The following is a 57,183-nucleotide window of genomic DNA, read 5'->3' as shown; positions in this document are numbered from 1 at the left end:
GAGAAATTAAAGAAGAGCGCCATGGCAAAGTGAGGGCCGCGTTCCGCGGGCCCGGATTTACGATTTTGGTCATTGTTGGGATCGTGGATTCGAATACTGCGGGTCAGGGGAAAATACGAGATGGATATTTATGATCGCGTCCCGAAAATCGAGCTTCACGTCCACCTTGAGGGGGCAATCCCCGCCGGGACGATGTGGTCGCTGATCAATAAATACGGGGGCGATCCCTCGGTCGGCTCGCTCGATGATCTCAGGCGCAGGTTCGTCTACAGGGACTTTGCGGGCTTCATAGACACCTGGACATGGAAAAACGGGTTCTTAAGGGAATACGAGGACTTCACGCTCATCGCCGCAGACGTGGCTCGCGCGTTCGCATCGCAGAATATCCGCTACGCGGAGATGTTCGTCTCGCCTTCTCTATTCCGAAAATCAGGCCTGCGCCCTCAGGAGATCATCCACGCAATCCATCGCGGTCTCCGCCAGGCTAACGACGTACGAATTCAACTCGTGGTCGATCTCGTCCGTGATTACGGGCCCGAGCGTGAGATCACGACCCTGTACGAGATTAACGAGGTGAAGCACCTGGGGATTTTGGGGATAGGGATAGGCGGCTCGGAACACGAATATCCGCCGGAGCCCTTCAGCGGGTTGTACGAGAGGGCAAGGAAATTAGGATTTCGTACGGACGTCCATGCAGGGGAGGCTGCCGGTCCGGGAAGCGTCTGGGGCGCGATCAGGTCGCTTCACCCGGACCGGATAGGTCATGCGACCAGCGCGGCTCGCGACCCCGCCCTGCTGCGCCATTGCGCGGAACACGCCATCGCCCTGGAGCTGTGTCCCCTGTCGAACGTGAGGACCGGAGCCGTCGGGTCGCATCGGGAATACCCGCTCTTGGTCTTCATGGAATACGGCACACACTTTTCGATAAACACCGATGATCCCGCGATGTTCGGAAACCTGCTCGCGGATGAATACCGGATGATCGAGCAAAGCTTCGGGATTTCACGCAGGGGAATATGCGATATCATTCTGAACTCAGTCAGGACGGCCTGGATGGATGAAGCCGAACAAAAAGAACTTGTGGAAGTATTTTCCGCGGAGATAGACGCCCTTATGAATGTGGATGCGTCAGGAGGCTGACGCTGAACGCCCCGGCCGCGCTACTTGAGCGCGGCGAGCGATTGCTGGAGGTGCTCGATGAAGCCAAGGCGGATGAAGAACGCCCTGAGGCGCGCCCGCTCCGTGGCGAGACGGCTTATGTGCTCGTCCATGACGCCGATGGTCCGGTTGGCCGATTCGCCGGTGGCGACACTCGCGTAGATTCGCGAGTAGTCCTCCTTCGCGGGATTGATGCCAAGGTCGTCGAGGGTGACGTGCGGCATCTCGACCGAAAGGGTCTGGGCGCCCACGGGAACGTCCAGCGACTTTTTCCATCCGGATGCGCGGCTGTTGAACAGAGGCGTCCCCTTCCACGCGGCGGTGTTCCATATCCGGACGAATTCCTTGAAAAGCTCTTTGCATTCAAGCTCCATGAGCTCCCGGTCAGTCGCGGAGTAGGTCCCGTTTGAGGCGCGGACGGCGAGCGCGCGAATCTTCTGGAAGATGTCCGTCATGACCGAGAGATGGATGTCGGCGGCCTTGAGGACGGCGCGCGATTCGGCGACGGGCTGCGCGGCTCCCTGGGGATTCCCGCGTTCGGGAAGCGCGAGGAGTCCCGCGCAAAGCATCATCGTGATCATGGCCGTCGATTTTATGTTCGTCCGCATTGTTTTCCTCCGTTTCCGCTTCGTCCGTGGACCGCGCATCGTGATGCGCCCGTATGCGAATCGGCCCCCCGCGCCGCTACTTGTCCAACTTGAGATACTTGATGGTCTCCATGAGCTCCGCGGCCGCATCGTGATCGAGTTTCGCGTCGCCGGATTTGAGAATCGCGTTCATGGAGCGCATGACCTCCTGCGAGGTCACCTTGAGCCGCTCGGAGTAGCCGAGCATGTCGGCGCGCTGCTTGGCGATGCTCTGGAGCGCGCTATCCATCACGCCTATGCTCTGGTTCGCGCCCGAGGGCGTCGAGACGCTTGCCGTGATCCTGCCCGAATTGTCCTTGAGGTGCAGGGAGCGCGCGGTCATGGTGCCGATATAGATACGCTCGCGCTGGTTCATGTTGGGCCCCACGTGCAGCCACATGGAGGCGTAGGGATTGTTTTTCGAGAAGGAGCCGGTGAGGAGCTTGAAGCGATTGAACTCGGCCTGTGACGCGATGCGGTCCACCTCGTCGATGAGCGCGGAAACCTCGACCTGGAAATGCTGGCGGTCGGTGTTGGTGAATGTGCCGTTCGCGCCCTTCACGGCCAGTGCGCGGATCTTCTGGATCGCGTCCTCGGTCGTTGAGAGGTAGCTGTCGGTCCTCGTGACCAGGCCTATGCCCTTGCGGATGTTTTCCAGCGCCTCCTTGAGGCCATAAAGCTGGGAGGTCATCTTCGCGGAGACCGAGAGGTCGACGGAGTCTGAGGAAGCCTTCGCGGGCTCCGGCGCGTCCTTTTTGTCGGGCTTAATGCTTTTTGCCGGTTCGGTTTTGGTTTCCGCAAAGCGTGCGAGGCTGCTGAAATCGGTGATGATCATTACGGGTGCCCTCTTTTGTCTGTTTGATTAATTAATCGGACGGGAGGGATGGAAATGAGAATTATTTATTTTATGTTTTAGCTGGAATGAGCCCTTTGAGCACGTGTTCATTCCGCACATGCCTTTCCCGGGGATTGGTGATGGAACTTTTGGTTCAAAACTCATGAATTATGCTTGATTTTTCATGAATACCCGGTACATTGATACAATCGAGGTATATGTATGGCAATTCTGCAAGTCAGGGATATCGATGATCGATTATACGCGTCTTTAAAAACCATCGCGAAGAGCGAAAACAGATCGATCAGCCAGGAAGTCATTTCCATTATTGAAAAATACTTATCGAACCCCATGGTGTATAAAAATAATCCCACTAAGGAGTTTATCGCACTTTCCGGATCGTGGGACGATGAACGAAACGCCGATGCAATAATCGATTCCATCAATAAATCCCGCACGGGAACCAAACGGTTTAATGCAAAAGATGTCATATTTGATTGATACCAACATCATCATATACAGCATAAAAGGAAATTCCATTGTTCACGATAATTTCCTGAAAAATGAGAAAATTCCCAAGGCTATTTCCGTCATCACCTATGGAGAACTATTATTTGGAGCAAGGAAATCGAGGAACGTAGAAAAGAACAGTGCCATTGTGTATCGAATAAAAGAGCTATTCCCCATCATAGACATAGATAAAGCCGTGATTGAAACATTCAGCGAATTGAAAGTGAATTCACATAAAACCGGTTCAATCATCGATGATTTCGATCTCTTGATCGCCTCGACAGCCCTTACCACTAACTCGATCCTGGTCACCAATAACGAGAAACACTTTGCCAGGATCAAAGGATTGAAAATCGAAAACTGGACGAAATAAGGAGGGGCGGTTCTGGAGGTAGCAGCGCGTTTAGAAGTTGGTTTCTTATATTTTAGTGAATATATCAGCCACCCCCTAGCACCCCCTCGTCGCGTACCTGATCGCCTCTTCCCCCACGAGACTTCCGAGCTCCGCGATGAGCTGGTCGGAGGGCGTAATGTTGTAGCTCTGGTGGGCCTTCACGATCTTCTCGTCGCCCCGGAGCTCGCGGATGTGAAAGTACACGGGACAGGTCCCCTTGTTCTTTTCCATGACCGCGCGGATGCGCGCGAGCGTCTCATCGTCGAAGCCCACCTGCTCCAGGCGGATATGAATTGAGGCGATGTGCTCGCGGCGCAGGTCCTTGAGCGTCTTTACGTCATTGGCGATGATCTTGCGCGGCGCCCCCTCGTCGTACTCGACCTGTCCGCGCACGAGGAGCGGGGTGTCAGTCGCGAGGAGCTTCTCGAACTTGCCGAAGGTGTCGGGGAAGAAGAGCGCCTCGATGCTTCCCTCCATGTCCTCGAGCATGCCCACGGCGAATCGGCGCCCGTTCTTCGACATGCGCACCTTTAAATTCGCGACAATGCCCACGACGGAGACGTCGCCCTGCGGGCGGCGCTCCGCGAGCTCGGCGATGGGCGTACAGGCGAAGGTCTTGATCTCCTTCTCGAATTTCGCGAGCGGGTGGCCGGAGACGTAGAGCCCCAGCACCTCCTTCTCGCGCGCGAGCTTCTCGTTGTCGTGCCAGAACTTCACGTCGGGAAGGTCGAGCATGTCCGTGCCGGGCGTCGCGGCGTCGGCGGGTCCCCCGAAGAGGTTCCCCTGTCCGGAGGCGCGGTCCTCCTGGAGGCGCCGCGCGCTGTCGAGCAGGAGGTCCACCGAGACCAGGAGCTGCGCGCGGTTCCTGTGCAGCGAATCGAAGGCCCCGGCCTTGATGAGCGATTCGAGCACGCCCTTGTTCACGGTGAGGATGTCGGCGTGCTCCAGGAAATCGCGCAGTTGCGCGAACCCGCCGGTGGCCGTGCGCGCCTCGATGATCGCCTCGATCGCCTTCTCGCCCAGGCCCTTTATGGCCGAGAGCCCGAACCGGATGGAGGTTCCCTCGATCGAGAAGTCCTTCTCGCTGTGATTGATGTCGGGCGGGAGCACCGCGATGCCGTTCGCGCGGCAGTCGTTCGTGTACTTGATCACATCGTCCTGGTTGTCGGCGATGCAGGAGAGGAGGGCGCACATGTACTCGGGCGTATAATGCGCCTTCAGGTACGCCGTCTGGTACGAGACGAGCGCGTACGCCGCGGAGTGGGACTTGTTGAAACCGTAGCCGCCGAACTTGATGATGAGGTCGTAGATGCTCTTCGCGAGCTTCGGGGCGTAATGCTTTCCCTTCGCGCCGTTCAGGAACTTTTCCTCGAGCTGGTACATGATCTCAGGGTTCTTCTTGCCCATGGCCTTGCGCAGCTTGTCCGCCTCGGGGAGCGAGAAGCCTCCCATGACCTGTGAGATGAGCATCACCTGCTCCTGGTAGATGATGACGCCCACGGTGTCACGGAGCACCGGCTCGAGCGAGGGGTGCGGGTATTCCACCTCCACGGGGTTGCGCTTGCGGGTGATGTAGTCGTCCACCATGCCGGATTCGAGCGGCCCCGGCCGGTAGAGCGCGTTCACCGCAATGATGTCCTCGAACGCGGTAGGGCCCAGCTTTCGTAAAATGTTCCGCATGCCGCCGCTTTCAAGCTGGAACACGCCCATGGTGTTCGCCCGTTGCAGCAGGCCGAAGGTTTCCTTGTCGTCCAGGGGGATGGCGTCGATATCGACCGTTTCCGCGCGGTGCCTCTTGATGAGCTTCAGGCAATGATCTATAATCGTGAGGTTCTTGAGCCCCAGGAAGTCCATCTTCACCAGTCCCGCGGCCTCGAGCGCGAACTTGTCGTACTGGGACGATACGCTCCCGTCCTTCGTGTCCTTGTAGAGCGGCACGTATTCGGTGAGCGGCTCGCGCGAGATCACCACGCCCGCGGCGTGCTTGCCGGCGGAGCGCACGAGCCCCTCGAGCGTGAGGGAGATGTCGATGAGCATCTTCCCCTTCTGGCCGGACTCCGCGATCTTCTTGAGCTCCGCGGAGGCGTGCAGCGCCTTGTCGAGCGAGTCCTCCGTGATGAGCTTCGAGATCTCGTTTGCCTCGGCGAAGGGAATGTTGAGCACCCGCGCGACGTCCTTCACGACGGCCTTCGCCTTCATCTTGTTGTAGGTGATGATCTGGCTCACGTGGTCGGCGCCGTACTTCTCCTTCACGTAATCGATCACCTCCTCGCGGCGGTTCGCGCAGAAGTCGATGTCCATGTCGGGCATCTCGTTGCGGTCCGGGTTCAGGAAGCGCTCGAAGAGAAGATTGTACCTGAGCGGGTCAAGGTTCGTGATGCCCAGGCAGTAGGAGACCATGGAGCCCGCGGCGGAGCCGCGGCCCGGTCCCACGGGGATGTCCTTGCTCCGCGCGTACTTGATGAAGTCCCATACGATCAGGAAATAGCCCGAGAACTTCATGTGCGTGATGACCCCGAGCTCGTACTCGATGCGCGTGAGCACCTCCTCCGGGACTTGCGCGCCGAACCGCGCCGCCGCGCCCTCCATCACGAGGCTGCGGAGGTACGAGTCCAGGTTGAAGCCAGGGGGCACCTTGAAGTTCGGGAGTATCGGGTTGTTGAGGTCGAGCTCGCAGTCCACCATGTCGTAGATGCGGTAGGTATTGGCGAGCGCGTCGGGATAGTCCTTGAAGAGCGCGAACATCTCCTCGGGCGTCTTGAAGTAGAACTGGTCGGCGGAGAAGCGCATCCGTCCCTCGTCCTCGAGGGTCTTGCCCGTCTGGATGCATAGCAGCACCTCGTGCGAAAAGGAATGCTCCTTCTTCAAATAGTGGCAGTCGTTCGTCGCGATGAGGGGGATGTCCAGTTGCTCCGAAAGCTGTATCAGACCCCTGTTCGCCGTTTTCTGCTCCTCCATACCGTGGTCCTGGAGTTCCAGGAAAAAATTCCCCCGGCCGAAAAGCTCGTTGAAGCGCCCTGCAGCCTGGGCCGCCTCCTTCATTTTTCCCTGGATCACGAGCGACGGCACCTCCCCGCCGATACAGGCGGTGGAGCAGATGAGCCCCTCGGCGTGCTGCGCGAGATACTCGAGGTCGATGCGGGGCTTGTAGTAGAAGCCCTCCAGGAATCCCTCGGACGAGAGCTTGAGGAGGTTCTTGTAGCCCTTCAGGTTCTTCGCGAGGAGGATCAGGTGGTGCGCGGTTTCCTTGCCGTTCTGTCCCGCGCGTCCCTCGCCGCGTTCCCTGCGCGACCGCGGCGCGACGTAGAACTCCTGGCCCATGATGGGCTTGATGCCCTTCTTGCGCGCCTTCTGGTAGAACTCGATCATGCCGAACATGTTCCCGTGGTCGGTGAGCGCGACACCGGGCATCCCCAGCTCCTCCGCGCGCGCGATGAGACGGTCGACGGTTATGGAGCCGTCCAGTATGGAATAGTCCGAGTGATTGTGCAGGTGTATGAACTTCATGGCGGATACGACGATATCAATGAAATCAGGACGGGACATAATTTCAAGACAAAATTAATAAAAAATTAAGGGGCGGGGGGCCGATACGTTATCGGCCGAATTCGGGTTTTGTGGCCGAAATAACGCCTTTATCTCATCATCTCTTCCATCCCCCTCTCTCCCATGTAAAGCGCCTAGGGGACTGGCTCCCTTCGCAATTAATCCGGTATCCGCACAAACTCCACCCGGTCCGCATCGATATCCTTGAAATAGCGGCCCTTGCCGCGCAGGACAAGCTTCGTTCCATTAAATGATTCGATTATAAAGACCTCGCTCAACGGCGTGTTGCTCGCTGTAGAATCCAGGGTCACCGTGAGCGTATTCCCTTTCACCGCGAAGCTTCCCGTCCCCGTCCACACGACCATGTCGCCTCCCAGGATCATGCGCTTTTCCGCCGCGCCGCTGAACTGGAATTCGTAGATATAGGCGTACGCGCTTCCCGCGACGGCCCATTTCCCCATGAGATCGTCGGCAGTGAAGGCGTATCCGTGCGCCGCGAGGAAGATGAGCGCCGGCAGCACGAATGACCCCTTGAATTTCATGCACACTCCTATGAGCCATTTTTCGAAGATCCGCACGGGGAATCGCATTTTCGTGGTTGCCCGCGCCCGCTTCGTATGGTATATTTCAGGACTTCCTTTGTGCAAATCAAAAATCAAAAAGGCGGCTACCCATGAGTAGGACCGGATATCTGAAACGCCTCTATAATCCCGCGATCTTTCAGGGCGACCTTTCGCGCGAGGGCTATTTCGAGGGATGGTACTTCAAGCACGTGTCGCACGATGCCTCCGAGGTGATGTCCTTCATCCCGGGCGTCTCGCTCGCCGACGAGAAAATGGCCTTCGTGCAGTTCATCGACGGGAAGCGCGGGAAGACCACCTTTTACAAGTACCCGATAGGCGAATTTTCCGCCGACCCGGAGCGCTTCGAGCTTCGCGTGGGTCCCAACCGGTTCTCGGAACGCGGGATCGAGCTCGACCTGGAGGGGGAGGGCGCGCCCATAAAGGGACGCTTCGAATACGGCCACTTCACGCGTTACCCGCGATCGCTCCTGGCCCCGGGCATCATGGGCTGGTACTCCTATATCCCCGTCATGGAGTGCTACCACGGCGTCGTCTCGGTCACGCACGCGGCGCGCGGCGCGGTGAGCGTGAACGGGAAAAACTATGATTTCGGCGAGGGGAGGGGCTACATTGAGAAGGACTGGGGCGTCTCCTTCCCGGAGCGCTGGATCTGGATGCAGGCGAACTCGTTTTCCGGGAGCGACGCCTCGGTCATGCTCTCGGTCGCGAAGATCCCCTGGAGGGGGCGCTTCTTTTCCGGCTTTCTCTGCTTCCTGTACGCGGGCGGGGAATTCTACCGCTTCATGACCTACAACCGGTCCCGCATCGAGGCGCTCCGCGTCGACGGGGGCATTTTACGCGCGTGCCTCGCGAACGCGCGTTATGCGATATCCATCGAGGTGAAGGCGGAGGGCCACGGAAAGCTCCTCGCGCCCAAAACCGGCAGGATGGAGCGCATCATCAAGGAGAGCATCGACGCCACCGCCTCTGTGGAGCTGCGCGACCGCGCGGGGACGCTCGTCTTCCGCGGCGAGTCGCCGCGCGCGGGGTTCGAGGACGTGGGCGACATGGCGGGTCTCTGGGAGGCGGAGGGGGGCCGATAAGCAGCCGGCGGCTTCCGGGCGCTCATCGCGCGACGCGAATCATGGAAGAAGAATGTGCACTATGAGCGCGCCTCTTATGCGGAGAGGTGGGGATTAAAGAGATGGAAGAGATGAACAAAACGAAGGCGCGGAAACGTTTCCGCGCCTTCGTTTTGTCCGCTTGCCTTTCCCCGCGTGAATGAATAAATTTTTAACCAGGAAAGCGCTCGCTTCCCGAACATTCCGTGGAGGTCATCTCATGATTAAAATCGTGTTGCCGCTCATGCTCATCGTATTTGCCGCCGCGTGGTCCGCCTGCGCGAAGGACAGGTTCGAGTCCGATACCTTTCCCGCGCCGGAGGGCGACCTGAAAATCGCCTTCATAGGACACGGGAGCCTTCTCTTCTCGTTCAATGGAAAAAATGTTTATGTCGATCCCTTCGGCAAGCTCGCGGATTTTGGCGCCCTCCCGAGGGCGGACCTCGTGCTTATAACACACGAGCATGGCGATCACATGGACAAGGAGGCGATCGCGAAGCTGCGCACGAAGGACACGGCGATCCTGCTCACGGAGGCGTGCGCGAAGGAGGTGCAGGGCGGCACCGTGATGAAGAACGGCGACACGAAGACGGTCGGGGATTTCAAGGTCGAGGCGGTCCCCGCTTACAACCTGGTCCACATGCGGTCGGCGGGCGTGCCCTTTCACCCGAAGGGCGCCGGTAACGGATACGTGATCACGTTCGGCAAAAAGCGCGTCTACGTCGCGGGGGACACCGAGAATATCCCCGAGATGAAGGCGCTCGCGGGCGTCGATATCGCCTTCATCCCCATGAACCTCCCGTACACGATGACCCCCGAGATGGCCGCCGATGCGGCACTCATGCTGAAACCGGGGATCCTTTATCCCTACCACTACGGAGAGACGGATGTCTCGAGGCTTCTGGCCCTCATGAAGGACCGCAAGGGTACCGAGGTGCGGGTGAGGAAGATGCAGTAGGGATCCCTTCGAGCGTACGGATCATTTTATAAAGAATTTCGTTCACCGGCGTGGGTACGCCGAGTTCCCTGCCCAGGGCCATCACCGCGCCGGAAAAAATCTCCACCTCGGTCTTCCTTCCCGCCTCGACGTCCTGCAGCATCGAAGTTTTTCCCTGCGGTGATAGCGTGCGGAGAATATCAAGCTGTTTCGCGATGTCGGCGGCAGCAAGGTTGACCCCCTTTTTGTGCGCGATCGCCAGGACCTCCATGGACGCCATCCGGAGCAGCTCCTGCGCCTCCGCCGAAGAATGGAATACCCCGTACGGGGCCCTGAGGATCGCCGAAACCTGGTTGATTCCCACGTTCATCATGAACTTCCACCACTGCTCGCGCACGATATCGTCCGGAACGGTGTGCGCGATGCCCGTGCGGTCGAACAAGTCCTTTACGGATTCGATTTTCGAATTGGGACCGATAAGCCTGTCCGCCCCGAAGACGATCTTCCCCGAATTCGTAAAGCTGACACGGGTGCCTTCCCGCAGCGAATCCGTACCGAGTACGAACGCCCTGAGAATCTTATCCATGCCGTACGCACGACCGATAATCTCCTCGCTCGAGATGCCGTTGAGAAGAGAAAGAATGATCGTATCCGTCCCGATGAAATTTTTTATCGCGCGAATTGATTCGTCGAGGTTGTGCTGCTTGACCGCGATCAGGATGAGATCGGCGGGAGGGTTGTCCGAGGCCGGAAGAATGAAGTTGAACCCGTACTCCTTCCCGTTTATCGTGATGCGGTCTCGCGTATAACGGCTGATCCTGTCCTCGTCGGCAATCACGGAAAGTTGCGCGCTCCCCGTGTCATGGATCATCGACGCGTAGACGCATCCCACGGCGCCCAGGCCCGACAGGTACACCCTTTCGATCTTTTTCATCTTCCCCTCCGTGGACCGACGGCACGATTCGCCGGTTGAAATATCTGCGCCCGAGGCCGTTCTCCGCCCTGATGGGCGTCTGTTCGAAGATCTTCACGGTCGAAGGGAAAACCGTTCCGTCGGCAAGACCGTCAGGGGGATTACTGTTTCCAGTCCCCTCTCAGTACGATCGAACCGCCCGCGCCCATCACCAGCGCGACAGCACCGGCGATTACGAATGCGAGTGAAAACGAGCTCATCGCGTCCGCGATCGCGCCGGCGAACCAGGGCCCCATGGCCTGCCCGATCCCGAACACGATCGTCATGAGGCCCAGCGCCGCCGGGGCGAGCCGCGGACCGAACGCGTCACCGGCGATTGCGGCCATGAGCGCGGGAACGCTCCAGGCGGTGAGGGCGAACAGGGCGGAGGAGACGTAGACCGCCGCAAGGTCATGGCCGAGTCCCAACACGGCGAATGAAATCCCCTGCAGGGTGAACACGCACACCAGCGCGAAGCGCCTTCCGAAGCGGTCCGATATTCCTCCCCAGACGAAGCCGCTGGCGAGCGACACGATGCCGATCTTCATCCAGAGCGCGCCCGCGCCGGCCGCGGTGAACGCGCCCTCCCGCACAAGGTGCCTGATAAAGAATGTCGAATAGATGATATAGGAAAATCCGAACGCAAAGTAAATGGCTGAAAGCTGCCAGAGCCTGCGCGACCTGTACACGAGTCCCCAGTTCATGGCCGCGGTGCCGCGCACGTCGCCGCGTTTCGCGGTTTCCGATTCGCGTTCACCGAGCGGGGCGAGCCCCATCTCCGAGGGCCGGTTGCGGAGAAAGACGGTGCATAACCCGCACGCGACAAGCCCCAGGGCCCCGAGCACGTACCAACTGACGCGCCAGCCGTCCGCCCCGTATGCGCTCACGATCGCCGGCACGAGCGGGCCGGTCACGATGAGGGCGAAGCTCGAGCCCGCGACGCCGATCCCGGCCGCAAGTCCGCGCCTGCGCACCCCGAACCACGCGGAGACCAGGCCCATGGCGGGAACGTTCGCGCCCGCGCCGCCCACGCCCGCAAGGAAGCGGCCGGCGCAGGCCGCGCCGAACGAGGGGACGATTCCCGTCAGGATCATCGCAAGGCTCACCACGAGCAGGGAGATCGAGATGACGACGCGGGGGCCGTAACGCGTGGCAAGCATCCCGGCGAAGACGACCGTGAGAAGGTAACCGAGAAGGTTGAGCGTCTGGAGCTCGCCGGTCTGCGTGTTCGTCAGATCGAGCGCTTCCTGCATGGCGGGCAGGATGCTCGTGTAGCCGAATCGCGCGAGTCCCAGCGCGGTGAAGACCGCGCACACGATGAGCGCGAGCACGATGATGCCGTAATGCGGTGCAGAGACGCGTGTAGTATTTACCATGAAATCGAGTCCGGAAACGTGTTAATCGGCTGCGTGCACGGGTACGTTTGTCAGCCTTGCAGAATTGTGCATCCCTGTATATCAAACGACGTGTCGCACGACAAGATATTTTTTCCTCGGACAGATATCGGCGGCCATGCCAGGGAATTCTCTCAAGCCTGTCAGGTATAATAGGGACCGGTAATGAAAATATAAATTATCCTTGAATGGCGGACCGCGCCCATGTATTCTATTAATCGACGCGAAATAAATTTCATCGAGGACCCGGGCCGATGCACCCGATCATAAAAGACTCTCTCCAGGAACGCTATGAGACCTTCTGCGCGGAGCTCGCGAAGTGCCGCCATCACCCTTCGCTTGAGGGCGTGCATGACCTGCGCGTCTCGATCCGGCGCCTTAACGCCGTCCTCGTAAAAATTGAGCAGTTCGACCCCACGATCATGGTCAACGAGTGCGCGCGGGAGCTCAAGCTCCTCATGAAGCCGCTGGGGAAGCTGCGCGACGTTCACGTCCAGGTGGAATGGATCGAAAAAATCTTTTCATTAATCGGCCCCGGCCTCAACGAGTACCTGAAGCGCCTGTGGTCCAGGGAAAAGCGTTTACAGAAAAAAATAATCGCTTTGACCGCCCGGTACAGCCCTGTTGCCTGCGCAGCGCTCCACGGTCGCATCCTTGCCCTTCCGGCGACCTACGATGAAGCGCGATTCACCGAAATATCGGGCACCCTCCTTTCCGGGCTCTACGGCGAGCTGACCGGGATGAAGGAAGGCGCGTCCGCCGCAAACAATGCCGCCCATCTCCACTGCATGCGTATTTCCGTGAAAAAATATCGGTACACCGTCGAAATTCTCCGGCCGATCCTGGGAGACGGCGCCGCCCGGCTGCTGAAAAGAATACATGCGATGCAGACCCTCCTGGGCGATATTCACGATTTCGATGTTCTCATTGAAATACTTGCGCGTTTCTCGCGACGAAAGAAGCGAACGAAATACGAAGTCTCCAACATCAGGAACTCCCTCCGGAAGCTCCGGAAACTTCGGAGGGAAATGAACGCGCGGTTTTTGAGCATCCTGGACGATGAGCTCGCGGCGATCGCTCCGGATAAATTTATCGAAGGTACGGCCAATGAGCGCGATGGACAGGCACAGGGTTGAAAACGCCCGGCGTCTCATGAAGCTCCTGGATCGGGACCCGCTTCATGCCGAACAGGTGCGCTTTATCGCCCTGCGGCTCTTCGACGGACTTAAAAAACTTCATGGATTGGGTGAGGAATACCGGGACTGCCTGGAGGCCGCTTCGCTCCTTCACGATATCGGGTATTCCAGGGGGTCGGCCGGGCATCACAAACACTCCGCGCTGCTCATCGTGGACCGGGGTATCGACGGATTCAACCGCAGGGAGCTCAGGATCGTCGCGTTCACCGCGCGCTATCATCGCAAGGGCGGACCCAAAAAATCCCACGCGGACTTCGCCGCCCTGCCCCGCGCCGATCGGACGGTGATCGGGAAACTGAGCGCGATGCTGCAGATCGCCGACGGACTCGACAGGAGCCACCGGTCCGTCATAAGGGACCTCACGGCATCGATAAATAAATCTTCTGTACACCTCGACCTTATCGCATCAACCCCCGTCGACGTCGAAATCGGCGGCATGGCGAAGAAGTCGGGCCTCTTCGAGGAAGTGTTCGGGAAAACGATTCTGACCGGGGTCAGCGGGCTGCCATGATCATCGCCTGCATATCGGACATACATGGGAATGCCGTGGCCCTCGATGCGGTTCTCCGGGATATTGATGGCCGGGGTATTCGGAAAATTCTCTGCGCCGGGGACCTGCTGGGATTCGGCCCCTTCCCCAACGAGACCGTCGCCCTCGTGCGCGAGAGGGGCATCCCTACGGTGATGGGCAACTACGATGCGAAGGTGCTCAAGTTTCCGCGGAAAAAGGCCGCGTACAAAAGAAAAAAACGTACCGAGAGTTACCAGTCGTTCAAATGGACATACAAACACCTGACTGAAGAAAACCGTGAATTTGTTTCCTCCCTTCCTTTCTCATACGAAGAAACAATCGACGGCGTAGCCGTCCTGATGGCGCACGGCAGCATGAGGAGCTACAAGGATTACATTCCTGAAGCCACGACCGCCCGGGAGCTTGCCGGTTTGCTCATGGATCGCGTACCCGACCTTTTCATCACCGGGCATACGCACGTTCCCTTTTTCGTGGACAGGGGATCGATCCATGTCGCGGGCTGCGGCAGCGCCGGAAAGCCCGTGGAGGGATCCCCCGATGTATCCTATGTGATCGTCAGCGACGGCGGGGGGCTTTCAGGCGAGATCGTAAGGGTCGCCTATGACGTGGAAAGGCTTTACGCGGCAGTAATCGACAGCGGCCTTCCGCCGGTTTTCGCGGAGCAGTTTCTGCATGGGATAGGACACTGATAATCGGTTGTCTTTGATAAAGGCATCATGCATCCGGAGACATAAGAGAGAAGACGGCATGGTAAAAAAACATATCCCCAAGGAAGTGAGCTGGCTCTATTTCAACGGCCGCGTGTTGCAGGAGGCGGGTGACCCGAACGTACCCCTTGTCAGCCGCCTCAAGTTCCTGGGCATCTACTCCTCCAACCTCGACGAATTCTACGAGGTGCGCGTGGCGACGCTGAAGCGTCTCGCCCGCATAAAGAAAAAGGACATGAAGAAGCTCGACCACCCGCCCAGGGATGTGCTCGAACAGATCGAAGGGATCGTGTTCCAGCAGCGCGGGCAATTGATGGAGATATACAGCGGGCTGATAAAGGAGCTTGAAAAAAGAAACGTTTTCCTCATCAACGAGAAGGGGGTGCTGCCGGAGCACCTGCCCTTCGTACGCGATTTTTTTCTGGAGAAGGTGCGCCCTCACATCTTCCCGATCAGGATCGACAAGAGGGTCGAAACGCTGGACCTGCACGACCGGGACCTCTATCTCGCCGTCCAGATGAAGCAGGCGGACCAGCACAAGCCCCACTATTACATCCTCCATGTGCCCACCGAGGTGCTTCCCCGCTTCGTCGAGCTGCCGTCAATAGGCGGCACGCAGTACATCATCATGCTCGACGACATAATACGCCACGAGCTTCGCGAGATGTTCGCGTTCTTCGATTACGAGACCTTCGAGGCCTACGAGTTCAAGATCAACCGCGACGCCGAGCTCGATATCGAGGACGACATCATGGAAAGCTATATCGAGAAAGTGAACAAGGGTCTCAAGAAGAGGAAACTCGGGGAAACGGTGCGCTTCAGCTACGACGCGGAATTCCCCGAGGAGATACTCAAGGGCATCCTGGAAAAATTGTCCATTGACGAGGACGATTCCACCATTCCCGCGGGGCGATATCAGAACACCAGGGACTTCATGAAATTTCCCGATATACTGGGCGAACGGGATTCATCCGCGGAGGCGAAGATACCCCATCCCGCTCTCGAGGACACGAAGAGCATCCTGGCGGCGATGAAAAGAAAGGATTTCATCATTCACCTTCCCTACCATTCGTTCCACCCGGTGATCGACCTGCTGCGCGAGGCCGCGCTGGACCCGCGGGTCACGCACATCAAGATGACGCTCTACCGGCTCGCGAAATTTTCGAGCATCATCAACGCGCTCATCAATGCCCGCAGGAACGGGAAGAAGGTCGTCGTGGTGCTCGAGCTGCAGGCGCGCTTTGACGAAGAGGCGAACATCCACTGGGCCAACCGCCTGGAGGAGGAGGGGATCAAGGTCATATTCGGCGTCCAGGGACTGAAGGTCCACTCCAAACTCTGCCTGATCTCCCGCCAGGAGAGCACTGATAAAAAAAAGAACACGCATACCGTGAATTACTGCGTGGTCGGTACGGGCAACTTCAATGAGGTGACCGCCAACCAGTATACGGACGACTTCCTCTTTACCGCCGACAAGCGCATAACGGACGAGGTGTATCACCTGTTCGAGTTTTTCGAGGCCCCTTACAAACTGGGCAAATTTAAATACCTCGCGGTATCCCCGTTCTCCCTGCGTGAGCGGGTCGAGAAGATGATCGCCGCCGAGATGAAAAACGCCGCCGCCGGAAGGGACGCGTACATTCATATCAAGATCAACAATCTTGCGGATCCGGATATCGCCAACAGGCTCTACCGCGCCGGCGACGCCGGCGTGAAGGTGCGTATTATCTGCCGGGGCATGTTCTCGATGGTGCCGGGGGTCGAGGGGTTGAGCGAAAACATCGAGGCGGTGAGCATAGTCGACCGGTATCTCGAGCACAGCAGGTTTTTCATTTTCTGTAACGGGGGCGACCCGAAATACTTCATATCCTCGGCCGACTGGCTCCCGAGAAATTTCGACCGGCGGATCGAGGTGACCTGTCCCGTGCTTGACGCCGACTTGAAGAAGCAACTGAGGGATATATTCGATCTCGCGTGGAGCGACAATGTCAAGGCCCGCGTGATCAGCGGACAATTTGACAACGGCTACCGCGCCGTGGAGGGATCGGTGAAGAACAGGCTCCAGGTGGAAATGTTCGGGTACTTGAAAAAACTCAACGAAGGTGGTAATCGCCATGCTTGAAACGATCGATCTCGACAAGAAAATCTCCCGGGAAGAGTACAGGAAGATCGCCGCGGAGCTTTCGATCAGGATCAGCGTGCTCCAGAGGGCCGTAAAGGAAGCGGGGGTCCCCGTTATCATCGCCTTCGAGGGGCTGGACGGCGCCGGCAAGGGATCGCGCATCAATGACCTGATCCAGGCTATCGACCCCCGAAACTTCTGGGTCCACCCCATCCGCAAGCCCACCGAGGACGAGAAATTGCGGCCCTTCCTGTGGCGGTTCTGGACGAAAACGCCGGCCCGGGGGCGCATCGCAATATTCGATCAGAGCTGGTACACGCAGCATATAGAGAAGCGTGTGAGTGGGAAGATCAGCGAGGAGGAGGGAGTATTGGCGCTACGGGATATCGGCGCATTCGAGCGCCAGCTCGCCGATTCTGGCGCGGTGATCATCAAGTTTTTTCTGCACATAGACAAGAATGAGCAGAAGAAGCGCTTCAAGAAGCTTGAGGCGAACAAGTCGACGGCATGGCGCATTACCAAAAAGGACTGGAAGCATCACAAACTCTACGGCGAGTATCTCGGGGTAGTCGACGACATGATCGGCAAGACCGATTTCGAGTACGCGCCCTGGACGGTGGTAGAGGCGATGGACGGCAGGTTCGCCAACGTGAAGATCATGCAGACCTTCATCAATGCCGTCGAGCGGGGGATCGGGAAGGGCGGCGCGCAGAAAAAGATGGCACCGGCGGCGCTCACCGCCCCGCCCGTGGAGAACCTGAACTCTTCGATCCTGGCGCGCGTGGATCTTTCCCTGTCGCTCTCGCGGGACGAGTATGCCGCGAAATTGGACGACCGCCAGGAGAGGTTGCGGGAGCTGGAGCACGAGATCTACATGCGGCGCATTCCCCTCATCATTCTCTACGAGGGATGGGATGCGGCAGGCAAGGGAGGGAATATCAGGAGGGTGATCCAGGAGATGGACCCCCGCGGCTACGAGGTGATCCCGGTCGCGGCGCCTAACGACATCGAGAGCGCGCACCATTACCTGTGGCGCTTCTGGAACTATATTCCCAAGGCCGGGCACATCACCATCTTCGACCGTACCTGGTACGGCAGGGTTCTCGTCGAGCGCGTTGAGGGATTTTGCCCCGAGGGGGACTGGAAGCGCGCCTACCGTGAGATCAACGAGATGGAGGAGCACCTGGTGAACTACGGCGCGGTCCTCGTCAAGTTCTGGCTCCAGATCGACCGCGACGAGCAGCTGCGCCGCTTCGAGGAGCGCAAGTCGATCCCCCATAAGAACTGGAAGATAACAGAAGAGGACTGGCGCAACCGCGAAAAATGGGACAATTACCGGGCAGCCGTGGACGAGATGCTTTTCCGCACCAGCACGCCCAGCGCGCCATGGACAATTGTGGAATCAAACTCAAAATACTTTGCCAGGATTAAGACCATGGAGACTATTATCGCCACGCTGGAGAGGAAACTTGAAGGGGGGTGAGCCGCGTGCCGCCGCATCCACCCGCACGGAACTATTCAGGATTTCTTGATATTTTATTGATAAAATGTTAATATTAATCGAGAGACCATAGCGTTGGAACAGGGATAAGGGCGAGACCTCCGCCGTCCCGGCTTCGGAATCGATATGCAATCCGGCAAACCATCGGGGACAGCAATAAACCATGAAAAAGAAATCGGATAAAGCCAAGAAGCGCCGAAAAGAAAAATTCAAGAATACCATAGCCATGCAGGATCTGCCCCAGCACCTGAGGTCGCTTGCCGATATCATCGAAAAAGGGAAGGTGCCCCTTTCGGAAAACCTCAACATCGAGTCGTTATCGTCGTTAAAACTGCTCTTTAAATATAACGACTACCAGAACATAGTGCGGACGAGGATTCACTTTGAGTATGCGGTCGAGCCGGAAAACCCCAGTGGGACCGATGTCCAGACGAAGACCATCTTCATCGAGAAAAAGGGGAAGAAGAAAAAGCCATCCCTGAAGAAGCTGAAAAAAAGAATGGATAAAACCCTCGAGATATTATCGTCTGCAATCGCTGCGGGATCGATTCCCGATACCGATCTCGCCGACGAATTCTACAATGATTGCGAATCCCTTGTCCTGCTTGAAAATGACGGGAACACCTTTCTCGAGGAATACCTGAGATCCGCCAGCATTCTCGTCCAGGCGGTCAAGGCAAACGATATCCAGCAGGCCCGCGGCGCGGCGGAACGGCTTCGCTACATCCAGTCCGAAGCGAACCCGCTAGAAACGGACGATAAAAAATAGTACCGGAAGCCGTGCACACGCCCTTTAGAATCGCAGGCATCGACATCGGTTCGAATGCCATAAGGTACGTATCCGCCGCATTTACCTCTCCAGTATCCTACAGTGTCATCGAATCGGAACGCTACCCCGTGCGGCTGGGGCACGACGTTTTCCTGAGCGGCGCCATGGAAAGGACCGCGATGGACAGGGCCGTGGAGGTTCTGCAAAACGCCGCCGGGCGGATCAAGAGGGACGGGATAAGTCATTTCCGCTGTGTCGCAACGAGCGCCGTCAGGGATAGCAGGAACGGCAGCAGCCTGGTCGAGGAAATCAAGAAAAAATCCGGAATCGAAGTCACCATCATAAGCGGATCGGAAGAGGCGAGACTCGTGCACCTTGCGGTGCGACGCAGGATAAACCTGGGTGAGAAGCAGTGGCTGCTGGTCGATATCGGCGGCGGCAGTGTCGAGGTCTCCCTGTGCGATTCCGGGGGCGTACTCTGGAGCGAGTCCCACACCATGGGGACCATTCGGCTCCTGGAGGAGCTGTCCCTCTCCTCGGAAGAGCCGGGACGCTTCAATCGCCTCCTTACGGAATACGTATCGACGCTCAGGATACCCTCGGCCGCGCGGCACAGGAAACCCTCGGGACTCGTTGCCACGGGCGGCAACATCGAGGAGCTCGCCACGCTTACGGGGGCCGCGACGGGCGAGGGCGGTGTGCGCGTCATCAAGGCGGTATCCCTGCGTGCCGCGATCAAAACGCTCTGGGGGATGTCCTTCCGGGAACGGGTCGAGAAGTTCAAGCTCAGGCCGGACCGCGCCGATGTGATTTTACCCGCCGCCGTGGTGTACGAGCGCATCGCGCGCATGACCGGCGCGAAGGAGATCCTTGCGCCGGGCGTGGGGGTTAAGGAGGGCATTCTCTACGACATCGCCGACGAGCTCATGTCGGGCCGGGGTCACCGGAAACACGTCGAGGACGCGGTGTTGAGCGCCGCGACAAATCTGGGGAGGAGATACCTTTTCGACGAGGCTCACGGCGCGCACGTGCAGCGGCTTGCCCTCTCCCTGTTCGACCAGGCTTCCGCGCTTCACGGGCTGGGCCACGGCGAGAGGAGGATGCTCATGGCAGCGGCCCTTCTCCATGATGTAGGAAGCTTCATCAGCTTCAAGGGCCACCATAAGCATTCCCTCTATATTCTCTCCCAGTCCGAGCTTCCCGGCTTTACGGACGGTGAGATGCTGATCGTGGCCAATATCGCCCGCTATCACAGGAAATCCGCCCCGAAGGAGCGGCACGAGCTGTTCATGAAGCTTTCGTTGCGGGAGCGGGAAATCGTGATAAAGCTTGCGGCCATCCTGAGGATCGCCGACGCCCTTGACAGGGAGCACAACCAGCATGTCAGGGAAGTAGTGCTTGGACGGCAGGGTCCCGTCGTAACCGTCCACTACCGGGGGAAGGGGGACTTCACCCTCGTGAACTGGGCCTTGAAGAAAAATCTCCGCGTGTTCGAGGACGCGTTCCGCGTCACGGTCGCGCTTCCCCCGTACTGATCGATTGAAAAGATTGCGTGCGGTGCTTCAACCGCAGAGGGAATGAACAATGTCAGGCTATTTGTTCCAGGTAAAGCCGGATGGTCTTTTCAAGTCCAAGGTAAAGCGCGTCCGAAATCAGGGCGTGACCGATTGAGACTTCAAGCAGGCCGGGAATATGTTCTTTGAAAAATTTTAGATTTTCGAGGTTCAGGTCGTGTCCCGCGTTCAGTCCCAGCCCGGCTTCCGCCGCCTTCACGGCCGCCCGGACGAAGGGGGCGACAGCCCCATAGGGATCGACGGGAAATTGGACGGCATACGGTTCGGTGTACAGCTCGATACGGTTCGTCCCGGTAAGGGCGGCGCGCTCGATCTGGTCCGGGTCCGCGTCGACGAAGAGGGATGTCCTTATCCCATACCCCCGCAGTTCGGCGACGATGTCGGCAAGGAATTTTTCGTGCCGCGTAACGTTCCATCCCTGGTTTGATGTCAGGACGTCGGGCGAATCGGGCACCAGGGTGACCTGGTGAGGCCTGACCTCCCGCACCAGGTCGAGGAATTGCCGCGAGGGATATCCTTCCATATTAAACTCGGTCGTGATGACGGGCCGGATATCCCTGACGTCCTGGAACCGGATATGCCGTTCGTCCGGGCGCGGATGCACGGTGATGCCCTGGGCTCCGAATCCCTGGCAAAGGACGGCCGCCTTGACGACGTCGGGCACGGTGCCGCCGCGGGCGTTGCGGATGGTGGCGATCTTGTTTATGTTTACGCTTAATCTTGTCATGTTCCCCCGAGGATTCCCGGGCGTGCGCAAAATGTCAACGATTTATCCCTGCACGTCGCACCCGGCCCGGTCCGCGCATTCCGCCCGACTGGGCGCCGACCGGCGCATCGGCCCCCCAAATTCTTGACAGCGCCCGCGGTCCGTGAAAGCTATGGGTACCATTCAAGCCAGGGAGGCCGGGCCATGGAAGTGCGCATTGTCGCCGTATCGGGGAGCCCCGTGAAAAAGGGGAACGTGAACGCGTACCTGGATCATCTCCGGGCCGAGGCTGAAAAAGCTGGTGCGCTGTTCGAGGCCGTGCGCCTGGCGGAGCTGGAAATCCGCGACTGCGTCCATTGCAATTTCTGCCTTCGCAAGCAGGCCCCGGGCCGATACTGCTCGATCAAGGATGACGCCCAGCCGGTTTTCGAAATGCTGGAGGCGGCGGACGTCATACTCCTCTCGAGCCCCGTCTACTTCATGCGCACGAGCGGCATGATGGCCTCGTTCATCGACCGCTTACGCGTGTTCGTGTTCGGAAACCTCGCGGGCGGCAAACTGAAAAATAAAGTGGGCCTGAGCGCGGCGGTCGCCTGGGCGCGGCACGGGGGGCTCGAGACCACGCACCTTTCGCACATCTACGCCTTCCTCACGCTCGAGATGATTCCCGTGAGCGTGCATCACTGCGTAAGCCCGCTGGGTGCGTCGGGCGTCGCGAGCAGGGACGGGTCGGGGCTCTTCGACCGGGAGGTCCGGCTGGGCGTGGAGCAGGACGCCGCGGGCCTGCACGCGGCGTCGGCCATGATCGCGCGGGCGCTGGAGCTTGCGGCGATCATGAAGAAGGGGGCGGGGTGAGGCTTGCCGCGGCATGGAAGATCACCGCGGAGGGGCACTGCAGCAACGATTAAGGCGATTCGGCTGATATGCCGCATTTTTTCAATTGAGAGATAAGTTTCTTATCGAACGAAAGGACGGGAATCCCTCGTGTTCCGGCATAATGCCCCAGGACGGCATCGCCGTAGTCCCTTATCTTCCCCGGCCATAACTCGAGAATGCCATCGAGATCGAACGCGGTATCGGTTGAAATGCCGGGCATGGCCGCGAGCGCTTTGATCATCTCCGCGATCACCGCCTCCTCCACCGAGTAGACGTGCGACAGGACGTACACGAATTCGCTCAACACCGTTTCCGTCACGACAAGCGCGCAGCCCATCCCGGCGGCTTTTGTAAAGTAAGGGAAAATTTTGGCCCGCTGGCGCTCGTCCCGGTCTGTGACGAATGAAACCAGCGCGTTGGTATCGAGCGCGTACTTTTTCATTTCGCGCCCTTCGCGCGCGCCCGTTTCGCGTTCTCGATATCCCTTTCGATGTCGCCGGGACCTGTTTTGACGGTTCCCTCGAATGCCAGGAAGGACTTCTTCGCGGGGCTCACCGTGACGACGCCCTTTTTATATTTCCATTCCAGGGAATCGTTACGCGAGAGCTTCAAGAGCTCGCGTATTTCCCTGGGAATCGTTATCTGGAACTTGTCCGTAATTTTCGAGAACATGATCGTATCTCCTTACGAATTTCAATATAGGTAAGGAGTCACGCGCTGTCAATGAAAATCCGGAGCATATTCCGGCCGGATACGCAGCCTGCATTCCCCTAAAATAGAAACGACCACCCGATCCTGAGTCCCCCGTACAGACCGTTCAGCCTGAACGCGGGCCCGCCGTCCGCTTCGCGGTCGCGCATGTCGCGGCCGCCGCCGCTTCCGGCGAGGAACCAGCCGGGATCGTAGAACTGGTACATGTAGCCCGCCTGCACGCCGATCACGATGCCGCCCCGGTTGATGAGCCGGATGAAGTACTCGGCCTGGAGGGATGCGTTCACGAGCGGCCCGCCCGTGGTCACCGTGACGCCCCTGCCGGGATCGGTCATGATTTCATCGAAGGTGGGGGTGCCGCGCTCCTCGATCGTGAGCACGGTCCCGCCCGCGCCCAGTCCCAGGAGCGGGTAGAGCCGGAAATTCCCGGTCACGAGCGCCGCGTAGCCGATGTTGAGCGTCGCAAAGCCACCGGCCGCGGTAACCGTGTGTGTCGCGCTCTGGCGGGGCCTGCCCGAGAAGCCGTATCCCTCCATGCCCAGGATGAATCGGTCCATGCCTATCCGGATGCCGCCCCCCGACGCCGCGTACGCGGGACGAACGCCGGGGTAGCCGTTCGCCGCGAGCCGGTCGTTCAATGAGTCGCGGCCGTACAAATACGAGAAGCCGGGGGTCAGATACACTTCAAGGCGGTTCGCGTAATCCTGGAACGCGGGCGCCTCCGTTTTGCCGGGGAGCGCCGCGTCCTCGGCGCGGGACCCGGTCGCGACCGCAAGCGCGGCCGCGCAGAGAATCGCGCACACTGCTAAATTTTTTTTCATGGGATGCCTCCATATCCTTTCGCGGCGAACGAGCGAGTTTCCGCCGCCATGAAAATAATATCGCGGAAGTTCGGCCGGTTGTCAATGCGCGCGGCGCGCAATGCTTTCTCCCGCGGGCGTAACGGCCCACCTCACCCATTCCTTGCGCTTTCGCCGGGAGGTTCCTTCCGCGGACGCACTTCATGGGGCCTGCGAAGCAGAAATAGCGCTTGCCCCGGGATGCGGGATGGATTAATCCGGAACCCGATCCACCAGAACACAGTACCGGAGGGGACCATGACCATACCCGCGTGGCAGTACGACGAGATGAAGCAGATCGGAACCGACTACGAGAATGAGGACGAGGTCCGCCGGTACGATGAGCGGATGGGCGCGTTTCGAGACCGGGCGGCGGAGGTCGATGTAATTATAAGGGCGCTCAAGCTCGAATACGATCACCGGATCATGGAGATCGGCTGCGGTACCGCGGAGTTTGCCATGCGGGCCGCCGAGTTCTGCAGGGAGGTGATCGCCGTCGATATTTCTCCCGTGATGATCTCGTACGCGAAGAAGAAAGCGGCAGCCCGCGACCTGGACAATATCACCTTCGTGCACGCCGGTTTTCTTACCTGCGAACACGCCGGGCCGCCGCTCGACGCCGTCGTGACCGAACTCGCGCTCCATCACCTCCCTGACTTCTGGAAGCTCGTCGCGCTCAGGCGCATCGCGGACATGTTGGTTACCGGCGGCATGCTGTACCTGAGGGATATCGTGTTCTCGGTCAAGCTCGACTCGTACGAAAAGGCGCTGTCGTTCGCCGTGGAGGATTTTCGGAAGGTTGCCGGCGACGAAACCGCGCGCAATTTCGAGCGGCACATCCGCCAGGAATTCTCGACCTATGACTGGATTATGGAGGAGATGCTCTACCGGGCGGGTTTCGATATCATCGACGCAGCATATGGCGACCATTGCATGGCGACCTACCGGTGCCGGAAGGTAGAAGGGCGGTAGGCGTGGCTTCCTGCCGTCACTCCGGCTCCGTGCCCGACGCGGAGCTCCATACCGGGCGCCGCTCGTGCGCGAATGAGCGGCCGTCCGCGCGCAGGGTTACAGCCTCCAGCGTATAGATTACCGGCTTGTTCCGAAAGAGCACCTGCCGGGCGTTGCTGGAGAGCGCGTGGCATCGCACCACCCACGCGTTTGCGAGCCGCTCGCACGAGGGCTTCCTGATCTTCACGCGCTCGGCGGCGGGTATGATCGGCTTGAAGTACTCGTCGTCCGGGTCCCGTATGAGCGTGAGCCCGTCGCTCACCATCATGTAGAGTTCCAGGAGCATCATCGCGTCCTGCGCGCTCTTCGCCTCGTAGCCCGCGTGCAGGAGCGCCTTCTCGATTTCGAAGCCGCGGAATATTTTCCCGTCCGCGGTCGCGATCCAGGTCTGCGGGATGAGCGGGTCCTCGGCCTCCCAGGACTTGTCGTAGACGGAGCACACGGAGAACTGCGGGAGCGGGCTCGCGCTCACGCGCACGACCGGGTTCGGAAACTCGTCGCGGAAGAGATCGACGTAGTCATTGTGGGTCTTGGGGGCGGTGGCGCAGGCCATTAATGAAAGGATCGTCAGCAGGAAAATGAGTGCGGCCGTTTTGGTAAGTCGAATCTTCAAGGCCCGGCTCCTTCAGGTGAATAATTTTCGAAGACCAAGTATATCGGCCCCCCATTATAATTGCCAATGAATTATCGGGGGCGCGGTTGCGGGCACGGGATCAATCGGCCGCGGTCTTCGCGGGAAACAGCTTGAACCAGAGGATGACCCCGCCTATGAGCAGGTTGAAGAGGTAGTTAACGATCAGGATCAGGTCGGCGGTGGTGCCGGCGACGTAGATGAGGAGCGCGATCTCGCCCGTGACCCACATCCAGATGAAGCCGTACGAGATCCCATGGCTGTGTCGGTTCCGCAGGCTCTGCACCGCCTGGGGCAGGCCGCACAGCGAAAGAAGCAGCGATCCGGAAATACCTATGAATTCGAGCATGGTCGTAACCCTCCTTTCCGGATACTTACACTGTGCCGCCGCAGGAGCGGCCCCCGCACCCCCGCAGGGGGCAAGACAATAGTTTAGCAAAACTTTCGGTTTTCATAATCATAACGAAGGATGATATACTCAAGTCTCCCTCAGGGGGATTCAGGGGGCTTAATGCGTATCATCTTTCCCACGCTTACACACTCGCGGTGATATCCAAACTCAGCGCCCCACGGATTCCCAACCGCGCCTGTTGATGTTAAAGTATATCAGACCCCCTGCCGCTATTCCGCACGCGAGGAAGACGACTCCCGTGACCGGGCTTCCCAGCAGTATCTTTCCGGCGCCAAAGAGGAACGCGTAGATCATGGCGGCGCCCAGGAGCCAGTTGAAAAGGTTGAACACGCCGTCCTTCTGCGGAACGACGTCCGTCGCCCGCGCGGCGACCGGGCCCCAGAGCGCGGGGTTGGGGCGCACCCTCCGGTAGAACGAGACAAGGGTATCCATGGGCTCGGGCCGCGTGAGATAGGTTACCGCGAGCCAGGTGGCCGAGGTGACGGCGACCGTGATGAGGAGCAGGTACGCGAAGGAGCGCGGGTCGCCCTCGTCCATCTTGAAGACGAACTGTAGAACCAGCGATGTGACGAAGGCCGCGCTCATCGCGGAGATCTCGCTCCACGCGTTGATCCTCCACCAGAACCAGCGGAGGATGTAGACGAGCCCGGTCCCCGCGCCCAGCGCCATGAGCACCTTCCACGCGTCCGCGATCGATTCCATGTAGAAGGTCACGACGACCGAGAGGAGCATGAGCAGCATCGTGACCGCCTGCGAGATCCGCACATAATGCGGCTCGGCCTTTTCCCTGGCGATGAAGCGCCGGTAGACGTCGTTGACGAGGTAACTCGCCCCCCAGTTGAGTTGGGTGCCTATGGTCGACATGTACGCCGCGGCGAAGGCGGCGAGCATGAGGCCGCGCAGGTACGCGGGGAGGTCGCTCACGAGAATGCGGATGTAGCCGGACTCCGGGTCCGCGGCGAACTGCGGGTCGTCCCGGTAGCGCACCACGGCGACGAGCGCGACCAGGATCCACGGCCAGGGACGCAGGGCGTAGTGGGCGATATTGAACCAGAGCGTCGCGAGGAGCGAGTGCTTCTCGTCTTTCGCGGAGAAGATGCGTTGCGCGATATAGCCCCCGCCCCCCGGTTCGGCGCCGGGATACCATGAGGCCCACCAGTTCACCGCGATGAAGACGAAGAAGGTGATCATGGGCATCCACGCGGAATTGACGTCGGGCACGAGCGAGAGGATGGAGCTTCCGGGATCGCGCGCGGCGTCGATCTTCCGGAGGTCGTCCAGGAGCGTCCCCATGCCGCCGCTCGCGCCCACCGCGAAGACCGCGAGCGCGATCACCATGCCCATCTTGAGCACGAACTGGAAGAGGTCCGTCCAGAGCACGCCCCACAGTCCCGATATCGTCGAGATGGACGCCGTGAGGACCATGATGATGATCGTCATGCCCAGCGCCTCCACCTTGGAGACGCCCAGCACCGTCATCATGATCTTCACGATCGCCAGGTTGACCCATCCCATGATGATGAGGTTGATGGGCAGCCCCAGGTAGACCGCGCGGAATGCGCGGAGAAACGCCGCGGGCTTCCCGGCGTAGCGGATCTCGGCGAACTCGACGTCGGTGAGCACGCCCGCGCGGCGCCAGAGCTTCGCGTAGAAGAAGACCGTGAGCATCCCTGAAAAAACCATGCTCCACCATATCCAGTTTCCCGCGATCCCGTTCTTCGCGACGAGCCCCGTCACGACGAGGGGCGTATCGGCGGCGAAGGTGGTCGCGACCATGGAGGTCCCCGCCAGCCACCAGCTCGCCTTTCCGCCGGAGACGAAGAAATCGCTCACGCTCTTCGTGGCCCGCTTCCGCAGCCACAGCGCGATCGCCAGGTTGAACAGGAAGTACAGCGCGATGACGACGAAATCGACGACGGTCAATTGCATGGCGGGACCTCTACAGTAATTTTAAGCTTTTTCCGCGGGCGCCTTTCATGGGAGATATCCCCACCCCTCCCCTTCTTTTACACGCGCCGATGGGTATGAAGTATTACTTCGTCGTCGAAAACGTCAAGCATTTGAAGGACACGCGTTATTTACCCTGGCCGGAGGACAGATATGCCTGGATGGAGTCTTTGAAATCCCTGCGGAATTTTTCCGATGTCAGCTCGTAGATTTCCTTAAAATACCTCTGGCGCATGGTGATGACCTGTATCACGCCGAGCATTTGCGCCCAGAGGAGGAGCATGAGGTGCAGGGGCTTGAGATGCGTTTTGATGGAGCGGTCCTCAATCCCGGATTTTATGGCATCGATCGCCAGGTCGCTCACCTGGTCGATTACGCCCTGGCACTGAACGATAAAATCACCACGCGTTTTCTTCGCGGTGAGCTTGTGGTACGCGCAGAACTTCCGCTCGAAATGCATTTGAAGATCGAAATACCTTTTGTTCCTGAGGCAGAAATCCACGTATTTATCGCCCAGGGTGATGATACGGTCTATGCCCAAAGTCGTGCGCTCGACCGCACTCTCCGCGTCCGCGTACATGACCTTCAGTTTTTTCAGCAATACGGCGGCGAACAGGTCGTCCTTGTTTTTAAAATACTGGTACAGGTTCTGGATGGTATAGCCGGAGGATTTCGCCACGTCTTCGAGCGTAATTTCCTCGATGTCGCATTTGGCCAGGAGCTGCGCGGCCATGCCGATGATCCTTTCCTGGCGCTGGGCGCGGGCCCATTCCTTCCTCTCTTCCTTTACCGACGTGTTTTTTACGGGCGCCATACGGTGATTCTCCTTCCGCTGCCCACTATTTTGGGGAAGCGCGGGGACCTTGTCAACACTATAATGAAGTGTATCAAATATATTTTAATATATTAAAATATATTTGACAATATTAAAATAAATTGGCAATGATATCCGTGCGCCCCGATCGACGCACATCACGAATAAAGGGAGGCATCATCATGCCGGGAACAGAGAGCGACAGGATTGTCAACGAGGTAATGCGCAGGTTCAGGGAACGGACCGTGAAGTCCGCGGCGCTTCATCCGGAAGCAGCCAGGTACATGCCCGGGGGGCACACGAGGGATTCGGTCAGTTATAAGCCCTATGCGGCCTTCATCGAGCGCGGCAGGGGATGCCGGATTACGGACATAGACGGCAACGAGTACATCGATTTCCTCAATAATTACACCTCCCTTATCCACGGGCATTGCGATCCCGACATCACGGCCGCGGTCGCCGCGCAGCTTGAAAAGGGATCGGTCCTCTGCACCCCTTCCGTGCTCCAGACGGAACTGGCAAAACTCCTGTGCGGACGCATACCGTCCATTGACCAGATCAGGTTCACCAACTCGGGCACCGAGGCGACCATGTTCGCGATGCGGGTCGCGCGCGCGGTGACGGGGAAGGACATGCTAATAAAGATCGAGGGTGCGTACCACGGAACACAGGATGACGCGAAGGTGTCCCTGATCCCGGACTTTGCGCCGGGAGACCTGCCGAAACCGCACCTGGAGGGAGCGGGCATTCCGCGGAGCACGCTCCAGAACATCGTGATCGCGCCCTTCAACAACCTCGATGCGGCGGAGATCCTCATGAAGCGCCACGGGGACACGCTTGCCGGGATGATCGTGGAGCCCTACCTGGCGAGCATGGGAACCATTGTCCCCCGCCCGGGGTATCTCAAAGGATTGCGCGCGCTGTGCGACCGCTACGGCATACTGCTCATATTTGACGAGGTCCAGTCGTTCCGGGCGAGCACGGGCGGGATGCAGGTCCGCGAAAATGCGATACCCGACATAAGCGCCGTGGGCAAGATTATCGGCGGAGGATATCCGGTGGGAGCGGTCGGTTCCAGCCGGAAAAACATGGAGCGCTTCACGCTCGACATGCTCAATCCAGACGCGATCACCCAGGCCGGGACCTTCAACGGCAACGAGGTCACGATGGCGGCAGGTCTTGCCGCGATGAGAAAATTCGACGCGAAGGCCGTGGAGTACGCGAACGGACTGGGGAAGAGAATGATGGACGGGTTCACGGGCGTATTCAGGGAGCTGGGGCTCCGGTGCCAGGCGACGGGAGTGGGATCGCAATGCAACATCAACTTCAGCGACAAAGAAATTTCAAACGCCCTCGACTACGCCACGGCACTCATTCCGTGCCTGGAGCTCCAGACGCTGTTGCACGTGGAGCTGCTCAATCGCGGCATCTTCTCGGCCAGCCGCAACGAGTTCGTCATCTCGACGCCCATGACGGAAAAGGACGTCGACGTGTGCGTGCGGAAGGTGAAGGAGAGTTTCGAATTTTTAATGCCGTATATAAAGGAAAAGACGCCGCACCTGCTGTAGCGATGAGATTTAGGATTTGGCCCCCGCGGCGGCCATATAGTGCACGACGATATGATGGAACGGACGGATTACGTTGAAGTACACGGGCCCGGTCCAGTGCTGGTACTTCACGATCGTGACCACGTGATATCTCCACGGTTTGACCGCGTCCGGCAACCGTTCGGCGATAATCGCGAGATAACCGACAAGATGTGTGTCGCGCGCGTACGCGATGTAGTGCCGGTCCGGCTTCGCGTCGTATATGGTGAAGAAGGAGAGGGAGGCGCCCTTTTTGAAGGGAATTTCGTCGGGCTCCCATCGGCGCGGCCCAGGCGAATCCTCATGGCGCAAGCCCAGGAGGCGGGCCAACACCCCGCGCACCCTGAATAGAAAAACCATCCATCGCGGAGCGTAGTTGAGCATGCCCGCGATGAACGCCCGCATGTCGTTCGTCGATTCGACCGTCTTTACATCGACGTGGTCGCAGTCCTTGAGGAGATCTGAAAGCTCGGGGAAGGATTGTGTGTTCATCATAACCTCGGGATGAAATTGCAATCTGCGCCTTTACTTATGCCTCAGTTTCCGTGAAGCTTCAGTCCCCTACAGGCGTGTGGAAATAAATTTCCGCACGCCCATGCTCGCGTGTCCCGCCGCGAGGCACGAGGCGCAGCCGATGAGCGTGTGCCATGTGAAGTCGATCCTCGTGAGAAAGAGCACCGCGCACATGACGGCGAGGGCCGTGACGAAGCCCGCGTACGCGTCGGCGGTGTTTATGCGCGAGGGGATGAGCCCCAGGAAGAACGTGCCCAGGAGCGCCCCGTAGGTGACCGATGCGATCTTGAGGCCCAGCTCGACCACCGGGTTCGTCGTGCTCGTGAAGAGGAGCGCGCCGCCGATAAGCAGGATTCCCCAGAAGAGCGTGAAGGCGCGCGACCATAAGACACCCCGCGTATCGGACACCCCGCCGCCCGCCGCGGACTGCTTGAAAAGGTCCAGGTATGTGGACGAGGCGAGCGAGCTTATCGAAGAAGAGAGCGATCCCATCGCGGATGCGAGCACCCCGGCGATCACGAAGCCCGAGAGCCCCGCCGGAAGGTTTTCGACGATGTACTTCGGGAATATCTCGTCCGAGGACTTTAGCCCGAGCTCGGCGAGCGGCGCACCCTGGTAGAAGGCGTACAGGCACAGGCCCAGTACCAGGAAAAATGCGAACTGGAGGACAATGAAGCACGCGTCCAGCATGAGCGCCTTCTGGCTGTCGCGTTTCGACCTGCAGCCAAGGAGCCTCTGCACCAGGAGCTGGTCGGTGCCGTGGGACGCCATCGTGAGGAAGGTCCCGCCGAGCACCCCGCCTAAAAGGGTATAGGGGGAGGCCAGGAAGGCTATCGGCCCCCCGCCCCAATTAAGGTTGAGGACCTGGAACTTGTCCGCGCCGCCGGCAGAGGCGTATCGCACAACGTCGCTCCACCCGCCCGGGAGCGCCGCGAGGATGAGGTACATGGCCGCCCCCGCCCCGCCCAGGTAGATGAAGAGCTGGACCACGTCCATCGCGACCACGGCCTTGAGCCCGCCCAGGTAGGTGTAGGCGAGCGTGAAGCCGCCTATGACCAGGATGCACGCGGCGTAGTCCCAGCCGGTGATGATGTGCACGGGGATGGCCGTCGCAAAGAGCCGCACCCCCGAGGCGAGCACGCGCGTGACGATGAAGACTGACGACGCGAACTTGCGGAGCGAAAGTCCGAAGCGCTTTCCCAGGAAATCGTAGGCGGTCTCGATGTTGCCGCGGTAGTACGCGGGGATGAAGACGAGGCTTACGAGGAGCCGGCCCGCGAGGTAGCCGAACGCCACCTGTAAAAAATGCATGTTGGATTTGTATGCGAGTCCCGGCACGCTTATGAAGGTGAGCGTGCTCGTTTCGCTCGCGACGATCGAGAATCCCACCGCCCACCAGGGCATGGCCTTCCCGCCAAGGAAGTAATCGGTGACGGTGCGCTGCTTCCCGCCGGAGATGATCCCGAAGACAGTGACCCCGGTGAGGTAGAGCGCGATTATGGTGTAGTCGAGAAAGCGGTCCATGGCGCGTGTCCTAGCCTCACTGCTCGTTCATGAACACCTTCTCCTTCCCGTCGGGGAAGCGAAGGATCAGCGTGTTGAAATCGTTCTCGACCTTCATCCTGATCACGAATTTCCTGTCCGCAGAAAAGATCTCGTTCTTTTCCCAGTCGACGTTCAGGAATATTCCCCCGGGATATTCCGGGGACCAGTAGCGCATCTCCTCCGTGGTGTCGATGCGGTAACCGAACATTTTTTCGCCGGCGTTCCTGTTGCCGTTCAGGTAATACTCCTGGATGGGCTCGAAGTGCCAGAGCCGGAGGGGTTTTTTCCCCGCGACGTGCAGGCGCGCCCCAAGCCACGACATGGGATGACGCTCGATGTCGAATTCGATCTGGCGGGACGTTTTATCGGGAAAGGCCAGGTCCATCCGGAACGAAAGCAGGTCGTTCGCGTATGCCGAATCGACATCGCCGTTGAGCGTCACCCGCCGGTTGTGCGCGCCCAGCGCAACCCTGTCCTGTTTTGCTTTTGTGAATGTAAAGACCTGGAGGTCGTCGCCGACGGGATGAAAATCGTAATATTCTCTTTTATCCCTGTCGGCGTTGACCATGATGATGTCGTCCTTGATCCAGTCCAGCATGGCCTCGAAATACACGAAGCTTCTCGGGGCGAGCGTTTTCAGGGCGTGCTTCTTGTTCCTGATCGTAAGGGCGCGCTCTTTTTCATTGAGCGTCAGGGTAAGCTGCGGCGGCGGGAGGAACTTTTTGGGAGTCTTTATGTTTTTTACGAGCCTGAGCGTAAGCGTGAAGTCGCCGCCGGTTTTTGCAGCCTGAATGCTCGCCTCGTACTCGAAGCCGAAATAGCCGGGGGCGTTGGCGCTTCCCTCCGCGCAGAGTATCGCATCCGGCCTGGAGCCAAGCTCCAGAATCGAGAGATAATAATAGATAAAGGGCTCGTCCGGGTTCTCCAGGAAATACACCCCGGCCGGGACCTGGGCGGCAAGGGGTGCGGACAGGAACAGCAAGGTCAACAGGGTGAATAAGAGCTTTTTCATGCGATATCCTTTCGCCTATTCAAGAATCGTGATTTCAGCCGGTTCGAAAATGGTAGAGAACGAGCTTGTAATAACAATCGATTTTCAGGAGGGACGGGAATAAATTTGAAACTTTATTTTTGCTTGTGCGGATGCCCCGGCCATAGCCTGTCCTCATACTGCGCATCAAAAGCAGGTGCATTCGCCGTCAGGTATTCCAGGACTTCGCTCCCCGTGTTTTTAATCCCGTGCATCGTATCTCCGGGAACATATATCGCGTCCCCCGTATTAACGGTCTCCCGCTCCTCCTCGATGACCATGAGCCCCGTCCCGCGTATGATGTAATAGCACTGCTCGGGCGCGTGACGGTGAAGGGGCTGCTCGGAACCGACCGGGATGGAAGAAACCTGGATCGAGATGCCGGCGTTCCCGACATTCCGGCTGCCAATAAGCATGTGGGAGGTGAGAATTTCCAGGTCGCCCGTATCGCGGGAGTTTGCTTTGTTGAAGATGTGCATGAGAGATGGGCCTCCGTAGTCGGAAGGATAAAATGAATAAACTACAATACACAACTAACCTGAAATAATTTTCAACGCAATTTAAATATCACTATTTAGGGTTGACAAGATAATTGTTCTTGATTTTTCGTGTACTATACCGTTATATAGTATATATAGATAGAGAGGGTGGCGAGTATGGACATCAAAGCCTATAAAGATGAAAGAGAAAACAAAAGGCTTGCGAATGCCCTGATATTTTTTGCAAAAAATACTGAGAACTGCGGCGCAGTCAAAGCCAATAAATTACTATACTATTTAGATTGTCATCATTTAATCAAATATGGCCGCAAAGTATTAAAAGACACGTATAACAAAGACGCTGAAGGGCCTGTCCCGCACAAAGCATACCACGCTGTACATGCATTAGTAGATGCACAGGAATACGATAATTCAGAAAACTTTATGAGCGAGTACATCGCTATCAAGGTAGAAAAATTAAAGTATGAAGAAAATGAAAAAGAATATATACTTCACCGCCTGGTTCCTAAAAAAGAGTTTGAAGGAAAGTGGTTTTCACAATCCGAAAGGGAAATAATGAATGAAGTCGCAAAGAAGTATTTTAGTACTACCGCAACTCAGCTTAGCAGACAGACACATTTGGAAGCGCCATGGAAATCGGCAGTAAATAACGGTGATGAAATTGATATTAAACTATTCGCGATAGATAAAGTTACCCCTGAACAATATAAAGAAATAGAAAGCATGGAGAGAGATTTACAGGCACTTGAAAATAATTGTACATGCCATTAAAAATCCCATGGGCTGTATTTCTTTCCACCCTCCGTGCGGGTGTTATTATTCGGGATAGAAATTTTGTATTTTCAGATGACCCAAATGAACCAACCCCCAAACATTTATTAATTTTATCATCGCCAGTGCTGGAAAATACCGCTTTTGTATTTTGTCTAACTACAAGTCAAGCCACTACATATAAGGGGTCATTTATTCCTGTTGTAAAACTTCCTAATCCAAAAGCACCAGAGAACTATGATGTTATAGAGATTAGAAAAATTGGCCTGTGTAGTGTTCAGGACTTAGAGGAAAAATATGATAGGGATGATTTGCAGATAATTCGCACTCTACACCCCGAGGAATTGACGAAAGTTATTGAAGAAATTGCAGAAGATTTGACCATTAGCGATGATTTCAAAGAAATGATGGGTATTACCATCTAGCTCCCGGCAAGCTTCCTGTTGCCAATAGTCAGTAAAATGCCGGTTGCATCCTCCGGTAATTTCGCCGGCATGTACAATGCTATATAAACTTGGTCGCTTAATGGTCGTCGCTCCTTGCGTGCCTGTCCTCACTTCCCCGGCTTAAACATGGTACTGCTGATAATGGCAGACCACTTCATGGGCGTAATCCGGCTGAAACCGATCATAATCTTGTTCATGAGTCCCGGGACACCCAGGTAAGCGCTCCCCTTGATCTTCCTGAACGCGAAGTCTACCACCTGTTCGGCGGTCTGTGCGCCGACCGGCTGCGAACCCTGGGAAGGCATGCCGGCGACCGCCTGGAACTCCGTGTCGGTCACGCCCGGGCACAGGGCGAATATCCGCACCTTCGTCTTCCGGAATTCCGCGCTCAGCGCGGCCGAGAGATTCAGCACGTACGATTTGGCGGCGGCGTAGACGGCGAAGTACGGAACGGGCTGGAAGCCTCCCATCGAGGAGACATTGAGTATCAGCCCCCCGTTTTGTTTCAGCATCGCGGGCAGGAACAGGCGGCATAATTTCGTGAGCGTGAGCACGTTCACGGCGATCATCGTGTCGATATTATCCGCCGGCTGCGTATCGAAAACCCCGTTCCAGCCGAAGCCGGCGTTGTTGACAAGGCCGAACACCGGGATGCGTTTCTTTTCGACCTTGCCGAACAGCTTTTCCGCGGAATCCTCATTTCCCAGGTCCATAGCGATTACCTCCACCTTGACCCCGTATGCAGCCTCCGCCTCCCCTTTCAGGGATTTGAGCCGGTCTTCCCTCCTGGCGACGACGATGAGATCGCACCCTTCCCGCGCGAAGCGCAGGGCGAACGCCCTCCCGATGCCGCTTGACGCGCCGGTGATAAGAATTGTCTTTCCTTTAAGCATACGGCCTCCTTGAGCAGCGATTTCCGATCATGCCGATTACGCCCGTCCCGGTCGGTCGATTCCATTATGGCTGCGCCGATATTACTTCAATTATAAAGCACATCCCCTGCCGATGCAAAACCGAAATTACCCGGCTGAAAATATTTTTTCATTCCCTGCACCGATGGCCCCCGCCCCCGGGAAGGACTCCCTCACCTTCCCTCTTTCGCATAACGCCGCGCGATATAGCGATAGAAGAGTTCCGGGAACAGCCGCTTCATCCTCCACGCCATGCGCCCGTCGAACTGCGGAAACGCATAGAGCCGGTTCTTTCGAATTGCGCGAAAGGTGAAGTCCGCAAAGCGCTCGGGCGAATAGCGCGAGGCATCGAAGAATCGCTCCGCGCGCGCACGCTGCAGCTCGTCGGGAGAGTGGAAGCTTTCCATGAGGCCGGTTTTAATGAACGTGGGACACACGACCGTGACCCCCACACGGTACGCCGCGAGCTCCGTGCGGAGCGTTTCGGATACGGAGATCACGGCGGCCTTCGTCGCGTTGTAGCTCGCCATCTCGGGGAGCGACACGATCCCGGCGCAGGAGGCGACGTTTACGATATGACCGTTGCGTTGCGCCTTGAACATGGGGATAAACGACTGGCAGCCATGGACGACGCCGCGGAAGTTCACGGCGAAAATCCAATCCCACCGGTCCGGGGGCACGCGCTCGAAGAGCCCCCCGGCGGCGACGCCCGCGTTGTTCACCAGGATGTCGAGCCCGCCCCATTCGCGCGCGACGGCCCGCGCCGCTCGGTCGAGGTCTCCCGCGTCCGTGACGTTGCACGCAATAGAAAGCGCCGATCCCCCCGCTTCGCGCACGAGCCGAGCGCTCTCCTCCATGCGCGCGGCGTCGATATCGGAGACGCCCACGCGCCATCCCTCGCGCGCGAACCGCAGGGCAAGCGCCCTGCCCAGGCCGCTGCCGCTCCCGGTGATGAAAATGCGTTTTCCCGGAAATCGTTTCATGTGTCGTCCTCTATGCGTTAATTAATAAAAGGGGAGGGGGCCGATGCGCGTACGGGTCCCGTCGTTCACCGTTGCGCGGGGAGACCCATGAGCTCGAGTCTCCTGAGCGCGGGCATCCCCAGGAGAAACTGCGCCTGCTTCGCGTCGCGCATCCTCTTCTCCTGACCGTAATCGGTCATGTAGCCGTTGCCGCCCAGGACCTGCACGCCGTCCACCGTGCCGCGCGCCGCCGCCTCCCCGGCCGAAAGCGCCGCCGCGACCGATGCAGCCTCCCATCCCGGTTCGTTCGCCGCGAACATGCGGCATGCCTCCGCGAGCGCGCCGTGCGCGACGTGAACGTCCCCGGCTATCCGCGCGAGGATCATGCGCACCTCCGGCCACTCGATGATGACGCGTCCGCCCTGGACGCGCTCTTCCGCGTAACGCTTCGCCTCGTCGAGCGAGCCCTCGAGGATTCCAAGCGGGATCGCCGCGGAGGCGAGGGAAAGGCGCGGCCACGCGCGCCGGCAGTATTCGATTCCCCCGCCTTTTTTGCCAAGGAGAATTCCCAGGGCGTCGTCAAGCCTCGCGTCCACTACGGGACAGGCGTGAAGTCCCAGGGTGAATATGGGTTCCGATACGCTCACGGCACCCGTGTTGAGCGCGATAAGGTAATAGGAGAACTCACCGGACCTGCCACCGGATCCCGCGACCACGGCGAAATCCGCGACGGCGCCCGCGGCCAGGAAGCGCACGCTTCCCGTGAGCCGATACGCGTCTCCATCGGAAACGGCAACGGGCATCTCGAGCTCGTCCGGGTGTGTGAAGGACTGGAAGGCGAGCGGTTTCCCGGGGCTTTTGCCGATCATGCGGTATGCGGGATCGGCGCCCGTATCGCCCGCGGACTCTGCGATGACCTGGAGCGCGGCGGCGTGGGTGCACACGAGCGCGGAGAGCGATGCGTCGGCGCGCGCGAGCATGCGCACGACGGGGACGAGCGCATCGGCGTCCAGGCCCAGGCCCCCGTATCCGGCCGGGAGGGTTATCCCGAAAAACCCGACCCCGATCGCTTTCTCCAGTACGTCCGACCAGAAGGGGGCGAACGGGAAGCGGTCGTGGGCCTCGCGCGCCGCGGTAAGCTCCTTTTTGGCGAAGGCGGACGCAAGCCCCGAGAAGGACTCCAGTATATCGGCGCCCCCGGCGCGTGTCGTGCTCATGCCCCCTCCCGTTTGAAAAGCTCCGCTTCCGGGATATCGCGCGCGACCAGGTTCTTGAAGAGATTCAGCCGGTTCAACTGGTTCGTTCCCTCGTATATCTGGAGGAGCTTCGCGTCGCGGTAGAACTTTTCCGCGCCCGTGTCATGCCGCGTGCCGTCCGCGCCCATGAGGTCGACGGCCATGGACGCCGTCTGCACGGCGATGTCGCTGCACGCGAACTTGGAAAGCGACGCCCAGCCCGAGGTCACCTGCGCCTCCTCGGCGGTGTATTTTTCGAAGTAGATGTTTCGAAAGAGCCTGGTCGCGGCGCGCATGTTCAGGAAGGGCGCGACGAACGCCGTGAAGTACCAGCGCGGCAGGAGCGCGAGCAGGGTGAAGATGAACCGGTTGTACATGAGCTTGTACATTCCCTTCATCGCGTTTGCGAGGGCGGATTCGAGGTAGAGTGCGCGCGCGGTGTTCACGTTCCGGTACATCTCGGCGAGCGTGACCTGCGCCCATTGGCGGTTGATCAGGAGCTCCCCGCCGATGCGCGTGCGCCGGCAGTGCGCGAGCGCCGTTTCGTACGCCCCGCGCGCCGCTCCCGCGGCGAAGGCGCCCACGCCCGCGCGCGACGAGGACACGACGAAGTCGATGAGGTACTGCGCGATGACGCCCTGCGGCTTCCCGGATTTCCTGTGCTGTTCCGGCGCGGAGCAGATGAGCGCGTCCGGCACGAAGCAGTCCTCGAAGACGAGCTCGCTTGCGACGCACGCCTTCTGGCCCATCTTCTTTTCCTTCCGCCCGAAGCTGAATCCGCTCGTTCCCGTTTTCACCGCGGCCATGACGGTCGTGTCGGCCGGGTGCTTCCGGTCGGCGTAGGCGATCACCATGTGCCAGGTCGAGACGTGGCCGTTGGAGATGAATACCTTGCGCCCGTTCAGGATGTAGCCGCCGTCCGCGCGCGTCGCCGTGGTGCCGATACGCGCGCGCGCGAGGAGGATGGGCTCTTCGACGTCGGTGCCCGCCTCCGGTTCGGTGATCGCGAGGGAGATGAGGCAGGGCGTTCCCATCCGGTCGCCGCGGCACGATTCGCGGAGTACGCGGTTGATGACGGGAATGTTCCAGCTCGCGCAGAGCGTTCCCACCCCAAGGTAGTGCACCCCTATCACATTGGCGAGCCCCGTGCAGGTCGCCGCGATCTCCTCGAGGAAGGGATACAGGCTTATGAAATCCATCCCGCCCCCGCCGAACATTTTGGGGATCCACCGGGAGAAGATCCCACGCCGGCCGGCCTCGCGGATGAAATTTTCCGGAATATAATCGGGGTCGCGAAACCCCGCGAGGTCGATTTCATTATACACGGGACGCACGGCCTCGTCGACGAACCGGCGCGCGAGGGCGACCGTGCGGCGCATGTCGCGGTACGCGCGGCGCGGCAGGCGCGACAGCGCCTGTATGCCGTTCATCACGTCCTCCACCCGGGGGTCGCGCGCGAGGAGGACGTCCATATGCGTGCGGGAAATTTTCATGGACACGCTCAGTCGTCGATCAGGTTGTGCGGGCCGAAGAGGATGCTCTCGTTCAGCGGGCTGTACTGGTACATGAGCGCCTTCTCCGAAAGGCCGACCGACCGGAGCTGGCGGCATATCTCGTGGTCGGTTCCCAGGGTAAGGCTCACGCCCTTTGTGCTTCGGGTTTCTGCGAACTGGTGGTGAAGGGAGTAAACGTTCCCGCAGAGGGTGACCCCCTCGCGCACCGGGTAGGTCCGGTAGCGAATGATGCCGCCCGGCTTTGTGTGGAGGACGGGTCCGCGCAGGGTGAGGATGTGCGTCTTTTTCTCGGACAGGACGCACTCGGCGGCGTCGCGGCCGCGGGTAATGTCGATCTTCGCGAGTATCTTCGGGTAGCCGTAGAGCTCCACCCCGCCGTAACGCGCGATCTCCGTGGTGACCGGCAGGTGCCATACGTACGCGTCATAGCATTTGCGCCGCATCTGCGAGAGAACCGTGAGGCCCGGAATGGGTCTCTTTCCATAGGACACGATGACCGCGATGCTGAACTCGTTGTAGGGATCGATGTCGGTTTTGCGGTATTCAAAGGCGGTGAATGCGACCAGGCAGCGGCCGGGCATTACCTCCGCCGGGTGCATACGCGGGTCGGGAAGGAAGGGCAGTACCTTCTTCGTGGACGCCGTGAAGATCGCGGTGAGCGAGCTGTTGTCGTAGTAGAATACGGGGAGCCTGAACTCCTTTTTTTTCAGCTTCGACTTCGGCATGCCGAATTCCCACTGCATGATGCCCTTGAAAAGATCCCCCTTCATGACCGCCTCCCGGGCCGCCGCGCGACCCATATTTTTACGACCGTGAAAATAATCCGCGCCCGGGCCTTCGCTGTCAAATAATTTTTATACGATCGTAAAAAAAGTATTGATCTCCGGCGGCGGGGCCTGCTAGAAGTATAGCGGGTGAGGAGGCCGGCCCGGGTATGAAGGGGACATCGATTCGCACGGGAAAGGGGACCCGTCCCAAGCGGGAGCTCACCAGGGAGCGCATCATGGCGGCGGCGCGCGCGGTCTTCGCGCACCATCCCTATCACTCCGCGAGCATGCGGATGATCGGGCGCGCGGGAAAATTCGACCATGCCCTCATCCGCTACCATTTCCCGACCAAGGCCGGGCTTTTCGGGACGCTTCTCGGGGAGGTGTGCGAAGAGCTCGTCGCCGTCAACCGGTCGTGCCTGGAGGGACTTACCGGCATTCCACTGGACAAGGCGCTCGCGCGGTACCTCGACCGGTTCCTGGATTTTCACTTCAAGGATCCCGCCGCGCTCAGGATCATCATGCTGAACATCGCGCTGGCCGACCGCCCCGACGCGATCCCCGGCTATCGGCGCATCCCCGAGGTCCTCACGCGCACGCGCGCGACCTTCGAGGAGGCCCTCCCCGTCCCCGCGCCGCCGGGCGAGACCGCGCGCTACCACTACGCCTTCAATAACCTCCTCATTAACTTCCTGGGGGCCGGGTCGTGCCAGATGATCATCCTGGGGATGAAGGGAAGGGACGAAGAGTACCGCGCATGGGTGAAGGAAACGATGACCTACCTGTTCCTGCCGCCGCTAAAGAGGCTTGCCGGGGAGAACGGCTGAGAGTTCCAGGCGGCTCCTTCCTTCACGTGTCCATGCGTATCGGCATGATGACGTTGGTCGCGCCGCTCCACTGGAGCCTTCGCTGGATGGCAAACGCGGTTTCATTATGCAGCAGGCGGTGATAAAATTTCTCCAGCTGGAACGCGAGCTGTCCGCTGAACACGGTCGAATGCGGAAATTCCTTTCTCACGTCAAGGCAAAGGCCGGTGGCGGCGTCCACGACGTCGGTACCCACGCCCATGCGGTATTCCGCCGGGAAGCCGAGTCGCCGCGCGAGGCCGACATATTTATTGAGCGAGTCCTCCACCGATCTTTTCAGGTCATCCAGCTTGTCCTCGCCCTTGAAAAGCCCCTGGTCGATCACCGCCACGGAAATGAAGATGAAATTTTTATAGAGTCCGGGGAACGAGCTGTTGATATTGAGGAACGTGTGGACGCCAAACCCGCTGTAGCCCCCCACGAGCTGGATTGCGGTCATGTGCTTATTATCTACGGGATCGGTATTCATTTTCCTGATCGTGGGCACGTCTTTCAGGAGCTCGTCGAGCTTGCGCATGTCGGACTGGATGCGGCCGTAGTGCCGGCGTATCCAGTAGCAGAGCAGGATCAGGACCGAGGTGATGACCAGCGTCATCCACCCGCCCTCGGTGAATTTTTCGAACACGGTGATGAGAAGGATGGTGCAGCAGAGGGTGAGTCCCGTGAGGTGTACGGCCAGGTGCCGCTTCCATTTGGCTTCTTTACCCCTATGCATTATGAAAAAGCGCGCCATGCCGAATTCGGAGATCGAGAACGTCAGGAACACGTTTATCGAGTACATAACGACCAATGCCGATATGGACCCGTTGGTATAGAGAAGGAGGCAGAGCGCGGCGATGCCGATCATCACGACGCCGTTGCGCATGGTGAGCCGCTCGGAGAAGGCGGCGAACCGGTGCGGGAACCATGAATCGACCGCCATGTTCGCCATGACCCGGGGGGCGTCGATAAAACCGGCCTGCGCGCCCACGAAGAGCAGGGCGCCCTCCGAAAAAATCGTGACGACCGCCAGCGTGTAGCCGAGTCCCGAGCCGCCGAACATCGCATCGGCCAGGACGGAGTTCAGCGTTTTGCCCTCCATCGGTTTTACATTCCAAAGCAGGTAGCACAGAAGCAGTCCCGCTGCGGTGACCGCAAGCGATGTGGCCATGTAGAGCATGGTACGCTTGCCCGTCTGCACCTTCGGGTCGCGCATGATCTGCAGTCCGTTCGAGACTGCCTCTATCCCGGTGTAGGTGCCGCCTCCCAGCGAATATGCGCGCAGCAATAACATCAAAACCCCGATGCCGCCTATGGCCGACATGTCATGGTGCAATCCCTCGCGTACGGTGCTTACCACCGGGGCGATTTCGCCGACATGACTGAAAATGCCGTATCCGAGCATGACCATATGCGTGCCGATGAACACGAGGAAGATCGGGGCGAGGATGCTGACCGATTCCTTGACGCCGCGGATATTCAGGATTATCAGCACTATGATCAGGACCGATGCGGTCAGTATCTTGAACCGCTGGAATTCAAGGGGCATGTAGCTGAAGAGCGCATCGACGCAGGATGCGATCGAAACCGTGATGGTCAGGATGTAGTCGACGATGAGGGCGCACCCCGAAACGACGCCGGCGCGTTTCCCCAGCATATGGGTCGCGACGATATACCCGCCCCCGCCGTGGGGAAAATGCTCGATGATCCGCGAGTATGCATAGGATATGATAAATACGGTCAGGGACGTGGCGACTACGAGGAACATCGCCAGGTAGGCATGCTCCCCAAGCGACCTGAACGCCTCCTCGGGGCCGTATGCCGACGAGGAAAGGCCGTCCGCGCCCAGCCCTATCCATGCGAAGAAGGGTATGAGCGCAAGCTTGTGGAAAATACCGGGATCGTTGAAATCGCGCGGCTTGCCGAATACCGCGAGGGAAAGCTTTTTTAAAAATGGCTGGTTATTGTCGGGACTGTTGTTGCTCAAAACTCTATCCTCCCGAAGGGACTGCGGGCGCAAAAAAAACCGCCGGCGTGGCAGTTTAATCACTGTCGAATGCCCTTCCAAAAGCCTGCGAAGTTAGCTGACGGGCTCGGGCATGGAAGTACCCTATCCAAATGAATTCGCCCCGAAAAGGTGGGTCCTCCGCATCCATGCTTTGCATGGATTTAGGCTGTGAGAAAGTTCATTAAACTATCCGCGTCGAAAAGTCAAGTCAAATGGGAATTTACGGGCCGAGGTATTCCTCCTGCGTGAGCCACAGCTCCTCGATCCGGTACATGTGCCAGTGGTCGTGCATGAGGATGTGGCGGATGAGAATGGGAAGGGTGTACTGGCGGTACTCCGGGTGGCTCCCCTCCTTGGCGAAATCGGCGGGGTGAAGGGTGCGGATGGCGTCGAGCTGGCGCTTCCGCCATTCGTCGAATTTGGCGAGGGAGTCCGATAGTACGATTTCCGCCTTCGCGACCGGTTTCGAATCGTCGGGAATGAAGGGCACGAACGCCGGGGCCTTCTCGTCCCTGAAGCGGATGATGCGGCCATGGAGCATGGGCTGTGTCTGGGCGAGGTGCTCGACGTGCTCGCCGATGCTCCAGAAGCCCGGCCTGCGGCGCGCGGCCGCCTCCCCCGGGGCGATGGAACCCGCAAGCTCGCGCAGGATCCCGGGGGATTTTTCCAGGGAAAGTATTATGCCTTCAAGGTCCAGCTGCATGGTTTCCTCCTCTGCGCCGGCCGCAACACCGGGCGCGGCTCTTGAACGGACGGGATGCGACCTCCAATTTAACAGTAATGAAAGAATATGAAGTTTAGGTGAATAAGTCGAGCGATTTATCGGCCCCCAAAGACGTTCGGTCCAGCGCGGTGACGATAGCCCTGCTTAATTAATCCGGAATTGGGCGCTTGACAACGTCATAGATCCGTATCATGATGCAATCACCTTCATTTACAGTCTCCCGCTCATGCGCACTGGCATCGCCTGGAACTAAAAAAAGTCCGGCGACATGATATACGCTCAAGTTCCGATTCGACGGGTGACCGGCAGGAACCGCCCCTGCGGAAACCGGCCGTGGCGTGTTATTTGGAGAGGAATGCACATGGACGAGTCAGGCGCGAAACACATCCTGTTGGTGGAGGACGAGTTTCATATCGCCCTGGCCATGGCATCCACGCTCGAAAAGCTCGGCTACCGGGTGCTTACGTCCGCGAGTGGAGAGGAAGCGATCGAGACCGCACGCGAAAAGCCGGCGATAGATCTCGTCCTCATGGACGTGGACCTTGGACCGGGAATGGACGGAACGGAGGCGGCGCAGATAGTGATTGGCGTGCGCAACGTGCCCGTGGTATTCCTCTCGAGCCATACGGATCCGGAAATCGTCGGGAAAACCCGGAAAATAGCCTCGTATGGATACGTGGTGAAGAATACCGGTCCCGCCGTGCTCGACGCGTCGATCAGGATGGCCCTCAAGCTGTTCGAGGCGCACGAGAAATTAACAAAAAGCGAGCAGAAATTCCGCTCTTTCTTCGAACAGGCAGCCGTGGGTGTCGCCGAGGTCGACGCCCGTACGGGACGTTTTCTGACCGTCAACAACAGGCTTTGCGATATCATGGGACATGGCGCCGATGAGCTGCAGGGCTTCGTGTTCAACGACCTGGTGCATCCCGAGGAAAAAAAACGCGATCTCAAGAAACGCTCAAAGGTCACACACTACGAATTAGAGGAGCTCGCCAGGGAACGGCGCTACCTCCACAAGAACGGCTCGACGGTCTGGGCCAATACTGCCGTCGCCGCGCTGCCCGCGGTGGGAAAGGGGCCGGCGAGTTACCTCGTCGTATTCGAGGATGTCTCCGCGCGCGTGGGCATGGAACAATCCCTGCGCGATCACGAGGAAAGGCTCAGGGACGACCTCACCGAGCGCATGAAGGCGGAGCGGGCCCTGCACAAGGCCGAGGAGCAGTACCGCACCCTCGCCGAGGACATGCCCGCGTTCATCACTTCTTTTCTCGCGGACGGTACGATTACCTACGTCAACCGCGCCCTTGCCGACCATGCCGGCAGGTCCCAATCGGAGATGATCGGCATGAACGTCTTCGATTTCATGCCGGCAGACGTGCGCACCATGGTGAAAGAACGCCTGGGCTCGCTGACGGCTGATTCGCCCGTGGAACGGCATGAGCAATTCGAGAAATCAGGGCACGGTGGCGCGCTATACCAGCAGTGGACAAACCGCGGCTATTTCGACGAACGCGGCTCCATAACACATTTCCAGGCGATCGGGTACGATATCACCGAGCACAAGCTGGCCGCGGAAAAACTGCGCAGGAGCGAAGCCCTGCTGAACGCGACGCAGCGGCTTTCCGGCGTGGGTGGATGGGAGTGGGACACGGTATGCAAGGCGATGTACTGGACCGAGGAGACGTACCGGATACACGGATTAGATTCTGCGAGCATCGGAGAAGGGTCCACTGCGCACATAGAAAAAAGCGTTGAATGCTATGATGTGGATGACCGTCCGGTGATACTTGACGCATTTCAACGCTGTACCGGGGAGGCCGTGGCCTACGATCTGGAGTTCCCTTTCACGGCAATGGACGGCGCCCGCAAGTGGATTCGTACCTCGGGTATGCCGGTAGTAAAGGAGAACCGTGTCGTAAAGGTGGCCGGCACCATCATGGACATCACCGGGCGCAAACGTATCGAACGGGACCTGGAAGGCGCCCTCGAGGAAAAAGCGGCGCTCCTGCGCGAGCTCCAGCACCGGGTCAAGAATACCTTCGCCATGATCTCCTCGCTCATCCAGATCGAATCGGGCAGGGCGGGTTCGGGTGCGGTACGCACGGTGCTCGAGGATTTGCTGGGCAGGATCGGGTCGTTGAACGAGCTGTATGCGATGCTCCAGCCGTCGGGCGAGACCGCGCGGGTGGCCCTGGACGAATACTATCGCCGGGTGATCGCATCGCTGGGGCGGATGTACCTCTCGGGGTCGCGCGGGGTCGCGATAACGAACCGCATTTCTCCCGTCCAGGTGAACGTGAAATCGGCGACATCCGCGGGGCTCATCCTGAACGAGCTCCTGACGAATGCGCTCAAGTACGCATTTCCCGGCGGAAGGGCCGGCACGGTGGAGGTGACATTGGAAAATCGGGGGGCCGATTTCGAGCTCACCGTGAGCGACGACGGCGTCGGGATGCACGAGGGCTTCGACCCGGGGGCGCATACGGGCCTGGGCTTCACGATAATACGGATGCTCGTTAAGCAGTTGGCGGGCTCGTTCACGTTCGAGCGGGGCGCGAAGACGGAATTCCGGGTCAAGGTTCCGATAGACTAGGCCGGCAGACATGCGCCTCAACCTGAGCATCGCGCTGCTCTTGTGGCTGGTGTCCGGTTTCGCATCGGCGCAGCCGCGTATCGCGCAACAAATCTTATGGTCTGTAACGCTCTGTAGGGCGGGATTCACCGCCACGGGAATCATCTATTTCTTCATGGCGTCCGCGATCGCCGCGGTGATACTCCGAATCGCGAAGGGGCGGCAGAAGCATGCGCGGGAGAACGGCGTGACCTCCCGCACGTGCCTGAATGGGACTCCCGCCCGACTTGAGCTGTGAAAAAGACTTGAACGAAGGACGCGGTTTCCGCCTAACGCGCAGCCGCCGGCTCCAGCACCAGCAGTTCTTTCAGGTCCTTTGCGTCGCGGAAATGCGCCTTCACCTGCTTCCCGGCGGCCCAGGTATCGGCCTGGTCGGCGTACCAGCGGCTCTTGTAATGCCCCGACTGGCCGGGCGGGCTGATAACCGTGATCGAATCAAGGTCGGCCATGTCGACGACGATGCGGATGGCGGCGCCGCTGTTCATCTCGAAGGGACGCGCCCGTTCGTACCATCCCGCGTGGATCGTAAAATCGTCGCCGGGATAGGAAACGGGATCCAGATTGTAGAAGGGGAGGACCTTCCCGAGCGGGTGGCGAATGGTCATGGTATGCACCCTGCCCCAGGCCCATTTTGCGGGATTAGCGCCGCAGCGCGCAGTGAGGGAGGCGACGCCGTCTTTCATCGCCTTGAGCACCTGGTCGTCCCGGGTCTCCCTGGCCGCGGTTACGGGATCGTCCCAGATGAAATTCGCGTTGTCATCCATGTACCTGATAAGCCACTGCGCGGGTATCGTCGAGTGGAGGTCCTTGAAAAGCTCCTCCACCTGCTTTTTCCCGATCCGGTTATCGAGCGGGTTCTTCATGAGAAAGGTAAAGAATTCGTTGAAGAGCGCGGCCTGAACACTCTCGAGCTCCATCGCGCAATTCCATTTTTCCAGGAGCGCCACGTACGTGTCGAGCCCCTCCTTTCCCTTGCATATCCTTACTATATGTGGAACCCAGCGCTGCGCCACGTTCGAGACCGTATCGAGCTGCATCGCGCGGATCTCGTCCGGGCTGAACTTTTCCTTCGCGCCGGCCATCTGCTCGAAGCGGTAAGGGCGCGCGAAGAAGAAATAGGAGGTCGCGTAAAAGTCGGCGGGCTCGGGCATCTGGTTGAACGAGCCAAGGTATCCCTTGCGCGGGTTCAATGAATACGCCTGGCGCTCGAACGGGACATAGCCCGTCCAGTCATACTCTCCCTTTTCGCCCGGGCGAGGCAGGGGATTCGCTCCGGCTTTCCTAACCGGGAAGGTCGTGATGTACTGGTAGCCTATGTTCCCGTATACATCTGCGTAGCCCACGTGCACGCTCCCGCCGCGCGCGACCGCGAGCGCCGCACGGAACTCGTTGAAGTTCTTCGCCCGGTTGAGCTGGAGGAAGCACTGCATCACGCCGCAGTCGCCCTGGAGCCCCGCCCACATCATGGTGCAGTTTTCGGGCATCCCCGGCACCACCTCGGAGATGACGGGGCCGTGACGCGAAATCCGTACCACGATTTTCTCTTCCTTGAAGTCGGAGCCGTCCTTGATGCGTATGGTGTCTTCTATTATAGTGAATTCCTTCCAGCCGTTCTCGGTCAGGTACTGTTTCGGGTTGTCGGGGTTCACCTTCTCGGTAAAGTAATCGAGGTTGTCGCCGTTACCCACGGTGATGCTCCATGCGAAATGCCCGTTGAACCCGACGGCATGGACGCCGGGCAACCCGGGTATCGAACCCCCCAGTACGTCATGCGCTCCCCCCTTTAAGTGCACAAGATAGAAGAGCGAGGGGATCGCCGCCTCCAGGTCCGGGCTCCCGGTGAAGACGGGCTTGCCTGTCGTGGTGCGCGAACCCGCGAAGATCATCCAGTTGCTCGCGCGCACCTTCATGGGATAGGGCAGATATAATTCCTCGTGGGTATCGGTGACGGTCACTATGGGAGCGCCCTCCGGGACGTCGCAGCGCGCGATCGGCAGGGGTTTCGACTCGCCCGAAGAGACCATCGGCGCATCCGCGGGGACCCAGGGCAGAAGCTGCCTGAAGACCTCGCTTCCCGTGTTCTTGAAAATCTGGTAGAGGAGAGGCTTCACTTCCCTCTGCGCGTTCAGCCGGTACGACATGAGCAGGCCGCAGACGATGCTGTCCGCGGGGAGCCAGGGCTGCGGTTTCGCGCGGAGTATCACGTACTCGCTGGGGAGATTTTTCCCCGACGCGATGCAGGCGTTCACCCCGCGGGTGTAGGCGTCCACGATCGATTTCGAGGCGGGGTCCAGGCGCGTGTACTCTCCCTGGGCGGCGCGGTAGAAGCCCATGGTCTTGAAGTATTTATCGGTTTTCACGGTGGCATTCCCCAGGAGCGTGGAGAGCTCGCCCCGGCCCGCGAGGCGCGTGAGGTCCATCTGGAAAAGCCGTTCCCGCGCGATGATGTACCCCTGCGCGAAGAAAAGGTCTTCATCGGATTGGGCAAAGATGTGGGGGATGCCATGTTCATCGGTCCTGACCTCCGCCTTCGCCTTGAGTCCCTCCAGCGTTTCGGTTCCCGAGTAGGAGGGGATGCGTATCCTGAAAAATATCTGTATTGAAATTATTAGTGCGACGACGAGAACGGCGACGATGCCTGAAACGATGACGAGTATCTTTTTTATTTTCGGCTTCATGGATTCCTCCCTTGCGAGTGAAAAAGGCGCGAATGTCGGATTCTAAACTGAATGCGGCTGAATGTCAACATACATAAACCGGCAGGGGCGGCGAAGGCGATGGGGGCTGATGCGCGTAGCGGCGGGCGGGGAAATGCCCTGGGGAAGTAATGCCATACCGCGTACAGAAGCATGGGGTCAGTACATGCCGATACTTCGAAGAATTGTTCCCTGTTTATGAAGGTTCCGGTCTTGTTTTTTATTTTTCCAGCAAATCTCCCAGCAGATCGACCCGCTCACGAGCTTTTGCCCGAGCGACCAGCCAGAGGGCCGAACATAGTTATACCTGCCCACTTCTATTTCCTGTACGATTTCGTCCAAGTACCGATACACTGCAATCGCCACGAATTTCGAGACAGTGAATTTACCAAACTTACGCAAATCCGTAACCAGCTCATTCTCCGCTTTCGAGTAATACATCGGAAAACAGTGCCACCGCTTCTCCGGGTCGTGCCCCTGGTACTTCACGAGCGAAAACCCTCCAGGGTATCGGTGGTGATCGCGGACGACCCGCATGAGCAGGCGAATGATCACCTCCCGGCGAGGAATGTCCAGGCGCACGGCCGCTGCGCTGATTCTGTCAAGCACGTCGAAATGGATATTAAGCGATGTCCTCAGCATGGCGTCCTTCTCCGGGACTGATTTCCAACCGCATATCCTTCATCCGATCGGGGAGTGAAAAATGATGAAGAAAAGCATATCCGGATACAAAAACCGGAATAGCTTTTAATCGTACCCCTGTATGCTCGATTAGCCCCGCTTATCCCGGGCGCACGATCACGGCGAGGGGTTGGGGTCCGATTAAATCGAAAAATTTCAGCTGAATTTCTTGACAATCGGGCGCGAAAGGTAAATCGATTGCTCGATAGGCAGACGGCTCAAATACAGCCTTGGAACGGTGCCCGCAATGGAAATGGAAAGCTCTCCCAGATCGCTCAATTTCATCGAGGAGATCATCGAGGAGGACCTGCGTACCGGCAAGAACGGGGACACGGTGCTTACCCGCTTCCCGCCCGAGCCCAACGGTTACCTTCATATCGGACACGCCAAATCAATATGCCTGAATTTCGGCCTTGCGAAGAGATACACGGGAAAGTGCAACCTACGGTTCGACGACACCAACCCCGATAAAGAAGACGTCGAATACGTCGACTCCATCAAGGAGGACGTCGAGTGGCTGGGATTCAAATGGAACGCGGAGCCGTTCTACGCATCCGATTATTTCGGACAGCTCTACGAGTGGGCGGTGATGCTTATAAAGAAAGGCAAGGCCTTCGTCTGCGACATGAGCGCCGAGGAAATCGCCGCGACGCGCGGAACGCCCACCCAGCCGGGCGCGGAAAGCCCGGGAAGGAAACGCAGCGTCGAGGAAAACCTCGAACTCTTCGAGAGGATGAAGCGCGGCGAATTTCCCGACGGCGCAAAGGTCCTGCGCGCGCGCATCGACATGGCATCTCCCAACATGCATATGCGCGACCCGGTCATGTACCGCCTCAAGCGCGCGGAACACCACCGCACCGGCAGCGAGTGGTGCATCTACCCGATGTACGACTACGCCCACGGCCAATCTGACTATATTGAAGGAATCACGCATTCCATCTGCACCCTCGAGTTCGAGGTGCATCGGCCTCTCTACGACTGGTTCCTCGATCAGATCGCGGAGCCGGGGAAGATTCGCCCGCGGCAGATCGAGTTCGCGCGCCTTAACCTCACCTATACCGTGATGAGCAAGCGCATGCTGCTCCGGCTCGTGAAGGAGGGCTTCGTCAAGGGCTGGGACGATCCGCGCATGCCCACAATTGCCGGGATGCGGCGGCGCGGCTACACGCCCGAGTCGTTGCGCGCGTTCGCCGCGACGATAGGCGTCGCCAAGCGCGATACGGTCGTCGATATGGCGCTCCTTGAGCACTGCGTGCGCGACGACCTGAATAAAAAAGCCCGCCGCGTCATGGGCGTCGTCAACCCGCTTAAAGTGATTATCGAAAATTATCCCGAAGGCAAGACCGAGGAATTCGAGGTCAAAAACAACCCTGAGGATGAATCGATGGGGACGCGCAAGGTCCCGTTCTCGCGCACCCTCTACATAGAGCGCGAGGATTTCATGGAGAATCCGGTGAAGGGCTTCTTCCGCCTCTCACCCGGCAAAGAGGTGCGCCTCAGGGCCGCTTACCTCGTCACCTGCACGGGAGTTATAAAGGATGAAAAAGGGGGGGTCGCCGAAATACGATGCACCTGCGATCCCGCCTCGCGGGGAGGGGATGCGCCCGACGGCAGGAAGGTCAAGGGAACCCTTCATTGGGTATCGGCCCCCACCGCCGTGGAGTCCGAGATACGCCTCTATGACAGGCTGTTCACCAAGGAGGACCCCGCCACGACCCAGGAGGGCGTCGACTTCACGACAAACCTCAATCCGGATTCGATGAAGACCGTCACCGGTCTCGTCGAGCCTTCCGTGAAAGAATACGGTCCCGGGGCGATCTTCCAGTTCGAACGCCTGGGCTATTTCAGCATGGATCCAGATTCCACGAAGGAGCGCCCGGTATTCAACAGGACCGTAAGCCTTAAGGATTCGTGGACGAAATCGGCACAGGGTGCGAAGTAGGGGCGCATCGGCCCCCCCTCGACTCGACAGCCGCAAAAATATTTGCCGCCCACACCGCCTATATTCAGCATCCACTTTCCTTGCCTTTCCGGGTTTTGCCGCTATGGGTGTGAATATCCTCCGCGACGGGAAGCGCCGCCGGGGAGGTCGCCATGCGCATGAATAGAACAATGGAGAATATTTCGGGATTGAAATGGTAAGGCTCCGCCCGTGTCTCCATTCCCTCACGCGTCACCACAATCTCACGTCCGCGGCGTCCAGGGGGTGCGCGCGCAGCTTGAAGAGGTAGATGCTGAGCAGCCCCTTTATCGCGGCCTTTACGCGGCTGGGATCGCCCATGCACACGCGGCAGTGCGGATGGACCACCCTGTTCCTTTTGTATCCTTCCCTGATCTCGTGCGCAAGATTCGATCGCAGTATTTCGTTCAGGGGGGAATCGTTGACGTTCCCGATTGAAGTCTTTCCGTCATAGTCGACACAGCACAGCGTCACCCTGCCGTCCTGCAAAACCCCGATCCGGTTCAACGTGTACCCGCAACAACCGATCCTGACGGGATGGATCTTTTTCGCGGTAAACGCGTTTCCCCAGTCGGCGATGAGCTGGATGTAAATCTTAATCCTGTCGTTGATCCAGAGGTTCCTGGACCTGTTCAAATATAATTTCCGCAGAAGCCGGTCGACGCGGCCCGCATCGTGTTCTTCGTGCAGGGTCCGTCTCACGTCGCCCGCCAGTGAGACCAGCTTCTCCCTGAACCTCGTTTCCCGCACGTTCACCCCTATGGTTCCGTCCAGGTCGAAGAACTTCCTGGAGGAGGTGTTCATGAGGGTGAGGGTGACCGGAAAGCGGGCGTTCCCGTGCATAAGGGCCAGCGCGTCCAGGATTGCCGCGTAATAGTCTTCAAACTTCACAACCGATCCCCGCGAGGAGTGCTCCCCGGCGTCCGTCGTTTCAAGGGAGATGCTCAGGGTATCGGGATGGGCATTTATTATCTGCCGGGTAACGTCCGGGGTAAGCAGCGATCCGTTCGTGCACAGCGCGGCCTCCAGGCCCCTCGATTTCACGTACTCGATGGCCCGGTATATGTTTTCCGCCATGAGCGGTTCGCCCAGCAGGTGAAAGGCGATCCTCCCGGAAATTCGTGTATCGGCGATCTCGTCTATGACCCTTTTAAAAAGAGTAAAATCCATCTCACCCGGGGCGCGGTTGGTCCGGTCGATGGGGCAGAAGTTGCACCGGAAGTTGCACTTGTTCGTCAACTCGATGAAGATAGTGTGGATGTCGAGGGGGTGGGTCAAATTGGGTTCTCCATTCAAATATCCGAACATCACATGGTACGGAATAAGGTGCGACCGGCAAGCATTTTAAGGAAAGCGTATCGGACCATGCGGATACGACGGGCCTTTATAGACGGTTATTTTTCCACGTAGATATATTTCAGCACCCACCCTTCGTAGCCGTCGACGAAGAAGAGCTCGTATCTGCGCCCGTTCTTCGTGACTTTGTACACGTACCCCGTGTTGCCGGGATTCATCTGGATCCGCAGGGCCGAGGAGACGACGTCGCCGTCCCGGAGCGACGCCACGCCGTGGTCCGGGTCGAAGAAGATTTCGCGGATCGCGGGATCGTTCGCAAGCGCGTGGATGATCGACGTGCGTATCCGGTGGGATTCGGTCGGGGTGTTCAGGGCGAAATCCGCATAGATGTAGCGGCCTATCGCGTTCAGGTCCTTCGCGCGCACGGTTTCCAGAAATTTCCTGAAATCGATTTTATCGGTCCTCTTCGCGTCGGGGCCGTTGTACGCGATCTTGATGCTCGTGACCCTGTCGTCCCTGGCTTCCAGGCTGAAGTTGCCGTTCCGGTGGTACGCATAGTAGACGACGTTCTCCACGGGCTTCCCGGTGGCCTCGTCCACCGCCGGGGTTTTTTTATCGGGCTGTCCGTATCTTTCGATCACCGTGCGCACGGGATCGCCCAGGTCGATCCCGCCCAGCCCCAGCCCCCGGGGATTGCTCTTCCCCTCGAGCTGGATCGCCCATATGAGCTCGGGCCTGGTGTTATCGGCGGTGACTATCAGGACGTGGTCGCTCATTTTATACACGTGGGACACGTACCCGTCGTCGAACTTATGCGTTTTTATCGGCGCGCCAAGCTGGTTCGTGGGATTGGAAATGTTCTGCCCGATCTTGAAGCCGTAGAGCATGAAGACCATGTCGGCGTGGAGGGGGAGGGTGAGGAGAATTGTGATTGTAGCTACGGTAATGATTTTGAGTAGTTTCATGGTGGGTGATCCGTGGTTACGCACCCGCGTCCAGTTCGCGACGGGCGGATTCCATGCACAGGACAGCTTCATTACGCCAATATGCAATGGTCTTTTCGCGAAGGGAGTCAAGGGTCATATGAGGATGCCGTCTCTGCGGATTTCACTGCGCAGGGGAAGCACCGAATACATGCCATGTTCCCATGATTCGCTGTCCACTACCACGGTCGAGAGGTTCGTACCCATTTCCAGGTTGATTTCGAACACGATGTCGGTAATTCCATGACGCTCTTCCCGGGTAAGAAGTCGCCTGGTGAGGACGAGAATATCCGCGTCCGATTCTTCGTCGCCATCACCCCGGGCGACCGAGCCGAAGAGAATCATGGTCTCGACGTCGAAGTGCGCGGTGATCTTCGCCTTGGCGGCTTTCAGGGCCGCCTTGATTTTCGGATCGATCGATGTTTCCGTAAGGGTGGTCATGGGGTATTTCTTCCCGCTGCGATTCGAATTGTATCGGTTGATGAGGGGATGTCAACAGGAAAACCCTTTGTAGATTGCTTGCGCAGGGGCATGCGATTCCTGTTTATACCGCCTTCTTGAATTGCACATAGCGCCTCTCAAGAAATCCCTGGTCCGGGCGTTCGCTCTCGTGGTAGGGAAGGATGATCTTTGTTTCATGCAAGCCCTGCAAGCCGTGTTTCAGCATAGGGCCGTCTTGCTCCTTGAGTATGTCGGCGCGGATTTCTATCCGGTAGTCCGGGTTGATGCCCAGGAAATTCCCGTCATACGCTGTATGGTGGAGCTTGCTTAGGGAAAGATTTATTATGTTTATTGATTTATAACTATTTTCTAAGGTCGATTTTATTAGTGATACAATAAAGCGCAGCCCTTCTTAAGAATTCTCCCTTATTAATATCAAAATCTATACAATAATAATCTATCAGCTTATTTTCTTCTGCGGAGAAAGCGACTGTTGGTCTTATCAGCTTTTCTTCTTTAGGATTCTTCTCTTTCATAAATGCGAAAATACCTGCCAATTAAATCAATGTCAATCATGAATATTTTCGAATTTTGCTTGACGTATTTACGTAAATACGTATTATTCGATTTGATTTAATTTATATCACTTTAAAATACTTGATTATAAAATGATATTGAATGATGGTGTCTTTCAAATATGAATAGAAATATCCTGCTCGTCGAGCCCGATTATAAGACAAAGTATCCTCCCGTCGGGCTCATGAAAATTTCTTCTTATCATAAACAACTAGGCGATAATGTTTTTTTCCATAAGGGAATTAATGCTTCTTATCCCTTTTTGCAACAGTGGGATAGAGTTTACATCTCAACACTTTTCACCTATAATTGGAAAATTACTGTCGATACGATTAATTTTTACAAAGCTATCATTGATGACATTGATAGGATTAAAGTTGGGGGGATATTAGCTACTTTAAAATATGATGATTTATGGGAAGCTACTGGCGTTGTACCAATTAAGGGGCTTCTTAATAGGCCGGGCATGCTGGGAGATGATAATGAAATTATAGTTGATGAACTAATCCCAGACTATTCGCTATTCAATGACACGCCATTTAAATATTCACTAGTAGGCGATAGTTACCTGGGTTATAGCACGCGCGGCTGTAAAAATAAGTGCAAATTTTGTGGAGTACCTGAAATCGAGCCACAATTTCAAGACTATATAAACATAAAAGAATACGTGAATGGCATAAAAAACAAGTATGGTGAAAAAACGCATCTTGTATTGATGGATAACAATATCCTTGCATCAAAGTCATTTAATAAAATAATTAGAGATATTATGGAACTTGGATTTGAGAAAAATTCTAAGCTCAATAATAAACAGAGGCATGTCGATTTTAACCAAGGTGTAGATGCCAGAAGAATTGATGAAAAAAACATACATACGTTAGCAAAGATAGCTATAAATCCCCTTAGAATTGCATTTGATTCGATAAAGCTTGAAAGTGTTTATCGGAGAGGTGTAGAACTTGCTGCACAAAACGGAATTCAGAACCTTTCTAATTATATTCTATATAATTATAACGATAGTCCAGAGGAATTGTGGAAACGTCTTGAGATAAATATACAGCTTAATCGTAAATACGGTTTAAATATTTATTCATTTCCTATGAAATATATTCCGCTGTTGGATACTAATAGAAAATATATTAGCAGCCCAAATTGGAATTGGCAGTTCATTAGAGGAGTTCAAAGAATTCTTAATGTATTAAAAGGTGCAGTGATGCCTAGAGAAGATTTCTTTTATCGTGCATTTGGTGAAAGCGAAAAAGAATTTCGAGAAATACTTTACATGCCTGAATCAATATTAATGAATCGCGGTAGGGAACTACAAACGGCAGAGATCGATTGGAAGAATAAGTTTAGAAAACTAACACAGAACGAAAGGGATGAATTGCTTTCCATCTTATGTGGCAACCCATCGAGAAAAGGTTTGATGAATTCAATTGCGTCTATAAAAAATAAAAAATTACATTCGATCCTTACATATTATATCCCCAAAAGACCTGAAAAGAACGATTACAGTGCATTATTAGATTTAGAGGCTTAGGAATTCTATATGAAATCACAATCATCGTTTAAAGCTGGTATGTACCTTCTTGAGACATTAACTTCTGGAATGTATAATGATCCATTGTCGATTTATCGCGAGTATATTCAGAATGCAGTAGATTCTATTGATGCGAGTCTAGATAAAAGGGGCAAGCAAGTTAATGTCACTCTTTTCCCAGAAGATAAACGAATAGTAATTTATGATAATGGTCCGGGCATTAAGGCTCGCAAGGCAGAAGAAGTATTGAGCGGAATAGGAAGTAGCAATAAAGCTGGAAGAGGCTATCGTGGTTTTAGGGGTATCGGACGTCTCGGTGGTATTGCATTTAGCAATAGAGTCATTTTTAGGACAAAGGCGAAAGGAGAAGATGTTGAATCTACTCAAATATGGGATTGTGCAAAACTTCGTGAGTTTATCTCCAATCCATCCAATTCATTATTATCGATACACGATCTCTTCGAATCATCAACAACCTTTGAAAAGTCGAAATCTCAAGATATTAATAAATCTTTTTTTGAAGTTACTCTTGACCGGGTTGCTAGTTTTAGAAATTATATATTTGACTTAAAAAAAGTACGAGAGTACATCTCACAAGTAGCCCCTGTAAACTATAATGATAATATATTTTAACATA

General features: G+C 57.7%; 54 protein-coding genes (1 of these 54 only partly in view). 24 read left to right on the top strand and 30 right to left on the bottom strand.

The genetic code is table 11. From position 1 onward, the window contains the following. Both EPN93_12720 and add read left to right on the top strand, forming a co-directional pair. Positions 1–33, top strand: the 3' end of a protein-coding gene (locus tag EPN93_12720; GenBank protein ID TAL34050.1) for a DNA alkylation repair protein. 675 nt of this gene lie to the left of the window's left edge; only the last 33 of its 708 coding nucleotides appear in the window; its start codon lies beyond the left edge, outside the window; it ends in the stop codon at positions 31–33. A gap of 87 nt (positions 34–120) precedes the next feature. Further along, positions 121–1,140, top strand: a complete 1,020-nt coding sequence (gene add / locus EPN93_12715) for an adenosine deaminase (protein TAL34049.1) — start codon at positions 121–123, stop codon at positions 1,138–1,140. 20 nt (positions 1,141–1,160) lie between these two features. Here the strand turns inward: add and EPN93_12710 are convergent, their stop codons facing one another. Both EPN93_12710 and EPN93_12705 read right to left on the bottom strand, forming a co-directional pair. Further along, positions 1,161–1,895, bottom strand: coding sequence for a hypothetical protein (locus EPN93_12710; protein TAL34048.1), 735 nt, complete (start codon positions 1,893–1,895; stop codon positions 1,161–1,163). Then, the gene (locus EPN93_12705; GenBank protein ID TAL34047.1) at positions 1,843–2,619 is read right to left on the bottom strand and encodes a flagellin; all 777 of its coding nucleotides are present in this window, start codon (positions 2,617–2,619) and stop codon (positions 1,843–1,845) included. The genes EPN93_12710 and EPN93_12705 overlap by 53 nt, the downstream gene beginning before the upstream one ends. A 222-nt stretch (positions 2,620–2,841) precedes the next feature. On the opposite strand from EPN93_12705, the gene EPN93_12700 reads away from it, so the two are divergent. Beyond that, entirely contained in the window at positions 2,842–3,120 is a 279-nt protein-coding gene (locus EPN93_12700; GenBank protein TAL34046.1) for an antitoxin, read from the top strand. Further along, a complete protein-coding gene (locus EPN93_12695) occupies positions 3,104–3,502 on the top strand; it encodes a type II toxin-antitoxin system VapC family toxin (GenBank protein ID TAL34045.1) in 399 nt (132 codons plus the stop codon). Before EPN93_12700 ends, EPN93_12695 begins: the two co-directional genes overlap by 17 nt. Before the next feature lie 75 nt (positions 3,503–3,577). Here the strand turns inward: EPN93_12695 and EPN93_12690 are convergent, their stop codons facing one another. Together EPN93_12690 and EPN93_12685 are read right to left on the bottom strand one after the other, a co-directional pair. Next, a complete protein-coding gene (locus tag EPN93_12690) occupies positions 3,578–7,069 on the bottom strand; it encodes a DNA polymerase III subunit alpha (protein ID TAL34044.1) in 3,492 nt (1,163 codons plus the stop codon). A gap of 158 nt (positions 7,070–7,227) precedes the next feature. After that, a complete protein-coding gene (locus EPN93_12685; GenBank protein TAL34043.1) occupies positions 7,228–7,611 on the bottom strand; it encodes a hypothetical protein in 384 nt (127 codons plus the stop codon). A 131-nt stretch (positions 7,612–7,742) separates the two neighbouring features. Here EPN93_12685 and EPN93_12680 point away from each other — a divergent pair, with 131 nt between their 5' ends. Both EPN93_12680 and EPN93_12675 read left to right on the top strand, forming a co-directional pair. Further along, positions 7,743–8,735: a hypothetical protein gene (locus EPN93_12680; protein ID TAL34042.1), complete on the top strand. Its 993-nt coding sequence runs from the start codon at positions 7,743–7,745 to the stop codon at positions 8,733–8,735. 238 nt (positions 8,736–8,973) lie between these two features. Next, positions 8,974–9,711 (top strand): MBL fold metallo-hydrolase, encoded by a 738-nt coding sequence (locus EPN93_12675; GenBank protein TAL34041.1) that lies wholly within the window; start codon positions 8,974–8,976, stop codon positions 9,709–9,711. Here EPN93_12675 and EPN93_12670 read toward each other — a convergent pair. Together EPN93_12670 and EPN93_12665 are read right to left on the bottom strand one after the other, a co-directional pair. Further along, a complete protein-coding gene (locus EPN93_12670; GenBank protein ID TAL34040.1) occupies positions 9,662–10,624 on the bottom strand; it encodes a 2-dehydropantoate 2-reductase in 963 nt (320 codons plus the stop codon). The genes EPN93_12675 and EPN93_12670 overlap by 50 nt on opposite strands. A gap of 140 nt (positions 10,625–10,764) precedes the next feature. Then, entirely contained in the window at positions 10,765–12,018 is a 1,254-nt protein-coding gene (locus tag EPN93_12665) for an MFS transporter (protein TAL34039.1), read from the bottom strand. Between the two features lie 272 nt (positions 12,019–12,290). Here EPN93_12665 and EPN93_12660 point away from each other — a divergent pair, with 272 nt between their 5' ends. From EPN93_12660 to EPN93_12630, 7 genes are all read left to right on the top strand, one after another. Further along, positions 12,291–13,172: a CHAD domain-containing protein gene (locus EPN93_12660; protein ID TAL34038.1), complete on the top strand. Its 882-nt coding sequence runs from the start codon at positions 12,291–12,293 to the stop codon at positions 13,170–13,172. Beyond that, positions 13,096–13,743, top strand: coding sequence for an HD domain-containing protein (locus tag EPN93_12655; GenBank protein ID TAL34037.1), 648 nt, complete (start codon positions 13,096–13,098; stop codon positions 13,741–13,743). The genes EPN93_12660 and EPN93_12655 overlap by 77 nt, the downstream gene beginning before the upstream one ends. Further along, positions 13,740–14,453, top strand: coding sequence for a YfcE family phosphodiesterase (locus tag EPN93_12650; GenBank protein TAL34036.1), 714 nt, complete (start codon positions 13,740–13,742; stop codon positions 14,451–14,453). The genes EPN93_12655 and EPN93_12650 overlap by 4 nt, the downstream gene beginning before the upstream one ends. Positions 14,454–14,511: 58 nt before the next feature. Continuing rightward, entirely contained in the window at positions 14,512–16,593 is a 2,082-nt protein-coding gene (gene ppk1 / locus EPN93_12645) for a polyphosphate kinase 1 (GenBank protein TAL34035.1), read from the top strand. Beyond that, a complete protein-coding gene (gene pap / locus EPN93_12640) occupies positions 16,586–18,076 on the top strand; it encodes a polyphosphate:AMP phosphotransferase (protein ID TAL34034.1) in 1,491 nt (496 codons plus the stop codon). Before ppk1 ends, pap begins: the two co-directional genes overlap by 8 nt. 181 nt (positions 18,077–18,257) lie before the next feature. Continuing rightward, entirely contained in the window at positions 18,258–18,863 is a 606-nt protein-coding gene (locus EPN93_12635) for a GAK system XXXCH domain-containing protein (protein ID TAL34033.1), read from the top strand. A gap of 11 nt (positions 18,864–18,874) precedes the next feature. Continuing rightward, positions 18,875–20,398, top strand: coding sequence for a Ppx/GppA family phosphatase (locus tag EPN93_12630; GenBank protein ID TAL34032.1), 1,524 nt, complete (start codon positions 18,875–18,877; stop codon positions 20,396–20,398). Positions 20,399–20,450: 52 nt separating this feature from the next. Here EPN93_12630 and EPN93_12625 read toward each other — a convergent pair whose 3' ends face one another. Beyond that, positions 20,451–21,164 (bottom strand): pyridoxine 5'-phosphate synthase, encoded by a 714-nt coding sequence (locus EPN93_12625; protein ID TAL34031.1) that lies wholly within the window; start codon positions 21,162–21,164, stop codon positions 20,451–20,453. Positions 21,165–21,347: 183 nt separating this feature from the next. Between EPN93_12625 and EPN93_12620 the strand changes: the two genes are divergently transcribed. Further along, positions 21,348–21,998 carry a flavodoxin family protein gene (locus tag EPN93_12620; protein ID TAL34030.1) on the top strand — a complete coding sequence of 217 codons (651 nt, stop codon included), beginning with the start codon at positions 21,348–21,350 and terminating at the stop codon, positions 21,996–21,998. 49 nt (positions 21,999–22,047) lie between these two features. Here the strand turns inward: EPN93_12620 and EPN93_12615 are convergent, their stop codons facing one another. The 3 genes from EPN93_12615 to EPN93_12605 all read right to left on the bottom strand — a co-directional run bounded on the left by EPN93_12615 (position 22,048) and on the right by EPN93_12605 (position 23,551). Next, a complete protein-coding gene (locus EPN93_12615; GenBank protein TAL34029.1) occupies positions 22,048–22,461 on the bottom strand; it encodes a type II toxin-antitoxin system VapC family toxin in 414 nt (137 codons plus the stop codon). Then, complete coding sequence (locus EPN93_12610) at positions 22,458–22,691, bottom strand: AbrB/MazE/SpoVT family DNA-binding domain-containing protein (GenBank protein ID TAL34028.1); 234 nt, start codon at positions 22,689–22,691, stop codon at positions 22,458–22,460. The genes EPN93_12615 and EPN93_12610 overlap by 4 nt, the downstream gene beginning before the upstream one ends. Positions 22,692–22,789: 98 nt before the next feature. After that, the gene (locus tag EPN93_12605) at positions 22,790–23,551 is read right to left on the bottom strand and encodes a hypothetical protein (GenBank protein ID TAL34027.1); all 762 of its coding nucleotides are present in this window, start codon (positions 23,549–23,551) and stop codon (positions 22,790–22,792) included. 3 nt (positions 23,552–23,554) lie between these two features. Between EPN93_12605 and EPN93_12600 the strand changes: the two genes are divergently transcribed. After that, the gene (locus EPN93_12600; protein TAL34026.1) at positions 23,555–24,541 is read left to right on the top strand and encodes a class I SAM-dependent methyltransferase; all 987 of its coding nucleotides are present in this window, start codon (positions 23,555–23,557) and stop codon (positions 24,539–24,541) included. A gap of 16 nt (positions 24,542–24,557) precedes the next feature. Here the strand turns inward: EPN93_12600 and EPN93_12595 are convergent, their stop codons facing one another. The 4 genes from EPN93_12595 to EPN93_12580 all read right to left on the bottom strand — a co-directional run bounded on the left by EPN93_12595 (position 24,558) and on the right by EPN93_12580 (position 28,384). Then, entirely contained in the window at positions 24,558–25,193 is a 636-nt protein-coding gene (locus EPN93_12595) for a hypothetical protein (GenBank protein TAL34025.1), read from the bottom strand. A 100-nt stretch (positions 25,194–25,293) separates the two neighbouring features. Then, complete coding sequence (locus tag EPN93_12590; GenBank protein TAL34024.1) at positions 25,294–25,560, bottom strand: hypothetical protein; 267 nt, start codon at positions 25,558–25,560, stop codon at positions 25,294–25,296. A 210-nt stretch (positions 25,561–25,770) separates the two neighbouring features. Further along, positions 25,771–27,552, bottom strand: a complete 1,782-nt coding sequence (locus EPN93_12585) for a sodium:proline symporter (protein ID TAL34023.1) — start codon at positions 27,550–27,552, stop codon at positions 25,771–25,773. A 145-nt stretch (positions 27,553–27,697) separates the two neighbouring features. Then, complete coding sequence (locus EPN93_12580; GenBank protein TAL34022.1) at positions 27,698–28,384, bottom strand: TetR/AcrR family transcriptional regulator; 687 nt, start codon at positions 28,382–28,384, stop codon at positions 27,698–27,700. Positions 28,385–28,506: 122 nt separating this feature from the next. Here EPN93_12580 and EPN93_12575 point away from each other — a divergent pair, with 122 nt between their 5' ends. Beyond that, on the top strand, positions 28,507–29,952 hold the full coding sequence (locus EPN93_12575) for an aspartate aminotransferase family protein (protein TAL34021.1): 1,446 nt from the start codon (positions 28,507–28,509) through the stop codon (positions 29,950–29,952). A 9-nt stretch (positions 29,953–29,961) separates the two neighbouring features. Here EPN93_12575 and EPN93_12570 read toward each other — a convergent pair whose 3' ends face one another. The 4 genes from EPN93_12570 to EPN93_12555 form a co-directional block, all read right to left on the bottom strand. Beyond that, positions 29,962–30,465 carry a DUF2867 domain-containing protein gene (locus tag EPN93_12570; protein TAL34020.1) on the bottom strand — a complete coding sequence of 168 codons (504 nt, stop codon included), beginning with the start codon at positions 30,463–30,465 and terminating at the stop codon, positions 29,962–29,964. Positions 30,466–30,531: 66 nt separating this feature from the next. Beyond that, positions 30,532–32,007: a sodium:solute symporter gene (locus EPN93_12565; GenBank protein ID TAL34019.1), complete on the bottom strand. Its 1,476-nt coding sequence runs from the start codon at positions 32,005–32,007 to the stop codon at positions 30,532–30,534. 16 nt (positions 32,008–32,023) lie between these two features. Beyond that, positions 32,024–33,040 carry a hypothetical protein gene (locus EPN93_12560; protein TAL34018.1) on the bottom strand — a complete coding sequence of 339 codons (1,017 nt, stop codon included), beginning with the start codon at positions 33,038–33,040 and terminating at the stop codon, positions 32,024–32,026. A 113-nt stretch (positions 33,041–33,153) separates the two neighbouring features. Beyond that, positions 33,154–33,537, bottom strand: coding sequence for a cupin domain-containing protein (locus tag EPN93_12555; GenBank protein ID TAL34017.1), 384 nt, complete (start codon positions 33,535–33,537; stop codon positions 33,154–33,156). Positions 33,538–33,714: 177 nt separating this feature from the next. Here EPN93_12555 and EPN93_12550 point away from each other — a divergent pair, with 177 nt between their 5' ends. Together EPN93_12550 and EPN93_12545 are read left to right on the top strand one after the other, a co-directional pair. Next, positions 33,715–34,329: a DUF4065 domain-containing protein gene (locus tag EPN93_12550; GenBank protein ID TAL34016.1), complete on the top strand. Its 615-nt coding sequence runs from the start codon at positions 33,715–33,717 to the stop codon at positions 34,327–34,329. Further along, entirely contained in the window at positions 34,320–34,754 is a 435-nt protein-coding gene (locus EPN93_12545) for a hypothetical protein (protein ID TAL34015.1), read from the top strand. The genes EPN93_12550 and EPN93_12545 overlap by 10 nt, the downstream gene beginning before the upstream one ends. Before the next feature lie 128 nt (positions 34,755–34,882). Here EPN93_12545 and EPN93_12540 read toward each other — a convergent pair whose 3' ends face one another. The 5 genes from EPN93_12540 to EPN93_12520 form a co-directional block, all read right to left on the bottom strand. Then, entirely contained in the window at positions 34,883–35,668 is a 786-nt protein-coding gene (locus EPN93_12540) for an SDR family oxidoreductase (protein TAL34014.1), read from the bottom strand. A gap of 191 nt (positions 35,669–35,859) precedes the next feature. Next, positions 35,860–36,669 carry an SDR family oxidoreductase gene (locus EPN93_12535; GenBank protein TAL34013.1) on the bottom strand — a complete coding sequence of 270 codons (810 nt, stop codon included), beginning with the start codon at positions 36,667–36,669 and terminating at the stop codon, positions 35,860–35,862. Positions 36,670–36,734: 65 nt separating this feature from the next. Further along, a complete protein-coding gene (locus EPN93_12530; protein TAL34012.1) occupies positions 36,735–37,865 on the bottom strand; it encodes an acyl-CoA dehydrogenase in 1,131 nt (376 codons plus the stop codon). Further along, positions 37,862–39,355 carry an acyl-CoA dehydrogenase gene (locus tag EPN93_12525; GenBank protein TAL34054.1) on the bottom strand — a complete coding sequence of 498 codons (1,494 nt, stop codon included), beginning with the start codon at positions 39,353–39,355 and terminating at the stop codon, positions 37,862–37,864. The genes EPN93_12530 and EPN93_12525 overlap by 4 nt, the downstream gene beginning before the upstream one ends. 29 nt (positions 39,356–39,384) lie before the next feature. Beyond that, entirely contained in the window at positions 39,385–40,197 is an 813-nt protein-coding gene (locus tag EPN93_12520; protein TAL34011.1) for a hypothetical protein, read from the bottom strand. Between the two features lie 134 nt (positions 40,198–40,331). On the opposite strand from EPN93_12520, the gene EPN93_12515 reads away from it, so the two are divergent. Then, positions 40,332–40,991 carry a TetR/AcrR family transcriptional regulator gene (locus EPN93_12515; GenBank protein ID TAL34010.1) on the top strand — a complete coding sequence of 220 codons (660 nt, stop codon included), beginning with the start codon at positions 40,332–40,334 and terminating at the stop codon, positions 40,989–40,991. Between the two features lie 22 nt (positions 40,992–41,013). Here EPN93_12515 and EPN93_12510 read toward each other — a convergent pair whose 3' ends face one another. Both EPN93_12510 and EPN93_12505 read right to left on the bottom strand, forming a co-directional pair. Continuing rightward, complete coding sequence (locus EPN93_12510) at positions 41,014–42,996, bottom strand: APC family permease (GenBank protein TAL34009.1); 1,983 nt, start codon at positions 42,994–42,996, stop codon at positions 41,014–41,016. 241 nt (positions 42,997–43,237) lie between these two features. After that, positions 43,238–43,720: a DinB family protein gene (locus EPN93_12505; protein ID TAL34008.1), complete on the bottom strand. Its 483-nt coding sequence runs from the start codon at positions 43,718–43,720 to the stop codon at positions 43,238–43,240. 289 nt (positions 43,721–44,009) lie between these two features. Between EPN93_12505 and EPN93_12500 the strand changes: the two genes are divergently transcribed. Next, a complete protein-coding gene (locus EPN93_12500) occupies positions 44,010–46,334 on the top strand; it encodes a PAS domain S-box protein (protein ID TAL34007.1) in 2,325 nt (774 codons plus the stop codon). Between the two features lie 10 nt (positions 46,335–46,344). Next, on the top strand, positions 46,345–46,611 hold the full coding sequence (locus EPN93_12495; GenBank protein TAL34006.1) for a hypothetical protein: 267 nt from the start codon (positions 46,345–46,347) through the stop codon (positions 46,609–46,611). 31 nt (positions 46,612–46,642) lie between these two features. On the opposite strand, the gene EPN93_12490 is transcribed toward EPN93_12495, so the two are convergent. Further along, positions 46,643–49,051, bottom strand: coding sequence for a penicillin acylase family protein (locus EPN93_12490; protein ID TAL34005.1), 2,409 nt, complete (start codon positions 49,049–49,051; stop codon positions 46,643–46,645). Positions 49,052–49,228: 177 nt separating this feature from the next. After that, positions 49,229–49,711 carry a hypothetical protein gene (locus EPN93_12485; protein TAL34004.1) on the bottom strand — a complete coding sequence of 161 codons (483 nt, stop codon included), beginning with the start codon at positions 49,709–49,711 and terminating at the stop codon, positions 49,229–49,231. 286 nt (positions 49,712–49,997) lie between these two features. Between EPN93_12485 and EPN93_12480 the strand changes: the two genes are divergently transcribed. Then, the gene (locus tag EPN93_12480; GenBank protein ID TAL34003.1) at positions 49,998–51,692 is read left to right on the top strand and encodes a glutamine--tRNA ligase/YqeY domain fusion protein; all 1,695 of its coding nucleotides are present in this window, start codon (positions 49,998–50,000) and stop codon (positions 51,690–51,692) included. A gap of 231 nt (positions 51,693–51,923) precedes the next feature. Here the strand turns inward: EPN93_12480 and EPN93_12475 are convergent, their stop codons facing one another. The 3 genes from EPN93_12475 to EPN93_12465 all read right to left on the bottom strand — a co-directional run bounded on the left by EPN93_12475 (position 51,924) and on the right by EPN93_12465 (position 54,430). Further along, positions 51,924–53,018, bottom strand: a complete 1,095-nt coding sequence (locus tag EPN93_12475) for a radical SAM/SPASM domain-containing protein (protein ID TAL34002.1) — start codon at positions 53,016–53,018, stop codon at positions 51,924–51,926. An 86-nt stretch (positions 53,019–53,104) separates the two neighbouring features. Continuing rightward, positions 53,105–53,971, bottom strand: a complete 867-nt coding sequence (locus EPN93_12470; GenBank protein ID TAL34001.1) for a hypothetical protein — start codon at positions 53,969–53,971, stop codon at positions 53,105–53,107. Positions 53,972–54,085: 114 nt separating this feature from the next. Then, entirely contained in the window at positions 54,086–54,430 is a 345-nt protein-coding gene (locus EPN93_12465) for a nucleotidyltransferase domain-containing protein (GenBank protein ID TAL34000.1), read from the bottom strand. A gap of 760 nt (positions 54,431–55,190) precedes the next feature. On the opposite strand from EPN93_12465, the gene EPN93_12460 reads away from it, so the two are divergent. Together EPN93_12460 and EPN93_12455 are read left to right on the top strand one after the other, a co-directional pair. Further along, a complete protein-coding gene (locus tag EPN93_12460) occupies positions 55,191–56,546 on the top strand; it encodes a cobalamin-binding domain-containing protein (protein ID TAL33999.1) in 1,356 nt (451 codons plus the stop codon). Positions 56,547–56,555: 9 nt separating this feature from the next. Continuing rightward, positions 56,556–57,179, top strand: coding sequence for a hypothetical protein (locus EPN93_12455; protein ID TAL33998.1), 624 nt, complete (start codon positions 56,556–56,558; stop codon positions 57,177–57,179). The last annotated feature ends 4 nt before the right edge of the window (positions 57,180–57,183 follow it).

This window comes from Spirochaetota bacterium (genome assembly GCA_004297825.1).
GTDB lineage: Bacteria > Spirochaetota > UBA4802 > UBA4802 > UBA5368 > FW300-bin19.
Note: the sequence above shows the minus strand (reverse complement) of the source record. Positions and strands in the feature narration are given on the sequence as shown.

Bases quoted from the DNA above. Each gene is read 5' to 3' on its own strand.
- add (TAL34049.1), top strand. From the start codon at position 121: ATGGATATTTATGATCGCGTCCCGAAAATCGAGCTTCACGTCCACCTT.
- EPN93_12710 (TAL34048.1), bottom strand. From the start codon at position 1,895: ATGCGGCCGCGGAGCTCATGGAGACCATCAAGTATCTCAAGTTGGACA.
- EPN93_12705 (TAL34047.1), bottom strand. From the start codon at position 2,619: ATGATCATCACCGATTTCAGCAGCCTCGCACGCTTTGCGGAAACCAAA.
- EPN93_12700 (TAL34046.1), top strand. From the start codon at position 2,842: ATGGCAATTCTGCAAGTCAGGGATATCGATGATCGATTATACGCGTCT.
- EPN93_12695 (TAL34045.1), top strand. From the start codon at position 3,104: ATGTCATATTTGATTGATACCAACATCATCATATACAGCATAAAAGGA.
- EPN93_12690 (TAL34044.1), bottom strand. From the start codon at position 7,069: ATGTCCCGTCCTGATTTCATTGATATCGTCGTATCCGCCATGAAGTTC.
- EPN93_12685 (TAL34043.1), bottom strand. From the start codon at position 7,611: ATGAAATTCAAGGGGTCATTCGTGCTGCCGGCGCTCATCTTCCTCGCG.
- EPN93_12680 (TAL34042.1), top strand. From the start codon at position 7,743: ATGAGTAGGACCGGATATCTGAAACGCCTCTATAATCCCGCGATCTTT.
- EPN93_12675 (TAL34041.1), top strand. From the start codon at position 8,974: ATGATTAAAATCGTGTTGCCGCTCATGCTCATCGTATTTGCCGCCGCG.
- EPN93_12670 (TAL34040.1), bottom strand. From the start codon at position 10,624: ATGAAAAAGATCGAAAGGGTGTACCTGTCGGGCCTGGGCGCCGTGGGA.
- EPN93_12665 (TAL34039.1), bottom strand. From the start codon at position 12,018: ATGGTAAATACTACACGCGTCTCTGCACCGCATTACGGCATCATCGTG.
- EPN93_12660 (TAL34038.1), top strand. From the start codon at position 12,291: ATGCACCCGATCATAAAAGACTCTCTCCAGGAACGCTATGAGACCTTC.
- EPN93_12655 (TAL34037.1), top strand. From the start codon at position 13,096: ATGAGCTCGCGGCGATCGCTCCGGATAAATTTATCGAAGGTACGGCCA.
- EPN93_12650 (TAL34036.1), top strand. From the start codon at position 13,740: ATGATCATCGCCTGCATATCGGACATACATGGGAATGCCGTGGCCCTC.
- ppk1 (TAL34035.1), top strand. From the start codon at position 14,512: ATGGTAAAAAAACATATCCCCAAGGAAGTGAGCTGGCTCTATTTCAAC.
- pap (TAL34034.1), top strand. From the start codon at position 16,586: ATGCTTGAAACGATCGATCTCGACAAGAAAATCTCCCGGGAAGAGTAC.
- EPN93_12635 (TAL34033.1), top strand. From the start codon at position 18,258: ATGAAAAAGAAATCGGATAAAGCCAAGAAGCGCCGAAAAGAAAAATTC.
- EPN93_12625 (TAL34031.1), bottom strand. From the start codon at position 21,164: ATGACAAGATTAAGCGTAAACATAAACAAGATCGCCACCATCCGCAAC.
- EPN93_12620 (TAL34030.1), top strand. From the start codon at position 21,348: ATGGAAGTGCGCATTGTCGCCGTATCGGGGAGCCCCGTGAAAAAGGGG.
- EPN93_12615 (TAL34029.1), bottom strand. From the start codon at position 22,461: ATGAAAAAGTACGCGCTCGATACCAACGCGCTGGTTTCATTCGTCACA.
- EPN93_12610 (TAL34028.1), bottom strand. From the start codon at position 22,691: ATGTTCTCGAAAATTACGGACAAGTTCCAGATAACGATTCCCAGGGAA.
- EPN93_12605 (TAL34027.1), bottom strand. From the start codon at position 23,551: ATGAAAAAAAATTTAGCAGTGTGCGCGATTCTCTGCGCGGCCGCGCTT.
- EPN93_12600 (TAL34026.1), top strand. From the start codon at position 23,555: ATGCCTCCATATCCTTTCGCGGCGAACGAGCGAGTTTCCGCCGCCATG.
- EPN93_12590 (TAL34024.1), bottom strand. From the start codon at position 25,560: ATGCTCGAATTCATAGGTATTTCCGGATCGCTGCTTCTTTCGCTGTGC.
- EPN93_12585 (TAL34023.1), bottom strand. From the start codon at position 27,552: ATGCAATTGACCGTCGTCGATTTCGTCGTCATCGCGCTGTACTTCCTG.
- EPN93_12580 (TAL34022.1), bottom strand. From the start codon at position 28,384: ATGGCGCCCGTAAAAAACACGTCGGTAAAGGAAGAGAGGAAGGAATGG.
- EPN93_12570 (TAL34020.1), bottom strand. From the start codon at position 30,465: ATGATGAACACACAATCCTTCCCCGAGCTTTCAGATCTCCTCAAGGAC.
- EPN93_12565 (TAL34019.1), bottom strand. From the start codon at position 32,007: ATGGACCGCTTTCTCGACTACACCATAATCGCGCTCTACCTCACCGGG.
- EPN93_12560 (TAL34018.1), bottom strand. From the start codon at position 33,040: ATGAAAAAGCTCTTATTCACCCTGTTGACCTTGCTGTTCCTGTCCGCA.
- EPN93_12555 (TAL34017.1), bottom strand. From the start codon at position 33,537: ATGCACATCTTCAACAAAGCAAACTCCCGCGATACGGGCGACCTGGAA.
- EPN93_12550 (TAL34016.1), top strand. From the start codon at position 33,715: ATGGACATCAAAGCCTATAAAGATGAAAGAGAAAACAAAAGGCTTGCG.
- EPN93_12545 (TAL34015.1), top strand. From the start codon at position 34,320: ATGCCATTAAAAATCCCATGGGCTGTATTTCTTTCCACCCTCCGTGCG.
- EPN93_12540 (TAL34014.1), bottom strand. From the start codon at position 35,668: ATGCTTAAAGGAAAGACAATTCTTATCACCGGCGCGTCAAGCGGCATC.
- EPN93_12535 (TAL34013.1), bottom strand. From the start codon at position 36,669: ATGAAACGATTTCCGGGAAAACGCATTTTCATCACCGGGAGCGGCAGC.
- EPN93_12530 (TAL34012.1), bottom strand. From the start codon at position 37,865: ATGAGCACGACACGCGCCGGGGGCGCCGATATACTGGAGTCCTTCTCG.
- EPN93_12525 (TAL34054.1), bottom strand. From the start codon at position 39,355: ATGGACGTCCTCCTCGCGCGCGACCCCCGGGTGGAGGACGTGATGAAC.
- EPN93_12520 (TAL34011.1), bottom strand. From the start codon at position 40,197: ATGGGTCGCGCGGCGGCCCGGGAGGCGGTCATGAAGGGGGATCTTTTC.
- EPN93_12515 (TAL34010.1), top strand. From the start codon at position 40,332: ATGAAGGGGACATCGATTCGCACGGGAAAGGGGACCCGTCCCAAGCGG.
- EPN93_12505 (TAL34008.1), bottom strand. From the start codon at position 43,720: ATGCAGCTGGACCTTGAAGGCATAATACTTTCCCTGGAAAAATCCCCC.
- EPN93_12500 (TAL34007.1), top strand. From the start codon at position 44,010: ATGATATACGCTCAAGTTCCGATTCGACGGGTGACCGGCAGGAACCGC.
- EPN93_12495 (TAL34006.1), top strand. From the start codon at position 46,345: ATGCGCCTCAACCTGAGCATCGCGCTGCTCTTGTGGCTGGTGTCCGGT.
- EPN93_12490 (TAL34005.1), bottom strand. From the start codon at position 49,051: ATGAAGCCGAAAATAAAAAAGATACTCGTCATCGTTTCAGGCATCGTC.
- EPN93_12485 (TAL34004.1), bottom strand. From the start codon at position 49,711: ATGCTGAGGACATCGCTTAATATCCATTTCGACGTGCTTGACAGAATC.
- EPN93_12480 (TAL34003.1), top strand. From the start codon at position 49,998: ATGGAAATGGAAAGCTCTCCCAGATCGCTCAATTTCATCGAGGAGATC.
- EPN93_12475 (TAL34002.1), bottom strand. From the start codon at position 53,018: ATGTTCGGATATTTGAATGGAGAACCCAATTTGACCCACCCCCTCGAC.
- EPN93_12470 (TAL34001.1), bottom strand. From the start codon at position 53,971: ATGAAACTACTCAAAATCATTACCGTAGCTACAATCACAATTCTCCTC.
- EPN93_12465 (TAL34000.1), bottom strand. From the start codon at position 54,430: ATGACCACCCTTACGGAAACATCGATCGATCCGAAAATCAAGGCGGCC.
- EPN93_12460 (TAL33999.1), top strand. From the start codon at position 55,191: ATGAAAATTTCTTCTTATCATAAACAACTAGGCGATAATGTTTTTTTC.
- EPN93_12455 (TAL33998.1), top strand. From the start codon at position 56,556: ATGAAATCACAATCATCGTTTAAAGCTGGTATGTACCTTCTTGAGACA.